Here is a 54,750-nt window from a genome sequence, read left to right as displayed (position 1 = left end):
CTCCGCCTTGCAGCTGCACGCACCACACCCCGCTCACCGGCGCCCACAAGGCACCGCAGCTTTCCTTCGCCGTGATCGACCGGACAGGTCCTAGGTGCAGGAGTCCGACGCCTGGCCGTGTCGATCGGCCGGGCGGTCAGGTGTCGGGCAGGGACGCCGCCAGGTGTTCCCACGCCGTGTGCACGTCCTCGCCGACCATCCCGAACTGCGTGACGACCGCGACACAGCGTCCGTCCCCGTCGTCGAGTTCGAGCGCCGAGGTCGGGCCGTGAGCGGCCGTCGAGCGCACGAGACGGCAGGCCCGGACGCCCGCGAGGTCGATCTCCACCGAGCTGTCCGCGATCGCGGCGAACACCCGCCCGCCGACGGTCCGGTCGGTGACGTGCACCCGGCCGCCGCACGCCTGCAGGGCCCCCGGTCCGAACACGGCGATCCCGATCGGCAGCCCGACGGAACAGACGTGGTCGAGCACCGCGGGCACGACGTCGGTCCCGATCGCCCGGTGCTCGCCGCGGTAGCGGTGGAAGGCCGCGCGCCGGGCGGCCCCGCCGTCCGTCAGCACCGCGTCGAGCTGGGCGAGTTGGTCGCCGCTCTCCCACTCCGGTACCCCGGGTGCGGCGGTGGACGGTCCGGCCGGCGGGAGTCCCGGGGCGACCGTGCCGGCGAGTCCGGCCAGCAGCCGGTCACCCTCGGAGAGCAGCCGCCCCTGGTGCACGGTCCGGCCGTCCGCGTCGAGCAGGCTCAGGGCGACCGTTCCGGTGTCCTCGTCCCGCGCGACCACGGCCGAGGCGATCGAGCCGCCGTCGATACGCAGGGCGATCGAGCCCGGCCGGACGGCGAACGCCTCGCCGGGCAGGCTCGGGACCGCGTAGCTGCCCGCCTGCTCGATCCGGGCGACCGGCCCTCCGGTGATCGCCTGGACGTACCGGAAGAGCGTCAGACAGCGGGCCAGTTCCGGCATCCGCGCGTCGATCAGCCGCACGCTGCTGTTCCGTCTGCCGCAGCACCCCTCGAACGCGCAGGTCCGGTACGGCTTGTGGTGGTCCGTCATGTTCAGTACACGTCCCGTACGTAGCGCTTGGCCCGGCGCAGGTCCGCCAGGTACTCGGCGGCGTCGGCGTTCCCGCGTCCGCGCTGCCCGGCGATGACGCCCAGCAGGGCCGCCTCGACGTCCTTCGCCATCCGGGAGGCGTCCCCGCAGACGTAGACGTGCGCGCCGTCCTCCAGCCAGGCGTGCAACTCGCGCGCCTGCTCCCGCATCCGCGTCTGGACGTACACCTTCTCGGCCTGGTCGCGCGAGAACGCGAGGTCGAGCCGGGTGAGCACGCCGCTCTCGCGCAGCCCGGCCAGCTCGTCCTCGTACACGAAGTCGGTGTCGCGGTGGCGGTCGCCGAAGAACAGCCAGTTGCGTCCCGGGGCGCCCCGCGCGGCCCGCTCGTGCAGGAAGCCGCGGAAGGGCGCGATGCCCGTGCCGGGGCCGATCATGACCATCGGGGTGTCGTCGTCGGCCGGGACGCCGAAGGAGGCGTTGGGCTGGAGGTAGATGCCCACGGGCGCCTCCTCGGCGACGCGGTCCGCGAGATACGACGAGGTGACCCCCGCGTGCGTCCGCCGGCCGGTGTCGTAGCGGACGGACGCGACGGTGAGGTGGATCCGGTCGGGGTGGGCGAGCGGGCTCGACGAGATCGAGTACTGGCGGGCCTGCAACGGCCGCAGGAGCGGCAGCAGTTCGGCCAGTTCGGGGGCGGCCGGTCCGGCGTCCCGGAGCAGGTCGAGCACGTCCCGGCCCCACAGCCAGGAGCCGAGGTCGGAGCGGTCGCCGTGCGCGACGACCGCGGCCAGCTCGCTCGACGGCGCCCGCTCCACGAGGTCGGCGATCAGTTCTTTGGACGGGGTGCGGATCTCGCGTTCGGCGCGCAGGAGCCGGGCGGTCTCCTCGTCGCCGCCCGCGCCCAGGTGATCGAGGAGCGCGCCGACCAGCGCGTCGTCGTTCAGCGGTACGACGGCCAGCGCGTCGCCCGCCTCGTACGTGATGCCGCTGTCGCCGAGGTCGAACTCGTAGTGGCGGATCTCCTTCGCGCTGTCCGGCGAGGACAGCAGCCTGTTCACCAGGAGGCGGGAGGGGTAGGGGGTGCGCCTGTTCCAGGGGGAGCGGGTGCGGGGAGCCGGGGCGGGCGCGGGGGCAGGCGTGACGGCCGCGGGGGAGGGCGTGGCGGTCACCGTCGTACCGCCGGTCTCGGCGGTCAGCCGGTCCAGGACCGCGGTCGTCCAGGCCGCCGCGGGCTCCTCGAAGTCGACGTCGCAGTCCACGCGGTCGTGCAGCCGGGTGGCGCCCAGCTGTTCCAGGCGGGTGTCGATGAGCTTCGCGGCCTGGCAGAAGTCGTCGTACCCGCGGTCGCCGAGCCCGAGGACCGCGTACCGCAGCCCGTCCAGGCGGGGCGCGGTGTCGGCCTGGAGCGACTCCCAGAACAGTCCGGCGTTGTCGGGCATCTCGCCCTCGCCGTACGTCGAGGCGAGGACGAGCACGTGGGACATCGCGGCGAGCCGTTCGGGCGTGACGGCGTCGAGCGCGGTGGCGGTCCCGCCGAGGCCGTGCGCGCGGGCCCCTGCGACGACCTCACCGGCGAGGAACTCGGCGTTCCCGGTCTGGGTGCCGAACAGGACGTCGACCGTCGCCGTGGGCGCGTCGCCCGCGGCCGGGGCCCGGCGTCCGGCCGCGGCGACACCGGCGATGAACCCGGCGAGCCAGGACTCCTGCGCGGCGGAGAACGGCGCGTCGGCCGGGATGAGGAGCCCGGTCGGGGGCATGGGCGTCACGCGGTCACCGTCTCGGTCGTCTCGGTCGGGGCCTGCGGGACGCGGCGGCTCGCGAGGTCGTCGAGCGCCGCGGTCGCGAGCAGTTCGTCGAAGCGGGCGGCCCGTACGCGGCCCGCGTTCTTGGCGTTCTGGTGCATGATCCAGCCGTAGGTGCCGGGCGCGTCGACGCTGAGGTTGTTGCGCTGCCGCAGGGCGCGCTTGTAGTCGTCGAGGCGCTTGACCGCGATGAGCGTGGCCAGTTCGTCGTCGTCGAACCGCTCCAGCGTGCCGCGCAGGTACTTCACGACCCGCTGCTTGACGAAGAAGTCCTCGGTGAGCACGAGGTTGCGGACCGCCCCGGCGATCCGCGGGTCGTCCGGGCCGCTCGCCCCGGGCACCCGCCGCAGCGCGAGATCCTGCGCGACCCCGAGCACGGTGTACGAGGACAGCAGCGAGAACATGTCGTCGCCGCCCTGGTCGCCGAAGGCCGGGGCACGGCCGCCGAGCACGGTCCTGCGGTCGCGGTAGTCGACCTTGAACGCGCGGAGCTTGTCCGTCGCGATCGAGGTCGCCAGCTCGTCGAGGAGCTGTCCCCGGCTCGCCGCGGCGAGGATCTCACCGGCGTCCTGGTACAGCAGCAGCGCCCGGGGCATCCCGCAGTACACGTGCCGCCGCTCGCTCTCCCAGTCCGCCAGCAGCCGGGCCGCGAGCGGGGAGCCGGTGGCCTCCAGATGCCAGGCCAGCAGCAGCCGTACGGCCTGCTCGTGGAAGGCGCCGTGCCCGGTGTCGGTCACCGGGAACACCAGCAGCGAGTCCGCGCTGACCCGGTCGCGGACCTCGCCGGAGGGGTCGTACTGGTAGAGGAACCCGCCGCTCATGCCGTTGCCGAGGCCCTTGCCGAAGCCGCCGAGGTTGAGGACGGTGCCGCCGGTCATGTACTCGCAGCCGAAGTCGCCGACGCCCTCGACGACCGCGGTCGCCCCGGAGTTGCGTACGGCGAACCGGTCGCCGGCCTCCCCCTGCACGAACGTCCGGCCGCCGGTCGCGCCGAACAGCGCGAAGTTCCCGACGAGGACGTTGCCGCCGCGTTCGGCGCTGCCGCCGCCCGGGGCGCGGACGACGATCCGGCCGCCGCTCTGGCTCTTGCCGACGCCGTCGTTCGCGGTGCCGGTGTGTTCGAGGGCGATCCCGTCGTTGCAGAACACGCCGTACGACTGACCGGCGGAGCCGGTGGTACGGATGCGGACGGCGCCGTCGACGAGGCGGCGCCGGCCGCGGTCGTCGACGGTGACGGCGGGTACGCCGGTGTCGCTCTTCCGGCCCCCGTGGTTGAGGAGCCGCTCGATGTCGATGGAGAGCTGTCCGCCGACGGACTTGTCGCTGTTGCGCAGGTGGACGCCCTCGACGAGCAGGGACGGCTCGCGCCGGTCCAGGAGCGCGGCGCGGACCCGTTCGACGAGCGCGTCGTCGGTGGTGAAGTCCTTCTCCAGGTACTCGGGGTCCGCGACGGCCTTCTCCGGCACGCGCGCGAGCAGCCGGCGGACGTCGAGCCGCCCGACGCTCGCGGGGTGGTCGAGGAACTGCAGCAGGTCGGTGCGCCCGCGCGCCTCACGCAGCGACCGCAGTCCCAGCCGGGCGAGGATCTGCCGGACGTCGTGCGCGATGTTGAGGAGGTACTGGGCGAGTGCGCGCGGGTCGCCCTCGAAGGCCTCGGCGTTGGTGGTGAGCCCGGCCGGGCACTTCACGTTGCAGTTCTTCGCCATGACACAGCCGAGCATCATGAGCGCGGTCGTACCGAACTCGAAGCTGTCGCCGCCGAGGAGTGCGGAGGTGACGACGTCGGAGCCGGTCTGGTGCGCGCCGGAACAGCGCAGGACGACCTTCTGGCGCAGGCCGTTCGCGACGAGCGCCTGGTGCACCTCGGCGACGCCGATCTCCGCGGAGCGTCCGGCGTACTTGAGGCTGGTGACGGCGGCGGCGCCCGTACCGCCGGTGTTCCCCGCCACGTTGATGACGTCCGCGCCCGCCTTGGCGACGCCCACCGCGATGGTGCCGATGCCCTCCGAGGACACCAGCTTCACGACGACGCGTACCCGGGCTGCCTTGCAGTCGTGGATGAGCTGCGCGAGGTCCTCGATCGAGTACGTGTCGTGGTGCGGGGGCGGTGAGATCAGCTCGATGCCGGGGGTGCCGCCACGAGCTGCCGCGATGTCGACCGTCACCTTCGGTGCGGGCAGCTGGCCGCCCTCGCCGGGCTTGGCGCCCTGCCCGATCTTGATCTCCAGCTCCCGCAGCATCGGATCGGCGAGATAGCCCGCCCAGATGCCGAACCGGCCGGACGCGAACTGCTTGATCCGGGAGCCGCGGATGGTCCCGTAGCGGGAGTGGTGCTCGCCGCCCTCGCCGCTGTTCGACAGGGCGCCGACCATGTTCGTGCCGTGCGCGACGGCCTCGTGCGCGGTCGCCACGAGCGCCCCGTGGCTCATCGCGCCGGAGGCGAGCACCCGGGTGATCTCGTGCGCGGGCCGCACGTCGTCGAGGGCCACGCTCGCGGGCGCGCTCCGGAGCAGCGTGAGCAACTGGGCGGCGGTGCCGGTGGCGAGGACGAGGATGCCGTCCGCACCGGCCTCCAGCGTCTCGACCTCACCGGGGTGCGCGAGGGCGAGCCCGGCGGCGAGCGCGCGGTGCCGCTGGGCGTCGCCGTCGCCGTCGGTGGCGGAGGCGGTGGCGGTGGCGGAGGCGGGCGCGGAGCCGTCCGGGACGAGCCGCAGGCGCACGGTGACGCTGTCGCCGCCGCGGGCGTCGCCGTCGGCGCGGCTCTCGGAGACGGCTCGACCCGGCGCTCCCTGGGCCGCAGGGGTGGCCGGGTCCGCTGGGACGGTCGGGGTGTCCTCGCCGGGCCCGGCGGTCGGGACGGCCGGGGCAGCCGTGGCCGCCCGGTCCGTCCGGCCCGCCCGGACCGTCACGGCCACCCCGCGCACCATCACACTCGCGTTGCCGTCGGTGGAGAACCGGCCCAGTTCGCGGGCGAAGTCCTCCGGGGTGCGCAGGCCCGTGACGTCCGCGGGGAGGGCCAGGACGTCGCGCAGGGCGGAGGGGCGGCGTGAGCGCTCCTCGTGGGTCGTGCGCAGGAACGCGCGGTAGCCCGGCGTGATCCGGAACGCGTCGATCTCGGCGTCGCTGAGCGCGTCGTACCCCGTGTTCCGGTACGCGGCCTCCGTGATGCCGAACGCGTCGTCGAGCTGGCCGAGCGTGAGCAGGCGCAGCGCGTCCGAGTCGCCGGGCCGCCCGAACTCCGGCCGCTCCTCGACCATGTCGCCGAACCCGCGCACGGCCGTGACCCCGAACGAGTGCCCGGCGCCGTCGGAGCGCTCCTTGAACAGCCCGAGCAGCGGGATCTGCTGATCGCTCCCGACCGTGCGGGCACGCTCGTGCCAGTCCGTCGCGGCCTGCGCGATCCGCGCGAAGCCGACCCCGCCGACCGGGGCGTCCATGTGCGGGAAGGCCCGCGCGAACACGTCGTCGCGGGTGTCGAGGTAGTTCGGTTCGAAGAACGCGCCGCCGATGTAGCTCTCGGCGGTGCACAGCCCGACGCGCCCCATGGTCTTGGCGAGCGCCTTCTCGGCCGCCTTGCGGAACCTCGCCAGCGCCCGGTCGGTCCCGGTGATCTCCCCCGCCGGCGCGGGCGCGCTCGGGTGCCGCTCCTCGGCGCGCAGCCGGGCGCTGAGGCTGTAGACCGCCGAGGCGCCGAAGCCGAGCGCGGTCGCCACATGGTGCGAGGACGGCAGCTGCCCGCTCTCCGCGACGAGCGAGACGCGCAGCCGCAGCCCGGCCTCGATCAGGCGCTGGTTGACGGCGGCGACGGCGAGGACGACGGGCAGCGGCGCCCGCGTCGAGGAGATCGCGCGGTCGCTGAGGAGCGCGATACCGCCCCGCTCGGCGGCGAACCGCTCCACGTCGTCGCACAGGCGCGTCAGCGCGTCCCGCAGGGCGTCGGCGTTCGCGGTGGTGTCCCCGGCGACCGGCTCGTAGAGCATGGCGAACCGTTCCAGCGGCACGATCCGCTGGTCGCGCAGCCGGACCATGTCGAGGTGCCCGAGCACGGGTGAGTTCACGACGAGCTGCCGTTCACCGGCCGTGCCGGCGTCCGCGATGTCGCCGGTGCCGTCCGGCTTGGGGCCGAGCGCGACCCGCATGCTCATGCCGTCGGCCTCGCGGATGCTGTCCAGCGGCGGGTTCGTCACCTGGGCGAAGCGCTGCGAGAAGTACTTCGCCATACCGCCCTCGGTGTCGCTGAGCGCGTTGATGGCGTTGCCGTACCCCATCGCCGAGATCCGCTCCGACCCGTCGGCGAGCATCGGGTCGAGCATGAACCGGAAGCTCTCCTGGTTCAGCCCGTACGCCACGTACCGTCCGGCGGGCGTCAGGTCGCCCTCGTACCCGAGCGTGGTCGTGCCCCGGTAGTAGTCGGGCGCGGGGAGGTCGTCGAGGTTCACCCGAGCCGCGTCGAGCAGTTCGCTGTAGGGGCGGCGCGCGGCGAGGGAGTCGAGCACCTCGCGCGTCCGCATCCGCCGCCCGGTCCGGTGGTCGACGACGAGCATGCCGCCTGCCTCGATACGCCCCCGGTGCACGACCTCCTCGTCGGGGAACGCGACCTGCCCGGCCTCCGAGGACACCATCAGGTACTCGGCGGTCTCGACGGTACGCAGCGGACGCAGACCGAGCCGGTCCAGCCGGGCGCCGATGACGTCCCCGTCGCTGAAGATGACGGCGGCGGGCCCGTCGTTCTTCTCCTCGTACAGCGAGAAGTACTCCAGCATGTCGCGGACGGAGACGGGCAGGGTGCGGTCGTTCTCCCAGGCGGGCGGCATCAGCGACACGACGGCCTCGACGATGTCGAGCCCGTCGTCGGAGACCCGGCTCTGCAGGGTCTGGTCGAGCCGGCTGGAGTCGGACTGGCCGGGCGGCCGGACGATGCTCCTGGTGCGGGCCCGCGCGAGCGCCTCGTCGCTCAGCCGGTTCTTGCGGTCGGTGTTCAGCTCGCCGTTGTGGGCCATGAGCCGGAACGGCTGCGCCATCGTCGGATGCGGCTCGGTGTTGGTGGAGAACCGGGTGTGGAAGTACAGCGAGCGCACGGAGTGCCGCGGGTCGCACAGGTCACGGAAGTACCCGACGATCTCCCCGGAGTTGAGCCGCCCCTTGAGCACCTGGGTGCGCGCGCTCAGCGACAGCGGATACAGCCCGGCGTACGCGTCGTCGGCGTAGGCGACGGCCTCGACGGCGAGCAGGGCGCGGTGCGCGGCCGAGTCGACGGCATGGCGCTCCCAGGCGTCCGGGGCCCGGAACACCCACTGCACGATGGGGAGTTGGTACTGCTCGGCGGCGGGCCTTGCGACGCCGTGGTCCACGGGCACGTCCCGGACGAGCAGGACGTCGAAGCCCTGCGCGGCGAGGGCGCGGCCGACCAGTTCCACCGACGCGTGACGCCGTGCGCCGTCGGTCGGTACGAAGCAGTTGGCGACCCCGAAGTGCCCGGGGCGCAGCCGCTCCCCGGTGAGCGCGCCGAAGAACTCCACCGACAGGTCGACGCTCACGCCCGCCCCGTCGCCGACACCCTCGGCGGACGTGCCGCCCCGGTGCGGGATGGCCCGCAGCGCCTCGTCGCCCCTGCGGACGACGTCGTGGCCCGGTGTCCCGTCGAGCCGGGTGATGAAGCCGACGCCACAGGCGCTGTGCTCGCGGGCGGGGTCGTACAGGCCGAAGGCGGCGGAGGGCGGGGCGGGGGAGGGCTGGGCGGCGGAGCCGGTGGAGCGATTCACGTGCGGGTCCTCTGAGCGGGTTCCGGCTTGGGGGCACCTCCCAGGCCCGTGGGGCACTGGGGGAGGGCGGCCAGGCTGCGTCGGTGGAGCGCTCGCCGAGGGGGACCGGTACGACGGTCGATGGCCGGGCCCCGAGTGGTACGACTCAGTACGGTAAGCCTTACCTAAGTTAATTCGCAAGGATGTGCCGTGCACGTAAGCGTGTACGGGATCTCCCGGGCAGGGGCACCGGGCAGGCAAGATGTCCCTATGAAAAAGCTGTCCGTACGATCGGTCGGTCGTGGTTCCGCCGGATCGGTGCTGTCGCTGTGGTCCCAGGACTCCGTGCTGTCGATCGGCTCGGTGGGCTCGGTGCTGTCCGTGGGGTCGGTCGGTTCGGCCCTGTCCGTCGGTTCGATCGGGAGCGCCCTGTCGGTCGGTTCGATCGGCTCGTCCCTGTCGCTGCTCTCGACCGGCTCATGGATGAGTACGGGATCGCTGTTCTCCGCGCAGTCCCGCTGGTCGGTGCTGTCGTGGCGCTCGACCGGCGGATTCCTGGCGGTGGGAGCGGTGGGAGCGGTGGGTGCCGGCGTCGGCGGGGCCCTGCTGATGGCGCGGCTGCGGCACAGCGGTCGGGGGTGAGGCCGGAACCCGAACACCGATCCCCCCGTCTTCCCCTGCTGAGAGGCCCGGCTCGGGCCTGCGCGACACCTACCGAATCAACACCTACTCAATCGACTGAAAAACTTGAAACCTATAAAATCGCAGGTCTCCGCCCGAATAGACCCCGGCGTCGCGCCCTCCCTGTGGCGCCGGCGACGGGTGAGACTCTGGGCCGTGGTGGGTGTGGCGGCCCTCGGGTTCATGATCGCGCTGGAGATCGCCGCACGTCACTACGGCCTGCCGGGGCCGATCACCAACCAGGTGCGAGAAGTGGTCTTCGCCCCCAAGTCCGGGGGGCTGCTCTACGCCAGCATGGCGTTGACGCTGGTGGTGCTCCCCTGGCGGCAGCGGTTCGTCGCGGTCGGTGCCGCGGTCGGTATCGACGTCGTCTTCTGGCTGGTCCGGTGGGCGGCCGACATCAGGATCACCGACGGCCACCCCTTCGGGAACGGCGCGCTGTGGGTGATCCTCGGCTGCGCGGTCATGGCCTTCACCCGCCGCACCGGACCGGATCGCGTGCTGCTGCTGAAGGGCGTCGGGCTGGGCCTGCTGCTGGTGGTCGGCCGCAAGACCGGTGACACCTGGCTGCTCATCACCTCGAAGACCCGCCCGATGGTGCTCGACCAGTACATGGCGACCGCCGATCACGCGCTGGGCAACCTGTCCTGGCCGGTGGGCAGGCTCGTCACCGCGAGCGGCCCGCTCGGCTTCGGTCTCCTCGACTTCGTCTACGGTCAGCTCGCGGTCGCCGCGGTCGTCGTCGCCCTGTACCAACTGCGCAATGTCGCCACCGAGCGCCGCTTCCCGGTCCATCACCTGGTGCGCACGTTCCTGGTGATCGGTCTCCTCGGACCGGCCGTCTACATGATCTTCCCGGTCGTCGGACCGGTCTTCGCCTTCGGCAACGGCGCCGAGCACTGGGCGTCGGTCAGCGTGTGGGCGCAGAACGCCCCGTCCAGCGTCCAGTGGGCGGTGGGCGATCTGTGGCCGCGGACGCCACCGCCGATCGGTGCCCCGCAGCCCATGGGCTTCGACGGCATCACCCCGCGCAACTGCATGCCCAGCCTGCACACCGCCTGGGCCGTCACGATCTTCATCCACTCCAGGAAGGGCCCGCGGCTCATACGGTTCGCGGGCGCGTTCTGGCTGATCGCGACGCTGGCCGCGACGCTCGGATTCGGCTACCACTACGGGGCGGACCTCGTCGCCGGTGTGGTGTTCGTCCTCACGATAGAGGCGGCCCTGCGCGCGTACGACCGCGGCTGGGACCGCTCGGGGGTCCGGCTCGCCGCCCACGGCGCGACCGTCTTCGGCGGGCTCCTGGTGGCGTACCGCTTCCTGCCCTCCGAGATGGCCCGCCACCCGTGGATCTTCGGACCGCTCGTGCTGCTGGCGATGACCTCGGTGATATACGGCTACGTGCGGACCACGACGTCCTGGGAGCCGAAGCCCGCGCCGGCGCCGCACCTGGACCCGCAGCCCGAACTCGCCTGAGCGCCGGGGGACCGTTCGTCAGACGGTGTCCCCGGCCCGGCGGTCCTTGTCGACGAAGAAGCTCAGCAGGGCCGTGACGGTGGTGGTGACGGCGAGCCGTACCGCCCACGCGCCGACGGAACCGTCCCCGAGGCCGGCGGTGCGGCCGGGCCCGTCGAGCAGGACGTGGCTCAGCGGCCAGGAGCCCGCGCAGCCGAGCGCGTAGAGCCACAGCGGGGGTTCGTTGGAGGCGATGAGGAACGCGGCCGCGACGACCACGACGGCGCTCAGTACGACGGTGAGCGTGCTGATGTCCATGCCCGCAAGCATTCCGTCGGCCGGGCGGGGAGTCGTCGGCGCGGCGGAGGACCGGGGCCTCTACCCAGGGGTGGAGAAACCGGCGGGCCCCAGGGCCTGCCCGACATGGAGACGACCTGACATGGAGACGACACGGAACTGGGCGCTTCCGGGGCTGCTCGCCGCCGTGCAGGTGATGCTGCTGTGCATCGGGGACGAGGCCGGTCTGCTGGACGCCCCCGCACCGGGCCCGGCCGGTGTCGCCGGCGTGCTCGTCGCGGTCGCGGTGGAGACGGTCGCGCTGAGCATGCGCCGACGCGCGCCCGTACGGGCCCTGGTGGGGGTCCTCGGGACCTCGGTCCTGGGCCAGACCCTGGAGTACGACGCGTACACCGACCTGGGTCTGCCGGTCGCCCTCTACTCCGTCGCCGTCCGCCGTCCCACCGCGGTCACCGCGGGCGCCCTGGCCGCGGCCGTCGGCTCGTCCTGGCTGCTGGCGGTCGTACGCGTCGGACTCCACCCCGCGCTCGCCACCCAGCTGACCCTGCAGGCCGTCACGTACGTCGTCTGCGTGGGCCTCGGGCTGGCGCGGCGGCAACGGCTGGCGGGGCGGCAGGCGGCGGCCCGGCTGCTGGCCGGCGCGGAGGAGAGCAGGCGGCGGGCCGGGGAGTCCGAACGCGGCAGGCTCGCCCGGGAGTTGCACGACGTCAGCGCACACCACCTCACCTCGGTCGTGGTCACCGTGGACGCGGCCCGCAGACTCGGCGACCGCAGGCCCGAACTCGTCGCCGAGGCACTGGAGTTCGCCGAACGGACCGGCCGCGAGACCCTGGCGGCGATCCAGCGGCTGGTCGCGGTGATGCGGGAGGCGGGCCCCGCCGACGCCCGCCCGATGACCGGACGCATCCAGGAACTCGTCTCCGGATTCGGCCGCCTGGGCCGCCCGATCGCCGTCGAGATCCCCGACGACCTCGCCGGACCCGCCGCCGAGGCGGTGCACGGCATCGTGCGCGAAGCCCTCACCAACGCCCTGCGGTACGCGCCCGGTTCGGCTCTGCGGGTCGCCGTACGCCGGCTGGCCGGGACGGCGGCAGGGACGGCGGGCGGCACGCTGGAGCTGACCGTGGACAACACCGCCGCGCGCGGCACGGCCGACTTCGGGGACATGGGCTCCGGCAGGGGCGTCGCGGGCATGCGCGAACGCGCGGTGGCCCTCGGCGGGGAACTGACCGCGGGCCCCCGGCCCGACGGGGGCTGGCGCGTGCGTGCCACGCTGCCCGACACCACGGGGCCCCGGCAGCCCGGCGTACGTCCGCGACGGCGCGACTTCCCGCGCGAGCAGCGGCTGGCGGACCTCGCGCTCGCCTTCACCGCGGCCGTGCTCCCCCTGATCATCCTGCTGACGGACGCGGAGGACTGGGCCCACCGCGACGACTCCACCGGCCTGTGGAACATCGGCCTGGTGTCCGCGCTGCTCACCCTGCACGCGCTGCCGCTGCTGTGGCGGCGCCGGGCGCCCTGGGCGGTCCTCGCCGCGGTCCTCGCCTCGTCCTGGCTGTGGCCGGTGGCCTGTGTGGCGACTCCGCTGTCCGGACAGGCGTCGCCCTTCCTCGCGGGCGGCCTGCTGACCGAGGCCCTGGCCGTGTACGCCCTGGGGGCCTACGGCCGTGGCGGCGTCCACACCTGGCCCTCGCCGTTCGTGACCGCGGGCGCGAGCGCCGTCGCGCTGACCGTGACCGCCGCCGCCGACGGCACACTGGTCGGCGAGAAGCCGTCCCTGCTCACCATGGCGGCGATCATCGTGCCGCTCGGGATACTCCTGGGGCTGCTGTTCGCCCTGACCTGGGGAGCCGGGCTGATCGTCCGCGGCCGGCGCCTGCGGGCCGTGGCCCGCGACGACCTCGCGCTCAGCATCTCCCGCTGGGAGGCCCGGTACGCGGCGGGCGCCGAACGGTACCTGCTGGCGGCACGGCTGCGGGACGCGGTGCTCGACCGCACCTCGGCGCTCGTCGAACTCGCCCGCGGGGGAGAGCTGGACGAGGTGGCCACCGAGGCCCGCGCCACGCTCAAGGCCATGCGGGAACTGCTCCACGAGATGAACGGCGACCTGCCGGGACCGGCCCGGCAGCAGGCCCACGCGCCCGCCCCCGACCTCCCCCTCGCCCTCGACGCGCTGTGCCGGACGGCGGGCCTCGCCGGACGGCAGGTGACCGTGCGCGGGCTCCCCGCATCCGCCGCGGGGCTGCCGGAGCCGGTGGCGCTGACGGCGTACCGGCTGGTGGAGGCGGCACTCGGCGCCGGTGACCGCGGGCCCGCCCGGGTGCGGCTGCGGCGGCGCCGCAGAGCACTCCACCTCACGATCAGCGGCGTACGCCTGGCGGTGCACGGCCCGGCCGCGGACCGCCTGCGCGCGGGGGCCGCCGCCGTCGGGGCCCGTCTCACCCTCGAACCTGCCGGTACCGTACGGGTGTCGCTGCCGCTGGCGGCCGGACCCGGCCCGGAGCCGGTCCCGGCCCCGTCCCAGGAGGTGTCCCCGTCGCCACACGTGTGATGGTCGTCGACGACCAGGCGGTGGTCCGCGCCGGGTTCGCCGCCATCGTCGACGCCGAACCCGACCTGACCGTCGTCGGCGAGGCCGGGGACGGGGCGACCGCCGTGGAGCTGGCCACCAGCGAGGCCCCCGACCTGGTCCTGATGGACATCCGGATGCCCGGCATGGACGGCCTGACCGCGACCCGCTTCATCACCGCGCTCAAGCCCGGACCCCGGGTCCTGGTCCTCACCACCTTCGACCTCGACGCGTACGTGTACGAGGCGCTGCGGGCCGGAGCCTCGGGCTTCCTCCTCAAGGACGCCCAGCCCGAGGAACTCCTGTCCGCCCTGCGCGTCGTCGCTTCCGGCGAGGGCATCCTCGCCCCGGCCGTCACCCGCCGCCTGATCGACACCTTCGCGCAGGGCGCGCCCCCGCCGCCCGCCGTCACCGGCGCACTCGGACAACTCACCCCGCGCGAACGGGAAGTACTGCTCCACATCGCCGCGGGCCTGGCCAACGCGGAGATCGCGGCGGCCCTCGGCGTGACCACCGGAACCGTGAAGACCCATGTCAACGCCCTGCTCACCAAGCTGGGCCTGCGGGACCGGGTGCAGGCGACGATCCTGGCGTACGAGACGGGCCTGATCCGTCCCGGCGGCACATCCGCCCACTAGGGCCTGTCTGACAATTCCCGCCCGCCGGGTGGCTGCTCAGGAGAACAGCAGGCGCCAGGTCAGGGGGCCGGGGATGCCGTCGGCGTCGCCGCGCAGTTCCTTGCGCGACTTCTGGAAGTCGCGCACGTTCAGCCGGTCCGCCTCACCCCACGTCCTGCTCGGGCCGACCTTGTAGTGGTCGCCGAAGCCGCGCTTCACCAGCTGCTTGCCGAGCTGCAGCACGTACGCGTTCGACGTCCCGGTCCCGAAGTACTTGCGCCCGGGGAAGGCGGGGACGGTGGGTGTGGTCGTCCCCGGGGTGTCGTCGTCGACGTCCAGTTCGGCCTTCGCGTACTTGAGGATCCTGGCGAAGTCGATCGCGCCGGGGTCGCCGTGGACGTTCTCCGGCACGTGCATGTGCCCGCAGACGCCCTTGAAGGCGGTCCACTTCGCGCCCGACATCCGCTGACCGCCACCGTTCGCGTACGAACCGGGGTACGCGGGCCACGACTTCGGGCCGGACAGCGGTACGCCGTGCTCCTCGTGCATCCAGGCCAGGAAGCGGGAGACCGCCTGCAGGGCCCAGTCGGGCGCGTCCGGCCAGTAGATGTGCGCCCGGCCCGCCGTCTTCCACTTCGCGTGCGTGGCCGGGTCGCAGGTGCCGACCAGTTCGACCTGGCACACGTTCAGGGTGTTCGTCTCGACTCCGCCGGACAGATTGACCAGTGCGCGGGAGGAGGTCTCGATGTCGAAGTGCTGGTACCACTTCAGCTTCTTGGCGGCGAGGTCGGGAACCGCGGTCAGGTTCGGCGCGGAGGCGCCACCCCCGTAACCGGGCAGGGTGGAACCCTCCGTGGTGTGCAGGACGACGACGTTGACCTCCATCGGGTCACCGCCGAAATCGTCCTGGTACCAGTTGGCACGGCTCGCGGAGGGGTATCGCTGGGGTCCTGTCCTGGTGCTCATCACAGACTCCTGGGTCGAATACGTCCTGCACTGTGAAGAACGGGCCGCGACGGCACATCGACTCAGAACGTCGCCCGCGCGGTCCGGTCAGCCGAAGGGAACGGCGTCCGTGGGGGAGGTGTGCCAGTTGGTGACGATCGGCTCGTCGACGGTGATGGTGTCGACCGGCAGGCTCACCGGGTCGGGGTCCTCGTTGCCGACGGCGACGATGATGCTCTCCAGCTCCTTGCCGCCGTCCGCGCCGGTGGTCTTGGGGTTCACGCCGGCGTACGCGGTGACGTTCCCGCTCAGCTTGACCGGCTCGCCGGCGCTCTGCTCCGCGGGCCCCGCCTCGGTGCCGTCGGACCCGAACGCCACGGTCGGCAGCTCGGCGGGCAGCCAGCAGGTGATCCCCGGCTTCGCCTTCGCCATGATCAGGACGTATCCGCCGGCCTGGCTCTCGGACCTGGTGGACCAGGCGATGTCGTTGGCGCCGCAGCTCTGTTCGACCTTCTCCCGCGTACCGTCACCGGTGTCGACGCCGGAGCCGTCCGTGTTCCCGGACCCCTTGCTCGCGTCGGAGCCCTTGTTCTTGTCCGCGGCCTGGTCGCCGCCCGCACCCGACGAGCCGGACGGTGTGCCCTTGTCGTCCGCCGAACCGGCGGAGGAGGAACTCGACCCGGCGCCGCTGTCCTCGGCCTTGCCGTCGGTGTCCTGGCACGCGGTCATCAGCAGCGCGCTGCCCACGACGACGGCGGAGACGAGGAAGGCCCTGCGACGGTTGCCAGACATGAAGTTCCTTTGCGTGAGGTGTGGTGGGAGAGGGCGGCAGGTGCGGCCGGGGCGGCCGGGCCCTTGACGGTCCCGGCCCCCGGTCCTTGCTCGCTCGATCACTATGAGGGTGCTGAGAGACGAAGGGATCCCGCCGCCGTCGTACCAGGACAGCGCTGTCACAGACCGGTGACATGATCACGGGAGCCCCCTGGATCACCAGACGAGGGCGTCCGCCGCGTTGTCCTGCCAGTACGTGACGGCGGCGGAGCTGTTGAAGAAGGAACCGCCGCCCGGCAGCTTCACGGTCTTCTCCGTGGCGGTCGCGTGACCCTTCCTGTCGGTGAAGATCACCCCGAGGTTCTTCACCTGGCTGCCGCCCTCACCGTCGGGGGAGTACGTCAGGATGCCGGCGTACGCGGACCGGCCGGGCTCCAGCACCAGCACGGACTGCGGAGTGCTGTCCTCGACCCACTGCAGCGGGGCCTGCGCGTCGGCACCGGCCCGCAGGAAGGGGGCGCTGTAGGCGTAGCAGGGCTTCGTGCCGGTGTTGGTGGCCTTCAGCAGCAGGTGGTTGATCGGCCGGGACACCGCGCCGACGGTCACCTCGGTGTTCGCCGTCGTGCAGGTGGCGATCGAGGACGCCTTGGCGGTCGCGGTCCCGGCCGTGGTGGCGGAGGCGGTCTGCCCGGTCGCCTGGAACCCGACGAGCGCGAGGGCGGCGACGGCGAGGGAGGAGGCGGCCGTACGGGAGAAGGGGCGAGTGCTCTTACGCATGGGTGGACTGCTTTCTCTGAACATCGGGTGGGTGACACACACCCGGCGGGTGGTCCGCGGCGAGGCGCCGTACTGGGAACGACCCCACCTTGTGCCGCCCGCCGTCCCATCCGCCACTCCACCGGGAATTACGGGACGCTGGAATGCTCAAACGGGTCCTGACCTGCGGAAATATGACCTGCCTGGAACGCCTGACGGAACGTCGGCACACCACCATTTAGAGTGTGCTGGCCGTCGCCCGTGACAGCTGTGCCGGGGACGGTCCCAGGGGACGTTCAAGTGGAAACATCAGGGGGGCCATCGATGTCCGATTTTCACGCACGGCGGTTTCGAAGATCCACGGCGGCGGGGCTGTGCGGGGCGGCACTGACCGCCTCGGCGCTGCTCGCGCCCACGCCGACGCTCGCGGCGACGGCGACGGCGACGGCTTCGGACGGTGGGCGGGCGACAGTGGGAGTGGTCTCGCCGGCGGAGAACGAGGGTGAGGGCGGTGAACTCCGCACCGGACGGAGCACCGGAGGGAGTGCCGAGCCGAGTGCCGGGCTGGGTGACGACGGCCGCGTCGAACTCGTCGACGGACGGGACGTCCGGGTGACGTCGGGCGCGCAGGCCGGTGCCCGGGGAGCCCGCTACTCCGTGGCGTCACTGAACGGCACGGTGTCCGTACGGCCGACCGGGACGTCGGCCTCCGACGGTACGACCGCGACGCTTCCGCTGCCGACGAAGGCGGACGGCACCCGGCGCGCCACCACGACCGCCGTCACCACGTCGGCGAAGGCGGCCTCGGCGACGTACTCGGTCAAGCTGCGCATCACGAACGCCGACGTACGGTCCAAGCAGTTCTACGTCTGGAACCGCAGGACCTGGACGTCGTACGCCGTCCCCGGCACCGGCACCGGAGCCTCGTCGACCGTGAAGCTGCCGCCGGGCGACTACTTCTCGGTCGCGCTGCACAACGACTGGATGGAGCCGAGCTACCTGCTCACCAGCAGCTTCACGGTCGGTTCGGCGGCGAAGACGGTCAGCTTCGACCAGCGCGCGGCCAAGGAGACCGCGATCCGCACCGACGACACCACGGCCACCCGTGAGGCGTCCGCCGTGTGGATCAGCGTCCCGGGCGGCGACCTGGCGGGCTTCGCGGGCTCGGGGGCCGACAAGGTGTACGTCACCCCGTTCTCGCTGAGCGGTGTCTCGCTGCGCCTGCACGAGGTGCTGGGCAAGAAGGGCGCCTCGGCGAACGTGCCGAGCCCCTACCGCTACGACCTCACGCACAGCTTCACCGGCAGTGTGCCCGCCACGCCCGTCAAGACGGTCGCCGCGTCCACCCTGGCGAAGACCGTCACGAAGGTGGCCGCCTCGGGCACGCGGACGACCGCCTCCCTGCAGAGCGTGCCGTCCTTCGGTGAGTGGACGGGCGTCTACATCGGCTCCGCGGTGCCCGTCGCCGGTTCCGTCACCGAGTACGCCACCGCCGGAATCACCTACGGCCGCCTGCTGTCGTACGGCACGGGCGAGTCGACCCTGAGCCTCCCGGACCGCAGGCTGTCCGCGGGAACCGCCGCGGGCGAGACCCTGGGCACGACGCCCGCCCAGCCGCTCCGCCGTGAAGGAGGCGGCTCGCAGCGCAACTTCGACAAGATCTGGCTGTACGAGCCGAACACCTTCAGCGACGCGGCCGGCCACCCGGGAACCGACGGCCGCGCGACGTACTCGTACAAACTCAGCTCCTCGGACGGTGTCGTCCACGCCCAGGCCGACGGCCTCGACGCCTACGACACGCTCTCGACCCGGAATCTGGAGTCGCTGCAGGGGACGTACACCCTGGACCAGCGCGTCCACCGCCGTGTCCCGTACGCCCGGCTGTCCACGGACGTGCGCAACGAGTGGACGTTCCGCTCGCAGTACGCGGAGGGCCGCGAACTCCCGCTCATCGACACCCGGTTGACCGTCCCGGCGCTGAACGGCTACGGCCGCGCGACCGCCGCCGGTCCCGTACGGATCGAGGCGAGCGCCACGACCCGCGGCACGGACGCCTCACAGGCGAACACCCGTGTCACCGGGCTCGCCTTCTCCACGGACGACGGCGCGACCTGGACGGACGCGGCGCTCGCGGCGGACGGCTCGGCGACGGTCGACGTCCCCGCGACGGCCTCCTTCGTCTCGCTGCGCGTCACCGCCGCCGACGACCAGGGCGGCGTCCTGCGTCGCACCCTCACCCGGGCGTTCGCGGGCCCGGCCCCGCAGGGCGACGAGACGGTGGGCGCGACCCGCATCTCGAACGTCGTGGTGAACGGGGGCAAGGCGGTCGAACTGACCGACCAGCCGCTGCAGGAGTTCACGGCGAAGTTCACCGCCACCGACCCGTCGGGGATCGCCGGCGGGGACATGTACCTGTACAAGGGCTCGTACGACACCCCCGACGCCGTCCTCCACGGGTCCTGGTCCGCGACCTGCACGAAGACCAACGCGACCACTTCCACCTGCGAGACACAGTTCGCCTACATCGAGCCGCGCCGGACGCTGGGGCGCAACGCACTCGCCGGTACGTGGAAGCTGGCGGCGTGGGCGGAGTCGGCGGACGGCAAGGGCCACGTCGACGCCCACGCGGCCAAGACGGTCGCCCTGCTGCGTGACGCGAAGCTGACGGCCAACGCGGCTCCCGAGCCGGTGACCAAGGGCAGGACCCTGACCGTCACGGGCAAGCTGTCCCGGGTGGACTGGGAGACGAGCGGCGGCCACCACGGCTACTCGGCCCAGAAGGTGACACTGCAGTTCCGCAAGAAGGGGACGTCCGCGTACACGACCGTGAAGACGGTCACCACGGACAGCTCCGGAAACCTGAGGACCACGGTGAAGGCGGCCACGGACGGCTACTGGCGCTACAGCTTCACCGCCACGTCGACGACGGCCGCGGCCAACGCGACGGGCGACTACGTGGACGTGCGCTGACGTCACTCCCCTTGACGGGCCACGGGCCGTCAAGGGGAACGGCCGGCGCACGGTGCTCAGTGCACGGGTGATCAGTGCACAGGGAAACCGAAGGTGTGGCCCTCCGCCTTGAGCTGGGGGAGGATCTGACGCAGGGCCTCGACGGTCTGGGAGCGGTCGCCGCCCGCGTCGTGGAAGAGGATCGTCGGCCCGTCGGGGAGTTCCTGCTCGACGGTGGCGACCATGGTGGCCGCGCTCGGACCCTCGAAGTCCTTGGTGTCCACGTTCCAGCCCAGCGGACGCATCCCGTGGGAGGCGGCGAGCTTGCGGCTGTACGGGGTGAACGCACCGCCCGGCGCCCGGTAGTACATCGGCCGTACGCCCCCGGACGCCTTGGTGATCATGCGCTCGGCGTCGAGGATCTGCTGCTTCTGGTAGGCCTGGGACTGCTTGTCCATGGTGGTGTCGTGCGACACCGAGTGGTCGCAGAGCCGGTGACCGGCCGCGACGACCTTCTTCACGAGATCGGGGTGCGCCTCGGCCTGCGTACCCACCATGCAGAACGTGGCCTTCACGCCGTTCTCCCGCAGCACGTCGAGCATCTGCGGGGTCCAGACGGGGTCGGGGCCGTCGTCGATGGTGATGTTGACCCCGCGCGCGCCCTTGTCTGAGGCGTGCACGATGGTCTCCGCGACCGGCTTGACGGCGGTCTCCGAGGCGGCCGGCTTCGACGAACCGCCCACGACCCCGGCCTGCGCGGTCCAGATCGAGGCACCGGTGGCGGCGATCGCCACCCCGAGCGCCGCGCCGAGCACCTTGCTGTACCAGCCGCGTCCGCCACTGTGCCGCGCCATATCCGCCCCGCTCCCCCGAAGTTACCCACCAACTCCCCGGTCACCCGGCGACATTCAGAACAGTACGAGGAACAAAGCCGTCCGGACGCCCCCGTTACGGATCAAGGACAATCCCGAAGAGGTACGCGGACAACTGGCCGTCCGACAGCCGGAATCACCTCATCGGGGGCCCCATCCGTCCCGGTGGTGACACGCGTACTGTGCTTGTTGATCCCGCGACGCGGCGGTTCCGCGATGCGGCGGTGCGGGACGCGGCGGTGCTGGATGGTGCGGGAGAGATCGAGGGGCCCGAGCGTGAGTACAGAGGGCGGCGGTTCAGGGCCCGGGAGTCGGACGCCGGGCCGGGCGGCAGCACACCTTGCGGCGATGCATCTGAGCGGGGCGCTGCTGCTGCTCACCTTCGTCGTGCCACCGACCTGGGCGCTGGACGCGTACGGCGCCGCCCCGGCGAGCGATCCCTCGGCGGACGTGCCGCCGTTCATGATCCACCTGGCGGTCCTGCTCAGCTGCGTGGGCTTCCATGTGACGGTGCAGATCCCCGCGGGCCTGCTGGGCACATGGCTCGGCCGACACCGCACGGCGGCCGTGGGCTACGCACTCGTCCTGGCGACGACTGCCGTCCTCATGACGGCCCTCCTGTGGGCAGCCTGGGGAACGTCCCCCACCACCCAACTCCTCTGGCTGTGGGCAGACTTCATGGCACGAGCCTCGTTGGCCATGGGGGCGTACGTGTGGCTGAGCCGGCGCGGCTTCGGCAGCCGCCGCGTGAGGGCTGCGACGTAGCCGATGACCTGGCGGACAGCCGCCACGGTGGCCGTATCAGTGCCGGTGCCAGCGCCGGTGCCGGTGCCGTTGCCAGGGTCGTCGTCAGGACCGTTCGGGGATCTTCGGAAGGACCCTTTCGGCGATGTCGAGGAGGACGCTGTCGGTCGGGAGGGTCCCGGACGTGCTCCATACCGTGATGTCGCAGTAGCCGCCCCGGTCGTCATGGTCCAGCGCCACGGTCACCGACCTGGCCAGGGGGCCTTCCTCGACCGGGCCGCCGGACGCACTGCCTCCGAGATCGATCTCGAACTTCATGGTGTGCGCCGAGGAGAGGACCGCGGGCCGACCGAGCACCGTGAGCGCCCTGACGTCCGTCTCGTCCCCGAACTTCATCAGCTTCACGTACTGGTCGATCGACAGCTTGTTGTAGGTCGCCGAGAAATTCACGGTGTACGTGTCGAACGTGACCGCCGCCTCCGGAGCGGCGACCTTCTCGTCCGTCAGGGGAGCGGTGTTGTCGGTGCTGGAGACGGAGGTCACGGTCTCTCCCGGCGTGCCGAGGAGTTCGGCCAGGTCGGGCCGGTTGAGCGCCTCGCACAGCTCTGCACTGGTCACCGGCCGGGGTGACCCCTTGTAGGCCTTGGGAAGCTCCTCGTGGGACGACCCGTCCGAACAGGAGGGCGGCGGCGGGGTGTTGTCGGTGGACGGCATGTAGCGCGGCAGCGCCCACAGCCCGACCGCGATCGCCCCGAACACGGCCACGGCCGCGGCGGCCTGCCCCCAGGCGTTGGGCTCCTTCTCGGGAGTGGCCGGCCGGGGTTGGGGCTGGGGCTGGGGCTGGGTGACAGCATCGGCTGCCGTGGCCCCATCCGCACCCGTAACCGCAGAGGTTGCCGCACTCGGATTCCGGCGCGCCCGCAGAGCCCGGACCACCCTGTGGACACTGACCGCTGTGATCACGAGAAACGCCGTGCCGATACCCGCCGCGGCCCAGTCGTGGTCGTGGACGGCGAGATACATGATCCGTACGCCGATGACAGAACAGAGCACGATGAGCAGGGGCTCACGGACCCAGAACGGCAGGAGACGGATGAGGAAACCGAGCATCCGGTGATCTCACCAGGGCAAGATCCCATCCGCTGTGATGGAAGCCACAGTTCCGGGCATGTGCGTGGCCTGCCGATGCAGGGGCGGCGAAAAGGGAGGAGGTGGGGGCAACCATGCCCCCACCTCGCAGGTCACACAGGCGTCACTCACCACTGTGCTTTCCCAAGGTCCGGAAAGGGCCCCACTCTCCGTGCTGACTCGTACCCGGCCGACCGCGGTGGCCGCGACGGCCGCCCTCGTCGCCGTCGGCGGCCTGCTCACCGCCACCCCCGCCTCCGCAGCCGTCACCTGCGCCTCTCCCCTCTGGAAGGCGCAGTACTTCGGCAACTCCGCCTTCAGCGGCACCCCGAAGCTGACCGCCTGCGACTCCGTCATCGCCGAGAACTACGGACACGGCGACCCGCCCGGCGTCACGCTGCCCAAGGACAACTTCTCCGTCCGCTGGTCCCTCACCCGGGACTTCGGCTCCGGCGGCCCCTTCCGGCTCTCCGCCGCCACGCAGGACGGCATGCGCGTCTACGTCGACGGCGTACGGAAGATCAACCTGTGGAAGAACGTCTCCACCACCGCCCGCAAGACCGTCGACCTGACCGTCCCGGCCGGCAAGCACACGCTCCGCGTGGACTACGTCGCCTGGACCGGCGCCGCCCAGGCCGCGTTCACGTACGCCCCGCGCACGCAGGCCGCCGTCGACACGGTCAAACCGCTCGCCCCGGCCGACTTCAGGGGCAACTACAACCAGGACACCACGAAGACCATCCTGCGCTGGAACGCGAACAACGAGATGGACCTCGCCGGTTACCGCGTGTACCGGCGGCTGGGCACCGCCCCGTGGGCGAAGGTCAGCGGCTCGGCGCCGGTCACCTCCCTGTCCTTCGTGGACGCGACACCGGCCACGGGCCAGACCTTCCTGTACGAGGTCCGCGCCGTCGACAAGGCGGGCCGCGAGTCGACCGGCAGTTCCGACGTCACCGTCGCGAGCGTGGACCGTACGGGCCCCGCGGCGCCGACCGCTCTCACGGTCACCGGTGACGCGTGGTGGTCGAACCTGGCCTGGCAGGGATCGGCCGACGCCGCGACGTACGAGATACACGCGGCCTCCACGGCCACCGGCCCGTTCGAGCTGCTGGGCACGACGACCACGACGACGTACCGCGCCAACGCGCCTGTGAACACCACCCGTTACTACCGGGTCCGCGCCCTCGACGCGCTCGGCAACCCGTCGCCGTACGCCACCGTCACCGGCGACGGCGTCGACCGGACCCCGCCGAAGTCCCCGGTCTCCCTCGACTCCATCGCGCGCGTCGGCCACACCGAGGTGTACTGGAAGCAGCCCGACGGCTTCGACGAGGACTTCTCCAACGGCGGGACGTACCGCGTCTACCGCTCGCCCGGCAAGACCCTCGACCCGGCCACGCGCACCCGCGTGACCTGCGCCGAGGAGAGCGACGAGACCAGCACCGGCGGCATCTGCGAGGACGTGGACATGCCCGCGGGCACGTACGTGACGTACGCGGTCGCGGCGGTCGACCCGGCCGGCAACGAGTCGGCCCCGTCCGCCCCGCTCGTCGTCCGCACCGGCGACCGCGTCGCGCCCGGCCCGGTCACCGACGTGCGGGCCACCCCGCGCGCCGACGGCATCCTGCTGAGCTGGGCGGCCCTGACCGAGGACGATGTCGAGCACTACGACGGATGGACCGGAGTCCGGCAGACCGACGGCACGATCAAGTGGCTCGGTACCGCCGACTGCCGGGAGGGCACGAGCGACCCGCTCGCGGTCCTCTGCGGCGACCTGCCGGACGGCGAGACGTACGTGTACGCGATCGTCGCCAGGGACCGCTGGGGCAACGCCCTGCACCCGAGCGACCCGAAGGTCACCCCCGTCGAGGCCACCGAACTGGACGTCAGGCCGTCCGTGACGGTCACCCGCAACTGGGAACTCGGCCCCACAGCCAACGGAACCGTGATCGGCGGCCCTACCGAGGACGGCCCGTCCGTCGGCTGGAACTGCACCAGGGCAACCGAATGCGACACGGTGGCGGGCTACCGCATCACCCGCTGGAACCCCACGACGAAGACGTACGAGCCCCTGCACACGGACCTGCTGTCACCGGACACCCGCAGATACACGGACACCAGCGCCGAGCGGGGCACCACGCACTTCTACACCCTGCAGGCGATACACCCCGACGGCACGGTCGCGGGCACGCACGTGTGGAACTGCGTCTTCCAGGATCGGGTGTAGCGCACCGAGGACGGGAGGCGGCTCCGGACAGGAGCCGCCTCCCGTGAGTCGCTCAGCCCGGTCCGGGCACCCGCCCACGCATGCTGGCCATCGTGTACTCGTCCTACGACACAGCGACAACCGTCTGGTCGTTCGTGCTCGCGCTCCTGGTGGTGCTGACCGCGATCTGGTACGTACGCCGCCGCAGGTAGCCGGGGCCACAGACTGTCGCGGCCCTCTCGTACTTCGCGCAGCGGATGGCGATGCCCCGTCCTCCGGGGGTCTTCTGTCCAGACAACGAGAGCCCCCGCCCCAATTACAGGCTGAGCGGACGGTGGCCTGGTTTGGTTGTCAGTGGTCGTGGCTAGGGTCTTGGGTGCGCGGTCGGTTTCCGAGGTGTCCAGCTCTCCAGAGCAGGTGCATCCCCGGTTCTGTCTGGGGGTGGCCCAGGAGAATCCTGGGCCTAACCGACGGTCGGGCTTCGTCGATGGCCAAGAGCGAGACCTGCCAGCGCCGACCGCGCACCAATCACTGGCGCTCGTGGACCGTAGGGGCATGCTTTCCAACTGTGGTGGTCCTTCGCAGTGCCGCGTACAGGGCGGTTCACCTGCGTTCATGGACGGCCGGTCGATAGAGCGGCTACAGGATTCGGTCCCCTCTGAACGGCTGCGAACAGCGCTGAATGAGACGGAAACTGAGGTGGACGGCGGCACCGGTTTCGCTAGCATCTTCGCTGTTGAAGGTGGAGTCATGGCGCTGATCCGCAAGGGCTCACGACGGATCGTTGTCGACGGCACGGCCTACCGCTGGCGCTTGAGCGGTCGGCCAACGTACTAGCAGGGACTGACCTGGTCGCCATGCACGTACGCAGTCGAGCATGCGGACACCCCGGGCATGACGCTCGTGATCACCACCGACCAGCCGCATCCAAGCAACTGAATCGGTCGCGAGGCTGAGCCTGTACTGCCACGCGGTGTTGCCGCGGTTGTTCGGCTTGTCCTGCGTGAGGGTTGGACTTCGAAAGCTCCGGGCCCCGCGTTCCACCTCGATCAGTCCGCCAGCTTCACGCCCTCGAACTATCCGGATGCAGGGGATGGCTGGTGCTCGTATCTCAGCCGATGACAGTCAGCCATGATGGCGGGGCGTCAACGGATCAGGCGCGCGTCTGTCTCGCTGTACTCCCACCGGCCTCAGCCACGCTGCCTGGTGACGTCCGTCAGAGCATGTGGCGACGGCGGAAACAGGGTGACGAAGCCTTGGGCACAGACTTCTTTGTCTCGAAGCAACTTGAGTGGGGGCGCCGCCTTGGGCCGGAGTGGCTCTCACCTGCGCTGATGGTCCGTAGACGTTCGCGCTCATCCGCCGTTGTTGGTCACCGTTGTCAGGCAGCTACGCACCTCAAAGTTGGAGGAAAGGGCAGCGATTCCAACCACAGATGGGGCAGAATTGACTGACTGCACATGCAGCGTGACTGACCATGGAGAACACAGTGGCGAGTGAAGCGGAAATTGTTGAAAAGTTCAAGATCGCCCAGAATGCTCTCGTAATTCAGGCGGCTGATCTGTCACTGGAGACGGTTTCTCAGATGGCGCAGACCGGAGCCATCGATGTATCTCCTCAATTCCAAAGGCGTGAGCGTTGGGATGTTCGTCGTCAATCTGCACTTATCGAATCATTTTTGCTCAATGTGCCAGTTCCTCCTGTCTACCTATCGGAGGACGATTATGGAAGCTATTCGGTGATCGATGGTAAGCAGCGCATTACGGCCATTCGTGATTTCATGACGGACCGATTTCTTCTGAGTCCTCTTGATAGGTTCCATGAAATCAGCGGGTTGAAGTTCTCGGAACTTCCCAGTCAGCTTCAGAACTCACTCACTGTTCGTCCGTACATCCGCGCCATTACGATCCTTAGGCAGTCCGACCGTTCGACTAAATATGAAGTATTTCATCGCTTGAACTCGGGTGGTGAGCCGCTCAATGCGCAAGAGATTAGGAACGTCATCTATCGGGGCGCGTTGAATGATCTCATTATGGAGCTAGCGGAAGCCTCGTTCCTTCGCAGGCAGCTTAAGATCCGCGACAATAAATCGTCGGCTTATAATCTGATGACGGATGCCGAGTTTGTTCTTCGGTACCTCGTTCTTGCCGGGGAGTGGCAGAGTTTCTCTGGAGACTATCGACATTCCATGGATGCCTTCATGGAGCGCAATGCTGGGATCAAAAAGAGCCAGATCGGTATCTTGAGGTCCCAGTTCAATAGGGCTCTTGAGTCCTGTGAAGCGGTCTGGGGAGAGTACGCTTTCAAACGGCCAGACGGTCAGGGTTGGCGCGACCAGATGTTGGCGGGCATGTTCGACGCGCAAATGGTTGCTGTGACGCTGGCCGACGATCGGCGCATTACCTCAATGATTTCGAGAAAGAATGAGGTTTTGCAAGGTACGCGTGATCTGTTTACGGATCCGCAGTTCGACAATTCTGTCAGGGTGTCCACTAACACTGCTTCGCGTGTGCATTATAGGATTGATAAAGTCTGGGACCTGGTCTCGTCGTTCTAGGGAGAAATCGGGGCTCCAGTAATGTTTTGTCACGATGCTTTGCTTCGTAGGATTGAGGCAATTCAGAAGGCGACCAGTGATCCAATCTTGATCGACCGTTTACTGACGGACGCTGAGCACAACGACAGGGCCAAGCTGTTGAGGAACGGCCTTATGGTTGTTGCGTTCACCTCTCTGGAAGATTTCATTCGTGCCCGAACTGGCGAACTCCTCGATCTTGTCAGTAGAACAGTGGTCCCCTTCTCTGATCTTCCTGCACTTCTGAGAGATGCCGCCACAATGGGTGCAATGAAGGCTGCTCGAGCTCGAGCAGAGATGGCTAAAAACTCGGGCGAAGACGCTCTAGCTCTGCTGCAGGCTGCTGCTAGCCACGTCGCTAGCACTGCCGGAGGTTCACTGCAGCTAAGCCGCTACAGCCTAGGATACCTAGGGTCGAATGTGGGCAGTTCCGAGATTGCGCATATTCTTACTGCCTTTAATGCTCAGGATGCATGGAATGAAATGTCACGCGTGGCGAGCCGCTGTGGCGCGGGTAGCCTGCCATTGAAGTCGGCGTATGATCAAGCTATGCGTCTTCGCCATTCGGCTGCGCATAATCCGGAAGCTAACGTGCAGCCGCAAAATTTGCTGGACTTCTGCACTCAAGCGGTCTCTATCGCTCTTGGGTTCGATGTGATTGCGAGTAGAGCTGCGAGGATGCTTCGAGACGGAGACGCCGAACTTTTGGCTGGTAAGGTGAAGATTTCGGACGCTCTAGAAATTAGATTTCTCGACGATGAGCCGAGAGGGCATGTTGAGCGGCGAGAGACAGTACAGCGAGCGCTTAGCGTGACAAAGGACTCGCAGGTAGCTTTGCAAAAAGCTGTCCAGGGAGCTGGTAGGTTGCGCTCTCCAGTGGTATTGCGCGACAGGAGTGGCCTGCCCTGGAACTGGGTCATTACTGATTCCTGAGCCTATGAGGGATCGGTGTAACGAGCCACGTTGAGTATTTTGCTGATGCCGCGCGGTGCGGGCGGCCGGCGGGACCGAGGTAGGAGCGCAGGCCCGGCGGACGGCCGGGTCGCCGCGGGGAGCGGAGGGAGCCGCCTTGAACCCGTAGAGAAAGTTGTTATTCAGGCTTTGGCTGGGCCTGGTTGGGGCTCTTTTTGTGTGTGGTGTTCGTTGCGATCCTGCGCGCTTGCTCTGCGGCCTGTTGAAGGGCTAGGGCCACTTGGTCCGCGCTGTCGGCGGACAGCAGGATCTCTTGTGTCCAGAGGATCGACAGCCTGATGTCGCCGTTCAGCAGGTTGACTGCGACGTCGACCTCGGTGCCAGTGCCTGTCACGTCCTCTGCATGCAGATCGAGGTTGCTGCTGAACGCGCTCACGCTGTGGGCTCACGATCATTCGGCGGGATTGCCCATAGAGGTGCCGTGTACCGCTCCGGGCGGCTGTTGATGAGCAGTTGGCGCAGGTCCTCGCGTTGAGAGCCGTTGAGGTTCAGGGCTTCGGTGAGGTGGCGGAACGTGGTGTGGGTGACTCCGCGGCGCCGGGCCTCCGCCTCGAACTTGTCGAGTTGAGCCAAGACAGTTCGCGGGGTCAGGTCCGCAGGCGGCTGGTCCTTGAGCCATGCGGCCTTGTTGCGTTCGTAGTCGATCTCCGAGTCGCCGTAGATCTCCCGGCTGTGCGCCTCTGCCTCGTCCAGGGTTTCGGTTGCCATGATGGCGCGGGCCAGTTGGTTGCGGGTGGCCGCCTCGTCCAGGTCGGCCTCGTGGACGGTTGGGCCTTCGTCCGTGAGTGCGAGGGGGAGGCCTGCGTCTCGTACCTCACAGGTGCCGCGTACGCCTCGGGCGGTGGCGGCCAGCATGCTGGTGGCCTCGGACGGATGCCATTCCAGGACCGAGCTGACCGACTCCACGTCCGGCGCGGTGAAAGTGTGGATGCGGGAGCCGAGTAGGGCGCGCAAGTCGGCGAGCGGCAGCTCGCCGTTGAGGCCGGGGCCGGCAATCAGTCGCCGGACAGGTGCGTTCACCTGGCAGCATGCCGCGAGCGGGCTCTTCAGCGTCGGCTCGTCGCCTCGCGCGAGGATGTCGCCTCCCACGTCGAGCAGGTCGATCGACTCCGGTGACAGGTGGCTGATCAGTTCTTCGAGTTGGCACGTGATGCCCTTGGCGCCGTGGTGGGCATCGATCAGCGCGAACGTGTGTGGGGGCTCTGCCGCGAGACGGGGGAGTGTGGAACCTGCCGGTGGGATCGGGCGGGCGTTCGCCGGCACCGTCCAGACGGCGGGGGTTGAGTCGTTCGAGGCCGGTGAAGTTGTTCGGTCCTCGGGGGCCCGGTACCGGGTCGATGAGAAGGCGGTTCCACGCGTACGTGAGGATCACCGTCTGGTCCTCGTCGCCGTAGAGGGCGGTGTGAAGCATGGCGGCGGCGACAGCGTCGCCCTCCCCTCCTGCTGCGACGATCAACCGCTTCATGCGGTCAGCGTACGGGCCCCCTTCCGCTGTGACCGTGGAGGTGTGCCTGTCCGGTCGACGAGTCCTGGCAGGGTCCCGTGCGAGATCGTCCCGAGGCGCTGGAGAGGGATGAATCGCAGGCGTCGCGAGCGTGCGGAGCGCCACAGCGGGGGACCTGCGCCCCGCCCCCGGTTCTCCCTCCGCCCGGGCAACAAGAAACCCCCGGGTCGACGACCTGGGGGTTCTGCGTGGAGCGGGTGACGAGAATCGAACTCGCACTCTCAGCTTGGGAAGCTGATGTTCTACCACTAAACTACACCCGCGTAAGACGCCGGATTCGTGTCGTTCGTGCCGGTGTCGGAAACGCGGATTCACCATACCTCATGCCAGGCCCCCGGCGCTGAAGCCGTGGGGCCCAGCGGTGTTTCGGGGGTTGGACGGGGCTGCGAGGCGCGGGAGTTGAGGCGTACGGTGGAGGCGCTGGAGAGGGGTCAGGCGGGATCGGAGTGCCGCCTGGAAGGCCGTCCCTTTCATCCCGTAATGTGGCTTCCTCTTCAGTCAGACGCGGCTCTTGGGGAAGGGACTCTGAGGACTTGATGGAACGCAGCACCGTCGTCCGTTGTGCCGAGGGGCACGTATTCAGCACCGCATCACTTCCGATGCAGCAGGCCGATCGGCTCGGTCCTGGCCGGCTGATCCGTTGTCCCCGTTGCACCCGGCTCCGCAACGTCGTACCCGTGGAGTTCGAGAAGCGCTGACCGCAACGACGCGGTCGGGCAGCCAGTGGGGCAGTAGGTCCAGTAAGCCAGTGGGCCAGTAAGCCAGCAGGTCGCGTTACGCAGTGGTTCAGGAGCCCGTGGGGTCGCCACGATCACCGGATTGTGGTGGGCCCGCGGGCTCTGCGTATCCTCGGGGCGTGCTTCTCTCTGACAAGGACATCCGGGCCGAGATCGACGCCGGGCGAGTGCGGATCGACCCCTACGACGAATCCATGGTGCAGCCCTCAAGCATCGATGTGCGGCTCGACCGCTACTTCCGGGTGTTCGAGAACCACCGCTACCCCCATATCGACCCCTCCGTCGAGCAGGCGGACCTGACGCGGCTCGTCGAGCCCGAGGGGGACGAGCCGTTCATCCTGCATCCCGGGGAGTTCGTGCTGGCGAGTACGTACGAGGTCATCTCGCTTCCCGACGACCTCGCCTCGCGGCTTGAGGGCAAGAGCTCGCTCGGGCGCCTCGGGCTCGTCACGCACTCCACCGCCGGGTTCATCGACCCCGGGTTCTCCGGGCACGTGACCCTTGAGCTGTCCAACCTCGCGACCCTGCCCATCAAGCTCTGGCCGGGGATGAAGATCGGGCAGCTGTGCATGTTCCAGCTCAGCTCGCCGGCCGAGTTCCCGTACGGCAGCGACCGCTACGGGTCCCGCTACCAGGGGCAGCGCGGTCCGACCGCCTCCCGCTCCTTCCTCAACTTCCATCGGACCCAGGTGTGAGCGGGAGCGAGGGGAACGTGAGCGGCGTGCGGGAGAATCTGACGTACGAGCGCTTCGGGGCCGCCGTTCGTGAGCTTGCCCAGACCATCGCCGACGACGGGTACGAGCCCGACATCGTGCTCAGCATCGCCCGCGGCGGTGTCTTCGTGGCCGGCGGGCTCGCCTACGCCCTCGACTGCAAGAACATCCACCTCGTGAATGTGGAGTTCTATACGGGGGTCGGGACCACTCTCGACATGCCGGTCATGCTCGCGCCCGTCCCCAACGCCATCGACTTCTCCGACAAGAAGGTGCTGATCACGGACGACGTGGCCGACACCGGCAAGACGTTGAAGCTCGTGCACGACTTCTGTGTCGACGCCGTCGCCGAGGTGCGCTCCGCGGTCATCTACGAGAAGTCGCAGTCCCTGGTGAAGTGCGAGTACGTGTGGAGGCGCACCGATGAGTGGATCAACTTCCCGTGGAGTGTCGAGCCGCCCGTCGTGAAGCGGGCGGGGCAGGTGCTCGACGCCTGACGTCCAGGGGCCGAGCACCTGCCCCGTCAGGCCGTGACGCCGTCAAGCCGTAATGCCGTAATGCCGTAATGCCGTCAAGCTGTCAAGCCGTCGAGCCGTCGAGCCGTCAAGCCGTCAAGCCGTTAAGCCGTCGAGCCGTCAGGCCGTCGTTCGGTCCACCGGGATCCACAGTTCCGCGTCCGCCTCCGTGCCGTCCGCGGACAGGTGGGTGCGGAGGATCTCCGGGCCCGGCCTGCTCTGGTACGGGTTGGACGGGAACCACTGGGTGAACACGTCCCGCCACATGTGCTGGAGTGCCAGCGGGAACGGGCCCGTGCTTTCGAAGACCGCCCACGTGCCCGGCGGGACCGTGAGGGAGTCCAGGTCCTCCGGGACGGTCGTCCCGGTGCCGGTCACCACCGCGTGGTAGTAGTCCAGTTCCGTTCCCTCCGCCCTGCTCGGGTCCAGGTTGTCGCTCACCCCCACGATCCCTCGCGGCTCCTCACCGGAGAGCGCGGTGATCCGTTGCACCGTCTCCGGTGCCAGGCCCCGGATGAATCCCGCGATCTCCGGGTTCATCCCCTCGTGGACGAGCGGCACCCTGATCCTCTTCCCCACCACCTGGAACGCCTCTCTCCGTACGACCCTGTAGCGCATGCTGCTGCTCCCCTCGACGACCAGACGGAAGGACAACCGGGGCTGGGAGGTCAGGGTGGCGCCGGTGTTCCGGGCCTCGCCCGGGCCCACGCCGTGCACCGCGCGGAACGCCCGCGCGAACGCCTCGCCCGAGCCGTAGCCGTACCGCACCGCGATCTCCAGCAGCGTCCGCTCCCCGGCCAGCACCTCGGCGCCCGCCACGGTGAGCCGTCTGCGCCGGATGTACTCGGACAGCGGGAGCCCCGCCAGCGCGGAGAACAGCCGTCGGAAGTGGTACTCCGACGTCATCGCGATCCGTGCCAGTTCGGTCACCTCGACCTGCTGGTCGAGACGCGACTCGATGTGCTCCAGAGCCTCGTTCAGTCGCTCCAGCAACTCGGCCTCCTTCCTTTGCGTCCTCCACGTTAGGAACGTCGTACCGTGCCGGACCCGACAGTCCGTGCCCGCTTCGGTCGGGTGGCACACCCTCTATAGAAACGCTTGCGTTTCGCTTCCGGCTTCCGTAGTTTGTGTGTACGAAACCGTTTCGTATCGATCGACCCGGGAATTGACCTGGAGAGGCGTGAGGGGCACCGTGGCAGTACTGCTGGCCGTCGGCCTCTCCCTCGTCTCCGCCGTCTGTTACGCCACCGCCGCCGTGGTCCAGGAACGGACCGCCGCCGGTACCGCGAGTCTGCGGTCCACGCTGGCCCGCCCGTCCTGGTGGGGATCCGTCGCCCTCAACGGCGGCGGGGCGCTGCTGCACGTGGTGGCCCTGCGGTACGGGCCGCTGACCCTCGTACAGCCGCTCGGCGCGCTGAGTCTGGTGGTGGCGGTGCCGCTCGGGTCGCTGGTCACCCGCCGTCGGACCTCCGGCAGGCAGTGGCGCGGGATGGTCTTCACCCTTGTCGGACTCGTCGCGCTGCTCGCCGCCACCGCGTCCGGCGGCGCGCCCGTCGACACGCTGGGGGCGGGGGAAGTGCTTCTTGTCTCGCTCGCCGCCGCCGGTGCCGTCGTGGCGCTCGTCCGTCTCGGCGGCTCGGGTCGCGGCGCAGGCCGGGCCGCCACCCCGGGCGGCGGTCTCGCCTTCGCGGCGGCCTCGGGTATCACCTCCGGGGTGGGCTCGACGCTCGCACAGAAGCTCGCCGTCGGGTCCGCGCCGAGCTGGGGCCTCGCGGCGGTGGCCGTCCTGACCGTGGGATTCGCCACCGCGGGGGTGCTGCTCTCCCAGAAGGCGTACCGCAGCGGTCTCGGCGGGCCGCTCGCCGTGCTCACCCTGGTCAACCCCGTCGCCGCGTCCGCGATCGGCGTCACCCTGCTCGGCGAGGGCGTGCAGTACGGAGGGTTCGGCGGGCTCGGAGGGCTGCTGGCCCTCGTCGGGGCCGCAGCCGCCGCCCGCGGAGTCGTCCTGCTCAGCCTGCCGCGGACCGGAGTGGAGCAGAAGGCCCACATCCAGGATGTCCAGGCGGCAGGGGCCGAAGGTGTCGGCAGACTGACCGGCATTGTCAATCTCACCGGCATGAGCCGGGCCGCTCTCTGAAAGGTAGTGAACGTAGAAAATGACCATGACCACTCTTGAAATCCCCGTACGGGCCGCCGTGCGCGCCGCCGGACTCGTCGACGTACCCGCCGTGGCGCGGTTGATCACGCAGAGCTCCGCCGGGTACTCGGAGCAGGCTCAGCGCGCCATGCGGCTCGTGCTGGCCCATCACGCCCTGGAGAAGGGGCAGGTGTGGGTGGCCGAGCGGGACGACGACGGCACGCTGCTGGCCGCCGCGATCTGGCTGCCGCCCGGAACCGGCACCGATCCTCCCGGCCCGCACCTCAGGAGCGTGCTCTCCCGTGAACTCCCCACCGGCCGTTCCGCCGCCGAGCCCGCCTTCTGCCTGCCGCAGCACCCGTTCCTGTCGACCGTGCTGACGGCGGCCGGGCCCGACCGGTCCACGCCGTACTGGACGCTGATCGCCGTCTGCGCTCCGGACGAGACGGAGGCCTGGGACCGTACGGTGGTCGACGCGCTGCTGGCTCCGGGGCTGCGGGCCGTCGACGCGCGGGACGCCACCGCCGTCGCGGTCACCATGTCCGCCCGGCACGGGGACCAGCTGCGGCACCTCGGGTTCCGCGGGCCGCGGCAGGCGCGCGTCGCGTCGGACGCGAGCGTGTGGCTCACCACCCGGCACGCCCTGGTGGAAGCCGCCGCCTGAGCCGCGGTGACGGCTGCGCCTCCGGCTGTCCGGCTACTGGCAGACCACCGGAATCCGCTGGACCTCGTTGTTGGCGAAGCCGCCCCGGTTCCACGGCGGGGTGAGCGGCTGGGCCGTACCCTCGGCGTCCGTGGCGCGGGCCGTCAGGACGTGGCGGCCGGGGGTCGCCGTCCAGGGCGTGTGCCAGTGCCGCCAGGACCACGGACCACCGTCCGCCGCGGCGAGTTCGGCGGCCTGCCAGGACGCGCCGTCGTCCGCGCTGACCTCGACCTTCGTGACCGGCGCGCGGCCCGACCAGGCCCGCCCCTCCAACCGCACGGGACCGGGGCGTACGACCCGGGTGCGGGACATGAAGTCGGGGAAGCCGGGCGGGATCATCAGCGCGCGTGGGGCGATACGGGTCACCGGGTCGCCCGGCTCGTCGGCGGACCGGCGGAAGCGGTACGCCACCGCCTGCTGGAAGCCCGTGAAGGGGACGTCGGTCAGCTCGATGTCGGTCAGCCACTTCACATGGGCCATGCCGTACCAGCCGGGGACGATCAGCCGCACCGGGTAGCCGTGCTGCGGCGGCAGCGGGGCGCCGTTCATCTCGTACGCCACCAGCACCTCGGGGTCGGCGGCGGTGGCGTCCTGGACCGTCAGACTGCGGCCGTAGTCCTGCTCGACGCCGCGTTCCACGCCGTGGTCGGCGCCCGTGAAGACCGCCTCGACGGCGTCCGGCCGCACGCCCGCCTCGGCGAGCAGCGTCCGCAGGGGTACGCCCGTCCAGTCCGCCGTGCCGACCGCCTCGACCAGCCAGGGCTGGCTCACGGGGCGGGGGGCGAGCCGGGCCCTGCCGTTGCCCGCGCACTCCATCGTCACGCGGTGGGTGACCGGCGGGAGGGCGCGCAGGGCGGCCAGGTCCAGGGTCAGGGGCGTACGGACGCGGCCGTGGATCCTGAGGGTCCAGGTGTCGGCGTCGGCGGCCGGTATGTCGTAGTGGACGAGGATGTAGTGCAGTCCGGGCGGGGTCACGTCGTAGCGCAGGGCCTCCAGGGGGAGGCCGTGGTTGCGGGCCGCGAGGGCGAGTTCCTCGTGGCTGATGCCCTCGCCGGGGGCGGCCACGCGGCCGGGTGCGCTGACCTCCTGAGCGGCTTCGCGTGCGTCCGTGGCGGGCATGGCGTGCATGGCTTTCGTAGCGTCCATGGCTTCCATGGTGCTCCCGCCGGACGGGCCGGGCACCCGGTCGTGCCGTCCGGGGCCGGACATGCCGGGAGGCCGGACCGCGAGCGGCCGGCCTCCCTCCCGCAGGGCGTGCGCAGAGCGTCTGCGGGGCTGCTAGAACGTGCCCAGCTTGATGATCGACAGCAGGGCGATCAGCTGGATCGCCGACGCTCCCAGGGCCTTCGGCCACGGCAGGTCGTGCGACTTGCCGACCATCAGCGTGAACAGCGCGCCGGCCGCCACCCAGGTCGCCCAGCCCAGGATGCGGACGAAGGGCGCGTCGCCGCTCGCGAACATCGCGACGACCAGGCGCGGCGCGTCCGTGAGCGACATGATCAGCATGGAGAGGCCGACCGTGGGCTGCCAGGCGCCGTCGCCGCCGAGCTGGCGGGCCAGGGTGTGGGTGACCACGCCCAGGATGAACGCGCTGAGCACGATCGCGACCGCCGTCACCAGGACGATGGGGACCGCGTTCGACAGGGTGGCGTTTATGGCGTCCGCGCGGGCGCCGTCGAAGCCGAAGACGGCCAGCAGGCCGTAGAGGAACGTGACGATGAGGGCGGGGCCCCACATCGTGTAGTCACGCATGTGCAGGAAGGTCTGGTTCGGGCGCATGACGACGCCGCTCAGCAGTTCCTTCCAGTGCAGGGGCGGGCCGACGGGCGGCGCGGGCGTGCTGCCCGCACGGTAGGTGTCGCCCTGGTTGTACGGGTCCTCGCCGACGGAGAACGCCGTCGTGTGGCCCGGCTGGTTGGCCGCGTACGGGTCGTGGCCCTGCGGCTGGTGACCGCGGGGCTGGTGACCCTGGGGGTGACGGCCCTGCGGGGGGTGGCCCGGGTCGCCGAAGTACTCCGGCTCACCGTGTCCGTTCCCCTGGGGGTGTCCGCCGCCCTGCGGCCACTGCTGCGGGCCGTTGCCGCCGCCACCGCCGTACCGGGGCTGCTGAGGGTTGGTCCCGGGCGCGGGGGGATAGCCGTACGACGGGCCGCCCTGGGGGGCCTGCTGTCCGTACGGCTGCTGCCGCTGTTGTTGCGGAGGCGCCTGCTGCGTGCGGTTGTCCCGGCCGCGTCCGATCCTGAATCCAGCCACGTAATCGAACGTACCTGGTCCCGCAGAGTCACGTGCCGGGCCCGGGGCATCGGACCCGGCTTTGCGGCCGACCTGTGACATCCCCTAGGGGTGCCCTAGGGGATCTGTCAGATGTTTTGTCAGAGGCTGCTCAGGGTTTTGCCGTAGGTGAGCGCGCTCGTCGGGGCGGGCAGGCCCAGCCGGGCGGGGGTCAGGGCGTAGGAACCGTCGACACTCGCGCGCGGGAACGCCCACAGGCCACCGGAGTTGACGTTCTCGCCGGGGGAACCGACAGCCAGGTCCTTCCCGCCGTCGTGATCGTAGTCGCCGGTCGCGACGGCCGCGCCGAAGGCGTCCCCGGCCTCCGCCGCACCCGGCACGCGCGGGGTGCCCTGGTTGTACGCGACCGCGGTCCCTTCGCCGAACTCGTCGACCAGACCGTTCTTCATGCCGAACAGCACGGTGACGGCGCCCGCGTTCGCCCGGGTGCCGATCGCCTCGCCGGGAGCGCCCGCGACGAGGTCGTCGCGGCCGTCACCGTTCAGGTCGGCGACGGCGAGGGCCGCGCCGAAGCGGTCGCCGGACTCGGCGCGGCCCCGTACACCGACCGTGTCCTGGTTCAGGGTCTGCCTGCGGGAGCCGAACGAGCCGGCGGAGGCGGCGCCGTAGTGGATGTGGATGCCGCCGCCCAGCGCGTACTCCTCGGGGCCGCACGGGTCGTCGATGTTCTCGTCGGCGATCTCGCGGCACTCGCCGAGGACCAGGTCGTCGTGGCCGTCGCCGTCGAAGTCGCCGGAAGCCAGGGCGGAGACGCCGGCGTTGTCGGTGTTCCACACGTTGGCCAGGGACTCCTCGGCCCTCTCCCACGCCCAGATCCGTACGTGGGACTGGGTGAACGGGTCGTTCGCCCAGTAGCCCACCGCCAGGTCCGCGGCGCCGTCGCCGGTGAAGTCGCCGGTGGTCAGGACCGGGGCACGGCCGCCCATGGGGGCGCTGACCACGGTCGCGGCGAGGCCGTCGGCGGTGCGCAGGACCACCTTGTCCCTGCCGCCGACCACGATGTCCCTGCTGCCGTCGCCGGTCAGGTCGGCCGCGGCGACGGACTGTCCGTACGCGGCGGAGGCGGCGGGGCCCGTGGTGACGTTGGCGCCGGGGCCGGGGCCGCCCTTCGCGCCGCCCACCACGACGACCACGCCGGCGTCCGTGCCGCGCCCGGTGATGTCCTCGCCGGGGGCGCCGGCGAGCAGTTCCGCGATGCCGTCGCCGTTCAGGTCCTCCAGGAGCACGGAGGCGCCGAAGCGGTCGCCGGCCTCGGGGGTGCCGGGCACCTCGGGGGTGGCCTGGGTGATGCGGATGCCGCCGTGGGCGCCGATGCCCTTCTTGCCGCCCCACAGGATGTTGACGTACCCGGCTCTCGCCTTGCCGGCGACGGCACCGTCCGGCACGCCGACGGCCAGGTCGGCGTAGCCGTCGCCGTTGAAGTCGCTGGTGGAGGGGGAGGGTTGGGGCACGGCAGCGGTTGCCGCTGCCGCGGGGGTGAGGGTGAGGGCCGAGGTGGCCGCTGCGGCGACGGTGACGGCGAGGGTGGCGTACGTCCGTATGCGCACGGGGGTCTCCAGGGGGCTGGGGTGACTTCAACCGGGTGGCCGGGTGGCCGAGACCAGGTGGGTCCGCTTGGTTCACCTGTGTGACACCTGGAGTAGGGGTGGGGTTGTGCGGGGGTGACGGTGATCTGCGGGCCGGTGGGGGCTGGTCGCGCAGTTCCCCGCGCCCCTAAAGGCACGCCGCTTACGGGGCGCCCAGTTCGCACCAGACGTATTTGCCCGCCGTGCCGTTGACCTGGAACCAGCCCCAGTCGTCGGCGTACGCGTCCACGAGGTGCAGGCCCCTCCCCTCGCCCGACTCGTCGTCCTGCGGCTTGGTGCCGGGCGGGGTGGGGTCCGTGTCCCAGGCGCCGAGACGGAGGGTGGGCCCCGACCGTCTGAGCTTGAGGGCGGCGGGGCCCTTGGTGTGCCGGATGGCGTTCCCGAGCAGCTCGGAGGCGAGCAGCTCCGCGGGCTCGACGAGGGCGGGGAGGTGATGGCTGGTCAGGATGTCGCGCAGGGCCCGACGGCAGATGCCCACGGCTCGGGGGTCGTGGGGGATGTAGAGGGTGTACTCCCAGGGCGCGGGCACGGGTGTGGGCATGGGGGCTCCCGGTACGGGGTGGGGGTGGGGCGGAGTGGTGACCGGTAGCGCGTCCGCCGCTGGCACGACGATGCGCCGCACTTCCACTCCAGTGAGTGTTCGTGTCGTCACTGAAGGTAGGGGAGTAGCTTGACCCGGGTCAAGCTACTCCCGCACTATCGTGACCTCAACTCATGGGGAAAGAGGGGCGCATGGTCGCCAGGACCGTCATTACGGTGAGGCAGGAGCGCTTGGGCGCGGAGTTGCGCAAGCTTCGGGAGCGGTCAGGGCTGGGACTTCGGGAAGCCGCCCGTGCGACGGGGATCAACGAGGGCAAGCTCTCGAACGTGGAGTCCGCGCGCGTCGGCGTGAGCGCGGAGCGCGTTCGGTTTCTGGCCAGCCACTACGGAGTTGGGGACAGCCCACTCGTCGACGCGCTGGCGGTCATGGCGACCGAGCGGGTGCGGGGGTGGTGGGAGGAGTATCGCGGTCGTCTCCCGCGGGCCTTCGTCGATCTGGCTGAACTGGAGTACCACGCGAGCTACTTGAGATCGTTCGAGATGGTCAGCATCCCCGGCCTGTTGCAGACCGAAGAGCACGTACAGGCGCTCTACGGCGAGACGTTCTGGGGGATGGCGGAGGAGCAGCGCGCGGCCAGGACGCTGTTCCGGTTGCGGCGCCAGGAGGTCCTTGACCAGGACGACTTCGTTTACGAGGTGGTGATTCACGAAGCCGCTCTCCGCATCAGGAGGGCCGGCCATGGTGTGGCCCGACGGCAGTTGCGTCACATCCTGGAGCAGGCCGAGCGCCCTCAAATCGACCTGCGCGTCGTGCCGTTCGATGTGGACGGCTTCAAGGTCCTCTACGCCACGCTGCTTCTGGGTGGTCCTGTTCCAGCGCTGGACACGGTCCTGTTGGACGCCGCGCACGCAGGCACCTTCTTGGACGCGGAGGCCCAGCTCGACCGGTATCGGCGGTCCTTCGTGGAGGTGCAGAAGTCGGCATTGGGCGTCGTAGAGTCGAGGGACTTCATCCACCGACTGACCAAGGACCAATGAGAAAACCTGAGATGGCACAGGCCGGCGACTGGCAGAAGTCCTCGTTCTCCGGCGATCAGGAGGGCCCCAACTGCCTGGAGATAGGCGCCGGTCAAAGCGCCTTCCTCCTCCGCGAGAGCGAAAACCCCGGCACCGTGCTGGAAGCAACCGGCGCCGAACTAGTGGGGCTCATACGTCATCTCCGCCGGACGGCGCTCAGCCGGTGAGGCCCGCGCCGAACGCGCCGTACGTGTACGGCAGGTCGAAGGCGCCCGGACCGAAACCGCGGTCGCCGGTCGGGGAGACGTCCGTGCCGTCGGACAGCATCGCCGTGACCGCGCCGACCCCCTCACCCTCGAAGATCGCCGAGACCGTGTAGTCGGCCTTCCCGTCGGCGTTGACGTCCGTGAGGAGGACGTCGGAGCCGAAGTAGTCCGTCGGCTCGGCGGTTCCGGGGACGCCGGAGGAGGCCTGCGAGAGGGTGCGCCCGCCGGTCTTGGAGACGCCGTACTCGATGTCATGGCACCCCACGCGCAAACGGCGGTCAGCGCCCGTGTTCATGCCCATGGCGGCGGGAGAAGTTCTTCCGGGTGTGCGCATTGGGTCCATGTCCGGTCGGTGAAGACGGGGCGGCTGAGATTGTGGTCGCCGTTCGATGTGGACCGCAGAACCAGTCCGAGAGAGGGGAAGTAGGGCTCCCCGTGGATACTCGTGCGGCACTCTCGCACCTCTGAGATCTCTTCGATCCACAGGTTCAGCTCGGACGGGGCCCGCCCGGTGAAAGCGGTGCCGTCGTAGTGGACCTGGGGCCCGCGGAGGCTGTCGATGACGATTGCCCTCAGACCTCTGTCTTCGTGCCGGTCGTAGTAGGTCCGGACGCCAGGGCCGTAGAAGTGCGCCCAGCGATGCTCTTGATCCTCATCGGTTGAGACGCGGGCGGTGCCGAGAGCAGTGATCACGTCCTCGTGGCTCGCCCCGAACCGAAGTGGCCCCACACCCTCCAGCGGCGTCCACGTCCACTGCAGCCGGTCGGTGTCCGCAAGGACCTCTTGTTCCCACCACATGAAGCACCCATTCGTGCGCCGACGCCTGTGCAAGCAACATGATCACAGACCGGATCGGCGCCGGGCGCAGAGAACGGCGCTGCGTCGGTTCGGCGGCTCATTTGGACAACCGACGACGAGCAGTGTGGCGGCGGTCGGCAGGAGGGGTGGGCGGCGCATCAGCCTTCCGCGCCGAGGAACTCGGATGTGGAGAAGGTGAGTGCGGGCTTGCGTGCGATCAGGGTCTTCTTCGCGCCCGGGTACACGGCGATGGTGTCCTCGGTGTCGCCGCGGTAGGTGCGTACCACCAGGTCCGCGCGCTTGTCGCCGTCGAAGTCGGCCACCGTCAGGACCCGCGTGGTGCCTCCGGCGGGCGGCTGCACGGTCACCATGCCGGACGTGGACAGGCCGCCGGAGCGTCCCTTGAGGATCCTCAACTGCGAGCCGCTGGAGACCAGTTCGCTCACCCCGTCGCCGTCGAAGTCCCCGGCGTCCAGGACCGTACCGGCGACGGCGAGTTCGGCGCGCAGGGTGCCCGGGACCTCGTACCGCAGGGCCGTGGCGCGCAGCGTGCCGATCGCCGCGTCGAGTCCCTTGCCCCTGCCGAACTGGCCGAAGGCGACGTCGACGCCCTTCGGGAGGGCGACCGCGGTGCCGGCGGGGCCCGTCGGCCCGCCCATGACGAGCGAGGAGGCGGAGGTGCCGGACCCCTCGGCCGTACGCACCAGCAGGTCGTCGTATCCGTCGCCGTCGACGTCCACGGCGGGGGGCGCCGGGGCGTTGCCGGGGGAGTCGAGCGGCGCGCCGGCCGCCTTCGGGGCGCCCTTGCGGGTGAAGGGGCCGCGCAGATAACTGAGGCGGCCGTCGGAGGCGTGCACGACGAGGTCGGCCGCCCCGTCGCCGTTGAAGTCGCCGCACACCGGCTGGTCCGGCCAGTCGTTGCCGAACCGTGCCTGCGCCGGGATCGCCAGTTTCACCGCCTTGCCGGACAGGCCCCGGGCCGAGCCGAAGACGATCTGCAGCGGTACCGGCGGCTGTCCCTGACCGTCGTACGGCGGGTCGGTCGACACGACGAGGTCGGTGAAGCCGTCCTTGTCCAGGTCGCAGCTAGCCTCGGCGTCGAAGACCGCGGGCAACTGCCCCTTGGTGGTGGCCGCGTGCTGCGTGGGACTCAGCAACTGCCGGGCCCCGGGGGCGAGTCCGTCGGCCGAGCCGTACACGATCCCGATGCCGGCGTCGTCCCCGTGGGTGTCGCGCTTCACGAGATCGTTGAGTACGAGGTCGCGGTGGCCGTCGCCGTTGAAGTCGCTGTCGACCTTGCTGCCCCGGCCCAGCGGCACGGGGATCCGGGCGGGGGCCTTGGCGACCGTCAGGGGCTCGCGGTCGGCGGCGCCTGTCTTGCCGCCGTCCGGACCGCCGCAGCCCGCGAGCAGCAGGGCGCAGCCCGCCACGGCGCCCGCCGCCCGTATTCCGTTCTTCCCCATGGCCACGTCAACCCCGACCGCATCGTGAGACAACAACTTGCACATGATGCGGTCGGGGCGGGTCATAAGTCATCAGGGATGGCCGTTTTCAGCCCTTGTCGGCACCGTGGCGCTCGTCACGACCTGCTGGTGTTCGAGCGGCCGAAGAACTCGATCTCGGCGATGGACACCTGCTTCTTGGCGTCGGCTGCGTACGCCGAGCGCAGGATGAAACGCACCGCGCGGACCTCACCCACCCGGAACTTGCGGGCCTGACCGCCCGCGATCCGGTCGAGGGTGATGAACCGGCTGCTCTTCTTCCCGTCGGCGGTCGTGATCTGCGCCTCGATGCGCTTCGGGAGGGCCGACTCCTGGAGGTGCTCCTGCTTGGCCGAGACGCCCGAGGTGATCACCACGTCCAGCAGCCGGGTCGGGGTGTCGAAGCGGGCCTCGATCCACTCGCCCTCACCGGCCTGCGAGACCCCCGGGCCCCACCAGGTGTTGCTGAGGCCGTCGAAGGCGAGCTTCTGGCTGTGCCCGGGGTACGAGCGGGACGCCCTGAAGCTGTCCGGGCCGACCGGGGCGCGCTTGGCGAAGTGGTCGCGGGTCGCGTCGATGCCGTCACCGATGTTGACGATCAGCGCGATGACCAGGCCGATCACGGCGGCGCCGACGACCCAGTTCATGATGCGGCCGAAGCCGCGGCGCAGACGGGGGCGTTCGCCCGCCCACGGGATGTCCCCGTTGCCGAAGTTCAGCAGGCGGCGCCACCAGGTCTGCCGCTCCGGCGGACGCGGGCCGCCCTCCATGGGCATGGCGCAGCGGGCGCAGAAGTGCCGGTCGGGCCGGTTGGGGGTGGAGCACCACGGGCACGGCGGGCCGTCCTGCGGGCCGGACTCGGGGCCCGGGGTGCGGACCTGGGGTCGGCCCGCCAGCGGGACGCCCGGGAGCACGGGGGCGACGGCGGGGGTGACGGGAGCCCGGGGTTCGGGGTCGTTCACGGGGATGAGGAGGGACCTGGCCCGCTCGCCCGCGGTGTCGGCGGCGGAGGGAGCGGGGGCCGCGGGCGGGGCGCCGTGACCGAGGCCCACGCGCGGCTCGGTGTCCGTGTCGTCCGCGCGGCCACCGGTGGCCGCGCCGGGGGTGAGGGCGGAGAAGATGTCGGGGGCGGCCGGGTCGGCAGGCGCGGCCGGGGACGCGGGGGCCGGCGCCGCGGTCCGCTGCTCGGGGATGGCGGTGCCCGCACCGGCCGGAGCCGAGGCGTTCGGCGGGGTGGCCGCGGGCGGGGTGGACCCGGCACCGGAGCCGGTGGCGCGCTGGTGGGTCTCGTCACCTGCGGTGCGGCCCGCGGCCGGGGTGTCGTGGGCCGTGCGGGCCGCCCCCGTACCGGCACCGGACACGGCGAACGCGTCCCGTCCCGGCTCGTTGCCCGGCGCGCCGCCCGAAGCACTGCCCGGACCGGTGCCCGGCGTGCCGCCCGGATCGCCGTCGGACCCGCGGCCGGTCGCGGAGTCCCGCGCCGGAGCGGCGGCCGTCGCGGGGACCGGGGCCGCGGCGTTGCGGCCGGTGCCCCAGCCGAGCACCGCGCCGCAGGAATCGCAGAAGGACTGGCCGGGCTCCGCGCGGGTGCCGCACTCGGCACAGCTGCGCGCCGGCTCCTGTCCCGTGCCGGAGTTCTGGCTGGTCATCTCTCGGGAGTCCTTTCGGCGGCGGTCACCTGGACCGTGTAGGGCATGTGGGCGGGACGGGCGGCTGCCACCAGGCTGTCGAGGCGGTGTTCGTCCGCGCGGGTCGGGTCGGGCAGCCGTAGAGCGACGTGCAGGCGCGGGCGGCGGTCGCCGGGGACCGGGCCGAGCGGCCGGGCGTCCCAGGAGGCGCCGCCGCTCTCGGTGATCTCCGGGGCCACGCCGAACACCAGGCGCACCGCCTCGGACAGGCCGCGGCTGGTGCCCCGTACCCGGTGCAGGAACGCGGCGGCGGCGACGGCGGCGCGCAGCCGGTCCTCGGGCTCGCTGCCGTCGGTCTCGGCGCCGACCCAGCCGGCCAGCCAGCGGGTGAAGTCCACCGGCGCCAGGGCCGGCGTGAAGTAGGAGTCCAGGTTGTCGAGGACGGCGTGGATCGGCGCGAGCACGTCGTCGAGCCCGCCGACGAACCGCTGTGCCAGATCGTCGTCGGCGAACACGGCGGGCAGTGTCATGCCGATGGGCGCGGAGGATCCCAGCCCGTCGATGGAACCCCTCACGGCCGGACTCCCTTCGCGCGCGCGGAGGCGGGCGGGAGCGAGCCCCGGGTCCTCGGGCGGTGGAGGGTCATACGCGGTCTCCGATCACTCGGACGCGGTGGTCGAAGGAGAAGACCAGGGACGGGGCGTCGAGGTCGATGCGGTCGGTCGGGTCGCCGCGCTTGCCGGTCAGCGGGTCGGCCGGGTGGAGCTGGACCTCGTCGACCAGTTCGACACCGGGAACCCGCTGGAGGACGGCGAAGACCTCCCCGGACTGCACGGGCCGGCCGAAGCGCCAGCCCCGCCCGTCGGCGCCGCCGGTCAGCGGGTCGAGGTGCCGGTACAGGGCGTCGTGCGCCTGACGGCGTACCCGGTCCGTGTCGGTGCCGCGGAAGGCGTGCACCGTGGCGACCACCGTGATGCCCTGGTAGAAGGGCGGGCCCACCGCCAGGCGCGTGCCGATCAGGCGCCGTTCGTCGAGGTGCCGGGTGATGCGGTGCAACAGCGCGTCGCCGGGGACCAGTTGCTCGAAGCGCAGCCGGCCACCGGGGTCCGGTACGGCCTGGGGGACCACCAGCACCCGTACCGCGTACGCCCCGTGCTCGCCCTCGTCGCCCTCCAGGCAGGTGATGCGGGCCGTCTCGGGCGCGGCCCGCCGGGCCAGCTCCTCGTAGTCGCGCAGGGTCACCGCCCGCTCCTGGGCGCGCAGGGTGATGGGGGCGCGGGTCTTCGCCTCCTCCACCGTCTCGCCGTCGACGCCGCCGCGCGCCGCCTCCCGGTTGACGACCTCGGAGACGTACGGGACGGAGGTGCGCAGCACCTGGACGGCGCCGCGCGCCACGTTCCCGGCCCGGCCGCCGCCCGTGCGGTAGCGCCGGGCGCGGATGACGGAGCCCTTGGGGGCCACCGCCCCGTACTGGCGCAGGGAGCCGTCGGGTTCCCGTACCGCCGGGCCGAAGGCGATGTCGCCGGTCGCCGCGTCCAGGGTGATGTGCCGGTCCTGCGGGGTGGACGCCGAGAACGACGGGACGACCTCCCAGTCGGTCCAGCCCTCGTGCTCGGCGGTCTGCAGCAGCACCGGGGGCGTGTCGCCCACCACGGGGAAGTGGGCCAGCCGCAGCCGCTGACCGGGCAGGCCGGTGGACTCGCCGAGCGCCTCGTCGGTCACGGTCTCGGCGTGCACGGTCGTGGTGGTGCCGCCCAGCGTGAACGCGTCCACGGAACGCACGGTCGGCGAGGTCGTGTAGAAGGGCTGGTCGGGCAGCGGCTCGGTGACGCGGCAGCGCAGCCAGCCGGCCTCCTGGCCGCCGGTGCGCGACAGGGTGTGCGCGCCCGGGATGTGCAGGACGACCTCGCCGGGCCGGTTGAGACCGCCGGTGCCGTCCCGGTCGATCTCACAGACCACCCAGCCGTCCTCGGTCCACGCCTCCCACAGCAGCGGGGGCTGCCGCGGGTCCACGCCGACACCGTCGACGCGGCTGTCCAGCTCCATCGCGACCGCGCAGTGCGGGACGGCGGTGTCGAGCCCGATCAGCATGCAGTCACCGGGCCGCGGGGACTCGGTGAAGCACATCAGGTCCTTGCCCTCGGCGAGGTCGGCGGTCCTGTCGGTGACGGGCTCGCCGTCGCGCTGGACCACGAGGTACCGCAACGCGCAGGGCACGATGGTCAGTTCGTCCTCGGTGGCGAAGACCGCGGCTTCCTGGCTCTCGGTGCGCGTGGTGGCGACCTCGGTGCCCACCGGCAGCAGCACCGGCTCGTCCTGCGGCGCGGACAGCCAGAACGTGACGTCCGTGCGCGCGGCGGAGGGCGGGAAGAGGGTGATGCCCACCAGGTCCAGGAACGCCAGGTGGTTCTTCTCCGGCACCCGGTTGAGCCGGTAGACGATCTGGTCGGCCATGTGGGCGACCGTTTCCACGAGGGTGACACCCGGGTCGGAGACGTTGTGATCGGTCCACTCCGGGGCGCGCTGCTGGATGTAGCGCTTGGCGTCGTCGACGAACTGCTGGAAGCGGCGGTCGTCGAGGTTCGGGGAGGGCAGTGCCATCAGCGTTCGCTTTCAGGGGAGTCGCCCGGGCCGGGGAGGTCGGGTTCCTCGTGGTAGGGGATGACGTAGAACGGGAAGACGAGGCTGCGCGGGTTGTTGGTGCCGCGGATCGAGTAGCGGACGTCGATGAAGAGCACGCCCTGCTCGGTGTCGGAGCCGGCCGTCACGTCGACGTCGCTCACCTCGATGCGCGGCTCCCAGCGGTCGAGGCTCGTGTACACCTCGTGCTGGATCCGGCCGGCGGTCGCCTCGTTGACCGGGGCGAACACCAGGTCGTGGATGGCGCAGCCGAACTCGGGGCGCATCGGCCGCTCGCCCGGCGCGGTCGACAGGACGAGCCGGATGGACTCCTCGATCTCACGCTCCCCGCTCACCATGGCGATGCCCCCGGTGGGGCCGATGCGCAGCGGGAACGCCCAGCCGGATCCGACGAACTGCTCGGCCATCAGTGACCCACCCGCCTTCTCGTCCTCTTCGTCATGGTTCTCAGGTCTGTCAGGTATGTCAGGTCGGTCAGGGGCGTCGGGGTCGTCACGGTCCCGGCCGTCACCCGAACGGGTACTTGATCTTATTGACCGTCAGCAGGCCCATGAGGTCCAGGTTGATGGCCCGGATGCCGACCTGGCCGACGCTGTTGATCTGCACCGTGCCGGCCGCGTTGAGCGTCGCCGCGCCGGCCGCCTTGAGGCTGAGCGCGCCCACCGCGTCCACGGTCACCGCGCCGCCGAGGGACTTGAGGTTGACGATCCCGCGGCCCTGGAGGGTGAGCGGCCCGCCGCTCTTGATGCTGATGCTGCGCCGGGCGCTCAGTGACAGGTCGGTGCCCGCGTCGATGGACACCGAGGTGCCGCCCGTGATGCTGACGGCGCCCTTGCTGTCCACGGTGATCTCGGTCTTGGTGCGGTCCAGGTTGATGATCAGCTTGTCGTTGCCGCTGGCCAGCCGGACGCCCTGCTTGCGCAGGCCCGTCTGCTGGCTGAGCAGGTCCATCCGGTTGCCGTCCCGGTCGGACACGGTGTGCCGGATCGCCTTCTTCTTGACCGGGTCGTGCAGCCACACGTCCTTCACGACGGTCGGCTTGTCGACGCCGTTGTAGAGGCCGCCGATGACGAAGGGGTGGTCGAGCGCTCCCCGGTCGAAGCCGACCAGCACCTCGTCCCCGACGTCCATCGGGAAGATCCCGCCGCCCGCCTTGCCGCCCAGCTGAACGGTCCGCGTCCAGTCGCTGACGTACGCGTCGTCCAGCCACGGGAACTGCAGTTTCACCCGGCCCTGCTTCAGCGGATCCTGTACGTCCGTGACGAGCGCGTTGGCCACGCTCGGCAGCCGGGGCGACGTCGCGCCGCCGCCGGACGTCAGCCCGAACAGGGAGCGCCACTGCCGGCCGCTCACGGTCACCAGCGTCTCGTAGTGACTGCCCGCGCCGAAGGTGTGCCGCACCGAGGTGACCGTGTACTTGCCCTCGAAGGGGACGCCCACGTCGGTGAGGGCGATGGCCACCCCGGGGCGCAGCACGGGGTTGCCGTGCACCGTGACCTCCAGCTCGGCGAACGACGAGGTGAGGTCGTCCGCGAGGGAGGCGGCGGCGAACTTGACCTCCGGCCGGCGGTCGTACGGGGTGTCGGTCTCCACCAGCTTGGCGGCCTTGAAGGCGTTGGCCGCCTTCTGCGGGGTCGTCCCGATGGCGAAACCGGAGTAGGTGCCCGCCTTGGTGAGTTCGACGATCTTCTTCTTGGTCGGGATGTCCCAGCCGCGCGCCTCGACCTTGTCGACCTGGTCGGCGGCGGTGACGGCGGCCCGGCAGCGCAGTACGTCGACGCGGCCCCGCAGCACCCGGGGGTTCGGGTCCTCGGGGGAGGTCGACAGGGGCGCCTTGGAGGCCGGGTCCGGTTCGGCGAACTCGAACTTCCCCTTGGCGTCCAGGGACATCACCATCTCGTTCTCGTCGGCGAGCCGCGCGAGAAAGTCCCAGTCCGTCACATTGGACTGGGAGATGAACTCGTAGACCGTCTTGGTCGTCTGGATCTTCCCGATCGCGACACCGTTCATCGCGGCCAGCTTGCGCGCGATGTCGGAGGCGGTCTGGTTGCGGTACGCGGCCACCCGGCGCACCCGCATCAGCCGGTGGCCCGGGTCGTAGCCGCGGACGACGCTGAACGTGCCGGTGCCGTCGTAGTCGGTCTCCATACCGGTGACCTCACCGGTGATCAGCGGGTTTCCCGCGCCCTGGCCGTCGGCGACGGGCGCGAGGACCACCTTGGAGCCGAACCTGATGTTCAGCTTGCCGAGCACTTCCCGGTCCGGGTCGCGGAAGGTGAGCCGGAACTCGCCGGGCACGCCCGCGCCGAGGTCGGCCCAGCCGGCGACGAGCAGGTTGATGTAGTCGGGCGGGATCTTCCTGCCGTCGATGGTGACGTGGATGATGTTGGAGAAGGACGTCTTCGCCATCAGTGACGCACCTCCTCGGCGGCGGGGAGGACCAGCTCGACACCGGTGGGCAGGTGTGCGGGGTTGTCGATCCCGTTGGCCTCGGCGATCGCGCGCCAGGCGGACGCGTTGCCGTACTCGCGCCAGGCCAGCGACTGCAGGGAGTCGCCCGCGACGACCCGGTGCACCCGCTGTGCGGTGAGCGCGCCCGAGGTCGGGTTCTGGCCCTTGATCGTGCTGGGGATCTCGTGCAGCGCCACCTGGCAGGTGGCGCGGATCGGCACCCCGGTCGTGCTGAACAGCGAGTAGGTGACGTCCACGGAATTCACGTACGAGGTGAAGCGCGCGGTGGAGAACGAGCCCCACTGGAAGACCACCCAGGGCGGCGACGGCTGCTTCGCGGCGATGCTCTTGGCCGTCACCTCGCAGCAGTCCAGCAGCGACTCCACGTTCTTCAGCACGACGTTGCTGGTCGGCTTCGTGGACGAGTCCAGGAAGATCTCGACCGTCATCTCGCGCGGCTCGGGACCCATGAACTCCGGGACCGTGCCGTCGCGCACGGCCGCGGCCGGTGTGGACTTCCACTGGGAGCGCCGGCTCAGCTGCAGCTGCGAGGGGTTGAAGTCGAAGTTGAACGTCTTGATCAGACCGCCCGGAGTGGTGCTCGATCCGACGGGCGGCTCGTGGATGGCGATCGTGGCGCGTACGAGGCTCTTGCCCGCGCCCTTGCTTCCCTTGGCCATGGTGGTGTCCCGCCCCTCAGTCCGTGAACCCGTGGTGAGTGATCTCCAGGACCTCGGTGGCCACACTCGGGTTGGCCGGGTCCAGGGAGGGGCCCTGCCAGCTCACCGGCAGCACGTCGATCAGCCCCCAGTGCGCGACCTCGGAGCCGTCCGCGCGCAGCGCGGCGATCTGCGCGGTCGGCCGCTTGATGCCCGTGGCCACGGACGAGATCCAGGCCGCGACCTTGGTGGTGTCGGGGGTCAGCGGCCGGGTCAGCCGGATGTTGGAGAAGGTGACCCGGGACGGGAGCTGCCAGACGAACCCGTTGTTGCCGCCCTCCTGGCGTTGCTCGATCTCCACCGAGGACGAGAGTCCCTCGCACCCGTTGAAGTAACCGAGGCTCTCGCCGTCGATGGTCAGGGTGAAGAAGATGGTGGAGCCCGGGTCTTCGCGGGGCATCGGGGGCGGCCTTTCTGCGGACGTCGGTCATGCGGGGTGGTGCCGGGTGGTGCCGGGTGGCGCGGGGTGCTGCGGGTCTCGGCCGGTCGGGGCCGCTCAGCGACGTGGGTCGCGGAGCTTGCCGATCCGCTCCCGGTCGAGCCGCAGTTCGGTGCGGATCAGCCGGGTGATCCTGCTGATCAGCCGGTGCGTGAGCTCGTCGAGCTGGAAGTCGGTCAGGGAGCGGGGGTCGAACTGCCCCTTGGCGACCGCGGTGTACGCGGGCGGGGGGCCGCTGTGCTCGTACGGTGGCGGATCGTCGTCGGAGCCCGAACCGGACGAGCCGCGCGACGAACTCCCGCGCGCCGTCACCGCGGACGCGGCGGTGGTGGCCTTCGCGGACGTCGGCAGCAGGGCCCGCTGAATGGAGGCGGGCACGGGAGTGGGTGCCGCGGCCGTCCGGGGCGCGGCGACCGCCTGCCGCTGGACGGCCGTCGGCGCCGGGTACGCCTTGGGCACCGTCAGCGGCTGCGCGGGCGGAGCCGTCCTGACGGGCGACCCGGCGGGAGCGGACTTGGTGGCCGCGAGGAGTGGCACGGCACGGCCCGCGGGAGCACCGGGCGTGACGGCCCGCTGCACGACCGCCGGTCCGGACCGGCCGGGCGCGGACGCCGGGCGGCGCAGTGGCACGGGAGCCGGGGGCACGGGGCGCTGGTGTGCGGTGGGTGCCGCGGGCGTGAGGGCCGGCGCGAGGGCACGGGCGGGGGTGAGGGCACGCATGGGAGCGGGCGTCGGTGCCGCTACCGGTGCCGGTGCGGGTGTCGGTGCTTGTCCGCTGGGCACGGCTTTGGTGACCACGGTGGAAGGCACCACCGCGGAGGGGGCGGCCGTGGCGCGCTGTACGGAGAGGCCGTTGGCGCGCGGGGCGGACAGGGGTACGGCCGGGCGGCGGAGGGGTTGGGTCGACGGCGCGGGCGCGGGTGCCGGTGCCGGTGCGTGTGCCGGGGCTTGTGTCTGTGCGGGGGCACGCTGCACGGGAGGGGGTCCGGCCGGGGCCGAACTGGCCGCAGAAGCAGGCCCGGTGAGCGGCTTCACCTCCGCGGGAGGGGCGGAGAGGGGAGCACCGAGCAGGGGCCGCTGCCGGGCGGCGGGCGCGGCGGGCGCGGCGGCGCGCTGGACCGGGGCGGGCGGAGAGGTGACTGGGGCCGGGGCCGGGGCTGGGGCCGGGAGTGCCGGGGGTACGGCCGCCGTGTGCTGCCGGTCGGCGGGACCGGTCGGCAGGGTCGTGGGCGGGGTGGCCGAGGTGACGGGGAGCGGGGCGGCCGGGCCGGGGTGCGTGTCCGGGGTGCGGGTGACGGACGGGTTCCCCGTCATCGGCGCACCGAGACCCATGCGCCGTACGCCGGTGGAAGCACTCCGCTGCACCGGGTACGGGCCCGATCCGGCCGATCCGGCCGGGGCGGTCTGACTCGGCCCGGCGGCGGGCGGGTTCGCGGCGGCGGGACCGGATGCCGACGGGGTCCTGTGCTCGGTGGGCCCGGCTGCCGCCCGCTGGACGACGGGCGCCGTGCCCGAAGGGGCATGGGCCGCGGCGCTGTTGGCGGGGGCCGTCGTACCGCTCGGCCCGACCGGCGTCCCGGCGGACGCACTCGCGGTACGGCTGGGGGTTGCTGCCGCCCTCTGGACGCGGACGGGTGAGTCGCCGGTACCGGCGGGGGTGGAAGCGGGACCCTGGGGGGCGGTCGGCGACTGCCGGGTCCCTACCGCCCGGGTGGGTCCGGCCGTTGCCCTCTGGACCGCAGCGGGGGTGACCGCCGTTGCGGGGCCGACGGGTGCGGAGGGCGTGTTCGCGGCAGGTGCAGGTGCAGGTGCGGGTGTGGGCGCCGCGCTGCTCGAATCTGCCTTCGCCCGCTGGACGTTGAGCGCGGGTCCGCTGGTACTACGGGTCACCGCGCTGCCGGGGCCGGCCGGAGCCGGATTGCCGGGAGCGGCCGGAGCCGGGCTCTCCGCGCGGGCCGGTGTTCCGGGCGAACCGGCCTTCGCCCGCTGGACGTTGAGCGCGGGCCCATGGGTACGGGTGACCGGGGCGGCGGGACCGGCCTGCGTACCGGGACCGGTCGTGGACGCGGACGCGGAGGCAGCTGCGGATGCGGGCCGTACGGGTCCGGTCGGGGCCGGGCTTGTCCCGGGGGCCCGCTGGACGTTGACGGCCGGTCCGCCGGTACGGGTCACCGGATTACCGGGACTGCTCTGCGTGCCGCCGGCCGTAGAGCTGTCCGACGCGGACGCGGACGCGGGCTGTACGGGTCCGGCCGGAGCCGGGTTGCCCGTGCGGGCCGATGTTTCGGTCGGGCCGGTCGCGGGGGCGCGCTGGACGGTGGCCGCCGGTCCGTCGGTACGGGTCGCCGGGTGACCGGGATTGACCCCGGTGCCGCCGGCCCCGGTGGCCGTGGCGTCACCGGACGCCGGTGTGGACGCGGGCCGTACGGGTGCGGTCGGGGTCGAGCCGGTCGCGGGGGCGCGCTGGACGTTGACGGCCGGTCCGCTGGTACGGGTCACCGGGTGACCGGGACCGCCCTGCGTGCCGCCGGTTGCCCTGGCGGCCTGGCTGCTGGAGCCGCCGGCCGCAGCGCTGCCCGACGCGGGTGCGGGCTGTACGGGTCCGGCCGGAGCCGGGCTGCTGGAACGGGGCGGGGTCGGGCTGCCCGTACGGGCCGGTGTCCCGACCGGGCCGGCCGCGGGGGCCCGCTGGACATCGACCGCCGCACTGGTGGAGGGCGCCCCCGGGCCGGCGGCGCCCGACGCCGTGGAACCCGACGCCGCGGAGCCCGGCCTCGGAGCCCCCGCCGTCGGAGCACCCGAAGACGCGGGACCCGACGAGACGGGACCGCGCAAAGCGGGCGTCGACGGGACGGGACCCGGCGAGGCGGGCCCGGACGAGGCAGGAGCCGACGAAGCGGGCCGCGACGGAGCGGGACCCGACCGGACGGGACCGGCCGAAGCGGGACCCGACGGGACGGGACCCTGCGGGGCGGGGCCGGACGAAATGGGTCCGGCCGAACTGGGCCCGGACGAAGCGGGACCGGACGAAGCGGGCCCGGACGAAGCGGGCCCGGACGAAGCGGCGCCCGGCCCCCCGGTCGCGGCCGGAGCCGGGGCCGGAGACGGAGTTGGCGCCGGGGCCGGAGCCGGAGCGGGCGGCGGCGTCGAAACCGCGCGCCGGGCCACCGGCAGAGCCCGCCGCTGTACTGCGGGCGTGGCGGGCGCCCTGGTCAGCTGGCTCTGCCGGTGGGGCCTGGGGGGTACCGCGGTCACCCGGGGGCCCGTCGGGCGGGACGCCGTGACGGGCAGGGACGCGCGCTGTACCGGTGGTGCGTCGCCGACCGCAGGGGACGGGGCGGCCTCGGGCACGTCGGGCCCCGCCACCGGCAGGACGCGCGACGGCGGTTCGAGTCCGGAGACGGGCCCGGCCGACGTGGTGAGCGCGTTCCTGATCAGCCCGCCCGGCGCCCCGTCGAGGACGGCGTGGGACAGGGTCCCGGTGAGGGAGGGGTTCTGCCAGGTGCTCAGCCGGCCGCCGAACCCGGAGTCGGCGACCCCGGTACGGCCCAGGGCGGCCCGCTGGATCGGCGGCAACCCCGTCCAGCCGACCACCGCGACCGGCCCGGCCCCCGCGGACGTACCCGCGGCAGCCGTGCCCGGGTCGGACGTGCCCGTAACGGCCGCAGCGGGTACGGCACCAGCACCCGTACCCGTATCCGCATGCGCTCCCGTGGGAGCGGAACGTGCGGCGGATGCCGCCGCGCCGCCCCTCAGTCGGTCGAGGAACCCCACCGATCAGCCCTCCGCCCCGCCCCGGGTCACCAGGGACGCGATCTGTTCCGTGTAGCGGCGACGATCCTGGTGTTCGAGATCCAGGATCGTCTCCTGGCTCCAGTGGAAGTGGTAGGCGACGTACGCGATCTCCTCGTGCAGCCGGTCGGTCGCGTACGTCACGATTCCCCCAGGCGGCTCCCGCCGAGTTCGACCTCGAAGGGCTCCGAGCAGTGGGGGCACTCCACGGAGGCGCGGGTGTGGCCCTCGGCGTTGACCTGCCGGTAGAAGTCCTGCAGGAACGCGAGGTCCGAGGCGAACATGTTCTCCACGATGCCGTCGTGGACCATCGCCAGTGTGCCGAGGCGGGTGATGACCCGGCCCAGCAGGACCACCGACAGATAGGCGGGGTTCTCCTGGACACGGACGTCCCGCAGCGGGATCAACTCGTCCCGGGCGGTGGCCAGACGCATCACGCCGTCCCGGTGCACCGTGCCCGCGTCGTCGACGTAGCCGCGCGGAAGCTCGAAGGGGAACTCCGTGCGCAGCGGTTGTGCCACCGGCGCGGGCGCCGGGGGCGGGGCGGCGGGGGGGGGCGGGGGGGAGGTGGTGGGCGGGGGCCCCCCCCCCGGCCCCCCCCGGGGGGGCCCCGCCCGGGCCCCCGCCCCCCCCGCGCGGGGGGGGGTTAAAAAAAAAAAAC

General features: G+C 71.3%; 47 protein-coding genes, 1 tRNA gene and 1 pseudogene. 19 read left to right on the top strand and 30 right to left on the bottom strand.

All coding sequences use genetic code 11. The features are described from left to right. Window positions 1-136: 136 nt before the first annotated feature. Genes ACFVH5_RS22530 through ACFVH5_RS22520 form a run of 3 tightly spaced genes read right to left on the bottom strand, consistent with a single transcriptional unit; the run spans window position 137 to window position 8,615 of the window. Window positions 137-1,051, bottom strand: coding sequence for a hypothetical protein (locus tag ACFVH5_RS22530; protein WP_385835394.1), 915 nt, complete (start codon window positions 1,049-1,051; stop codon window positions 137-139). A 2-nt stretch (window positions 1,052-1,053) separates the two neighbouring features. Further along, entirely contained in the window at window positions 1,054-2,808 is a 1,755-nt protein-coding gene (locus ACFVH5_RS22525; RefSeq protein ID WP_385835397.1) for a sulfite reductase subunit alpha, read from the bottom strand. Between the two features lie 5 nt (window positions 2,809-2,813). Further along, window positions 2,814-8,615, bottom strand: a complete 5,802-nt coding sequence (locus tag ACFVH5_RS22520) for a glutamate synthase-related protein (RefSeq protein WP_385835393.1) — start codon at window positions 8,613-8,615, stop codon at window positions 2,814-2,816. 249 nt (window positions 8,616-8,864) lie between these two features. Between ACFVH5_RS22520 and ACFVH5_RS22515 the strand changes: the two genes are divergently transcribed. Continuing rightward, window positions 8,865-9,236: a hypothetical protein gene (locus ACFVH5_RS22515; protein WP_385835392.1), complete on the top strand. Its 372-nt coding sequence runs from the start codon at window positions 8,865-8,867 to the stop codon at window positions 9,234-9,236. A gap of 195 nt (window positions 9,237-9,431) precedes the next feature. Continuing rightward, window positions 9,432-10,751: a phosphatase PAP2 family protein gene (locus ACFVH5_RS22510; protein WP_385835391.1), complete on the top strand. Its 1,320-nt coding sequence runs from the start codon at window positions 9,432-9,434 to the stop codon at window positions 10,749-10,751. Window positions 10,752-10,769: 18 nt separating this feature from the next. Here the strand turns inward: ACFVH5_RS22510 and ACFVH5_RS22505 are convergent, their stop codons facing one another. Continuing rightward, window positions 10,770-11,048, bottom strand: coding sequence for a hypothetical protein (locus ACFVH5_RS22505; RefSeq protein WP_385835390.1), 279 nt, complete (start codon window positions 11,046-11,048; stop codon window positions 10,770-10,772). 121 nt (window positions 11,049-11,169) lie between these two features. On the opposite strand from ACFVH5_RS22505, the gene ACFVH5_RS22500 reads away from it, so the two are divergent. Together ACFVH5_RS22500 and ACFVH5_RS22495 are read left to right on the top strand one after the other, a co-directional pair. Continuing rightward, window positions 11,170-13,578, top strand: coding sequence for a sensor histidine kinase (locus ACFVH5_RS22500; protein ID WP_385835389.1), 2,409 nt, complete (start codon window positions 11,170-11,172; stop codon window positions 13,576-13,578). Then, window positions 13,578-14,234, top strand: coding sequence for a response regulator (locus ACFVH5_RS22495; protein ID WP_385835388.1), 657 nt, complete (start codon window positions 13,578-13,580; stop codon window positions 14,232-14,234). The genes ACFVH5_RS22500 and ACFVH5_RS22495 overlap by 1 nt, the downstream gene beginning before the upstream one ends. 36 nt (window positions 14,235-14,270) lie before the next feature. Here ACFVH5_RS22495 and ACFVH5_RS22490 read toward each other — a convergent pair whose 3' ends face one another. The 3 genes from ACFVH5_RS22490 to ACFVH5_RS22480 form a co-directional block, all read right to left on the bottom strand. After that, window positions 14,271-15,179 carry a peptidoglycan-binding protein gene (locus ACFVH5_RS22490; protein ID WP_385835386.1) on the bottom strand — a complete coding sequence of 303 codons (909 nt, stop codon included), beginning with the start codon at window positions 15,177-15,179 and terminating at the stop codon, window positions 14,271-14,273. A gap of 87 nt (window positions 15,180-15,266) precedes the next feature. After that, window positions 15,267-15,950: a DUF4232 domain-containing protein gene (locus ACFVH5_RS22485; RefSeq protein WP_385835385.1), complete on the bottom strand. Its 684-nt coding sequence runs from the start codon at window positions 15,948-15,950 to the stop codon at window positions 15,267-15,269. Between the two features lie 195 nt (window positions 15,951-16,145). Then, on the bottom strand, window positions 16,146-16,706 hold the full coding sequence (locus ACFVH5_RS22480) for a DUF4232 domain-containing protein (RefSeq protein WP_385835384.1): 561 nt from the start codon (window positions 16,704-16,706) through the stop codon (window positions 16,146-16,148). Between the two features lie 303 nt (window positions 16,707-17,009). Between ACFVH5_RS22480 and ACFVH5_RS22475 the strand changes: the two genes are divergently transcribed. Further along, window positions 17,010-19,655 (top strand): hypothetical protein, encoded by a 2,646-nt coding sequence (locus tag ACFVH5_RS22475; protein WP_385835383.1) that lies wholly within the window; start codon window positions 17,010-17,012, stop codon window positions 19,653-19,655. Window positions 19,656-19,726: 71 nt separating this feature from the next. On the opposite strand, the gene ACFVH5_RS22470 is transcribed toward ACFVH5_RS22475, so the two are convergent. Then, window positions 19,727-20,488 carry a polysaccharide deacetylase family protein gene (locus ACFVH5_RS22470; protein WP_384806009.1) on the bottom strand — a complete coding sequence of 254 codons (762 nt, stop codon included), beginning with the start codon at window positions 20,486-20,488 and terminating at the stop codon, window positions 19,727-19,729. A gap of 366 nt (window positions 20,489-20,854) precedes the next feature. Between ACFVH5_RS22470 and ACFVH5_RS22465 the strand changes: the two genes are divergently transcribed. After that, window positions 20,855-21,271, top strand: coding sequence for a hypothetical protein (locus ACFVH5_RS22465; protein WP_385835382.1), 417 nt, complete (start codon window positions 20,855-20,857; stop codon window positions 21,269-21,271). Between the two features lie 84 nt (window positions 21,272-21,355). Here the strand turns inward: ACFVH5_RS22465 and ACFVH5_RS22460 are convergent, their stop codons facing one another. Beyond that, a complete protein-coding gene (locus ACFVH5_RS22460) occupies window positions 21,356-22,360 on the bottom strand; it encodes a DUF6215 domain-containing protein (RefSeq protein WP_385835381.1) in 1,005 nt (334 codons plus the stop codon). 190 nt (window positions 22,361-22,550) lie between these two features. Here ACFVH5_RS22460 and ACFVH5_RS22455 point away from each other — a divergent pair, with 190 nt between their 5' ends. From ACFVH5_RS22455 to ACFVH5_RS22445, 3 genes are all read left to right on the top strand, one after another. Then, the gene (locus ACFVH5_RS22455; RefSeq protein ID WP_385835379.1) at window positions 22,551-24,605 is read left to right on the top strand and encodes a PA14 domain-containing protein; all 2,055 of its coding nucleotides are present in this window, start codon (window positions 22,551-22,553) and stop codon (window positions 24,603-24,605) included. An 80-nt stretch (window positions 24,606-24,685) separates the two neighbouring features. Further along, a complete protein-coding gene (locus ACFVH5_RS22450) occupies window positions 24,686-24,796 on the top strand; it encodes an MHYT domain-containing protein (RefSeq protein ID WP_385835378.1) in 111 nt (36 codons plus the stop codon). A gap of 1,265 nt (window positions 24,797-26,061) precedes the next feature. Further along, the gene (locus tag ACFVH5_RS22445) at window positions 26,062-27,141 is read left to right on the top strand and encodes a DUF262 domain-containing protein (protein ID WP_385835377.1); all 1,080 of its coding nucleotides are present in this window, start codon (window positions 26,062-26,064) and stop codon (window positions 27,139-27,141) included. 1,108 nt (window positions 27,142-28,249) lie between these two features. Here the strand turns inward: ACFVH5_RS22445 and ACFVH5_RS22440 are convergent. From ACFVH5_RS22440 to ACFVH5_RS22430, 3 genes and pseudogenes are all read right to left on the bottom strand, one after another. Beyond that, entirely contained in the window at window positions 28,250-28,507 is a 258-nt protein-coding gene (locus ACFVH5_RS22440) for a hypothetical protein (protein ID WP_385835376.1), read from the bottom strand. Next, window positions 28,504-29,542: pseudogene (locus ACFVH5_RS22435) on the bottom strand (DUF1152 domain-containing protein). The gene ACFVH5_RS22440 and the pseudogene ACFVH5_RS22435 overlap by 4 nt, the downstream one beginning before the upstream one ends. Window positions 29,543-29,824: 282 nt before the next feature. Further along, window positions 29,825-29,898: transfer RNA gene (locus ACFVH5_RS22430), tRNA-Gly, on the bottom strand. Between the two features lie 593 nt (window positions 29,899-30,491). Between ACFVH5_RS22430 and dcd the strand changes: the two genes are divergently transcribed. Both dcd and ACFVH5_RS22420 read left to right on the top strand, forming a co-directional pair. Continuing rightward, window positions 30,492-31,067 carry a dCTP deaminase gene (gene dcd / locus ACFVH5_RS22425; protein WP_328495443.1) on the top strand — a complete coding sequence of 192 codons (576 nt, stop codon included), beginning with the start codon at window positions 30,492-30,494 and terminating at the stop codon, window positions 31,065-31,067. Between the two features lie 17 nt (window positions 31,068-31,084). Next, window positions 31,085-31,582 carry a phosphoribosyltransferase gene (locus ACFVH5_RS22420; RefSeq protein ID WP_385835375.1) on the top strand — a complete coding sequence of 166 codons (498 nt, stop codon included), beginning with the start codon at window positions 31,085-31,087 and terminating at the stop codon, window positions 31,580-31,582. Between the two features lie 138 nt (window positions 31,583-31,720). Here the strand turns inward: ACFVH5_RS22420 and ACFVH5_RS22415 are convergent, their stop codons facing one another. Continuing rightward, window positions 31,721-32,593, bottom strand: a complete 873-nt coding sequence (locus ACFVH5_RS22415) for a GyrI-like domain-containing protein (protein WP_385835374.1) — start codon at window positions 32,591-32,593, stop codon at window positions 31,721-31,723. 199 nt (window positions 32,594-32,792) lie between these two features. On the opposite strand from ACFVH5_RS22415, the gene ACFVH5_RS22410 reads away from it, so the two are divergent. Next, window positions 32,793-33,737 carry a hypothetical protein gene (locus ACFVH5_RS22410; protein WP_385835373.1) on the top strand — a complete coding sequence of 315 codons (945 nt, stop codon included), beginning with the start codon at window positions 32,793-32,795 and terminating at the stop codon, window positions 33,735-33,737. Window positions 33,738-33,762: 25 nt separating this feature from the next. Further along, window positions 33,763-34,401, top strand: coding sequence for a hypothetical protein (locus ACFVH5_RS22405; protein ID WP_385835372.1), 639 nt, complete (start codon window positions 33,763-33,765; stop codon window positions 34,399-34,401). Between the two features lie 33 nt (window positions 34,402-34,434). On the opposite strand, the gene ACFVH5_RS22400 is transcribed toward ACFVH5_RS22405, so the two are convergent. The 4 genes from ACFVH5_RS22400 to ACFVH5_RS22385 form a co-directional block, all read right to left on the bottom strand. Next, window positions 34,435-35,559: a sulfite oxidase gene (locus tag ACFVH5_RS22400; RefSeq protein WP_385835395.1), complete on the bottom strand. Its 1,125-nt coding sequence runs from the start codon at window positions 35,557-35,559 to the stop codon at window positions 34,435-34,437. Window positions 35,560-35,718: 159 nt separating this feature from the next. Next, window positions 35,719-36,774 carry a YIP1 family protein gene (locus ACFVH5_RS22395; RefSeq protein WP_385835371.1) on the bottom strand — a complete coding sequence of 352 codons (1,056 nt, stop codon included), beginning with the start codon at window positions 36,772-36,774 and terminating at the stop codon, window positions 35,719-35,721. A gap of 38 nt (window positions 36,775-36,812) precedes the next feature. After that, entirely contained in the window at window positions 36,813-38,279 is a 1,467-nt protein-coding gene (locus ACFVH5_RS22390; protein WP_385835370.1) for an FG-GAP-like repeat-containing protein, read from the bottom strand. Between the two features lie 181 nt (window positions 38,280-38,460). After that, complete coding sequence (locus tag ACFVH5_RS22385) at window positions 38,461-38,859, bottom strand: ATP-binding protein (protein WP_385835368.1); 399 nt, start codon at window positions 38,857-38,859, stop codon at window positions 38,461-38,463. Window positions 38,860-39,050: 191 nt separating this feature from the next. Here ACFVH5_RS22385 and ACFVH5_RS22380 point away from each other — a divergent pair, with 191 nt between their 5' ends. After that, entirely contained in the window at window positions 39,051-39,896 is an 846-nt protein-coding gene (locus ACFVH5_RS22380; protein WP_385835367.1) for a helix-turn-helix domain-containing protein, read from the top strand. Further along, entirely contained in the window at window positions 39,893-40,102 is a 210-nt protein-coding gene (locus ACFVH5_RS22375; RefSeq protein ID WP_385835366.1) for a DUF397 domain-containing protein, read from the top strand. Before ACFVH5_RS22380 ends, ACFVH5_RS22375 begins: the two co-directional genes overlap by 4 nt. On the opposite strand, the gene ACFVH5_RS22370 is transcribed toward ACFVH5_RS22375, so the two are convergent. The 11 genes from ACFVH5_RS22370 to ACFVH5_RS22320 form a co-directional block, all read right to left on the bottom strand. Then, window positions 40,092-40,406 (bottom strand): hypothetical protein, encoded by a 315-nt coding sequence (locus ACFVH5_RS22370; RefSeq protein WP_385835365.1) that lies wholly within the window; start codon window positions 40,404-40,406, stop codon window positions 40,092-40,094. The genes ACFVH5_RS22375 and ACFVH5_RS22370 overlap by 11 nt on opposite strands. Before the next feature lie 26 nt (window positions 40,407-40,432). Then, entirely contained in the window at window positions 40,433-40,939 is a 507-nt protein-coding gene (locus ACFVH5_RS22365; RefSeq protein ID WP_385835364.1) for a hypothetical protein, read from the bottom strand. A gap of 158 nt (window positions 40,940-41,097) precedes the next feature. After that, on the bottom strand, window positions 41,098-42,402 hold the full coding sequence (locus ACFVH5_RS22360; RefSeq protein ID WP_385835362.1) for an FG-GAP repeat domain-containing protein: 1,305 nt from the start codon (window positions 42,400-42,402) through the stop codon (window positions 41,098-41,100). Between the two features lie 116 nt (window positions 42,403-42,518). Continuing rightward, complete coding sequence (locus ACFVH5_RS22355; protein WP_385835361.1) at window positions 42,519-44,069, bottom strand: NADase-type glycan-binding domain-containing protein; 1,551 nt, start codon at window positions 44,067-44,069, stop codon at window positions 42,519-42,521. Continuing rightward, window positions 44,066-44,623, bottom strand: a complete 558-nt coding sequence (locus tag ACFVH5_RS22350) for a phage tail protein (protein WP_384805966.1) — start codon at window positions 44,621-44,623, stop codon at window positions 44,066-44,068. The genes ACFVH5_RS22355 and ACFVH5_RS22350 overlap by 4 nt, the downstream gene beginning before the upstream one ends. A gap of 67 nt (window positions 44,624-44,690) precedes the next feature. After that, window positions 44,691-46,649, bottom strand: coding sequence for a putative baseplate assembly protein (locus ACFVH5_RS22345; RefSeq protein WP_385835359.1), 1,959 nt, complete (start codon window positions 46,647-46,649; stop codon window positions 44,691-44,693). Then, the gene (locus tag ACFVH5_RS22340; RefSeq protein WP_384805962.1) at window positions 46,649-47,095 is read right to left on the bottom strand and encodes a GPW/gp25 family protein; all 447 of its coding nucleotides are present in this window, start codon (window positions 47,093-47,095) and stop codon (window positions 46,649-46,651) included. The genes ACFVH5_RS22345 and ACFVH5_RS22340 overlap by 1 nt, the downstream gene beginning before the upstream one ends. A gap of 100 nt (window positions 47,096-47,195) precedes the next feature. Next, the gene (locus ACFVH5_RS22335; protein ID WP_385835358.1) at window positions 47,196-49,097 is read right to left on the bottom strand and encodes a VgrG-related protein; all 1,902 of its coding nucleotides are present in this window, start codon (window positions 49,095-49,097) and stop codon (window positions 47,196-47,198) included. Further along, complete coding sequence (locus tag ACFVH5_RS22330) at window positions 49,097-49,819, bottom strand: LysM peptidoglycan-binding domain-containing protein (RefSeq protein ID WP_384805958.1); 723 nt, start codon at window positions 49,817-49,819, stop codon at window positions 49,097-49,099. Before ACFVH5_RS22330 ends, ACFVH5_RS22335 begins: the two co-directional genes overlap by 1 nt. Before the next feature lie 16 nt (window positions 49,820-49,835). Further along, a complete protein-coding gene (locus ACFVH5_RS22325) occupies window positions 49,836-50,258 on the bottom strand; it encodes a phage tail protein (protein WP_107018038.1) in 423 nt (140 codons plus the stop codon). Window positions 50,259-50,354: 96 nt separating this feature from the next. Then, window positions 50,355-51,017, bottom strand: coding sequence for an extensin (locus ACFVH5_RS22320; protein ID WP_385835357.1), 663 nt, complete (start codon window positions 51,015-51,017; stop codon window positions 50,355-50,357). A gap of 301 nt (window positions 51,018-51,318) precedes the next feature. Here ACFVH5_RS22320 and ACFVH5_RS22315 point away from each other — a divergent pair, with 301 nt between their 5' ends. The 4 genes from ACFVH5_RS22315 to ACFVH5_RS22300 all read left to right on the top strand — a co-directional run bounded on the left by ACFVH5_RS22315 (window position 51,319) and on the right by ACFVH5_RS22300 (window position 54,126). Further along, window positions 51,319-51,705, top strand: a complete 387-nt coding sequence (locus ACFVH5_RS22315; protein ID WP_385835355.1) for a hypothetical protein — start codon at window positions 51,319-51,321, stop codon at window positions 51,703-51,705. A gap of 408 nt (window positions 51,706-52,113) precedes the next feature. Next, window positions 52,114-52,650, top strand: a complete 537-nt coding sequence (locus ACFVH5_RS22310; RefSeq protein ID WP_385835354.1) for a hypothetical protein — start codon at window positions 52,114-52,116, stop codon at window positions 52,648-52,650. Between the two features lie 6 nt (window positions 52,651-52,656). After that, a complete protein-coding gene (locus ACFVH5_RS22305) occupies window positions 52,657-52,803 on the top strand; it encodes a hypothetical protein (RefSeq protein WP_385835353.1) in 147 nt (48 codons plus the stop codon). A 15-nt stretch (window positions 52,804-52,818) separates the two neighbouring features. Further along, window positions 52,819-54,126 (top strand): hypothetical protein, encoded by a 1,308-nt coding sequence (locus ACFVH5_RS22300; protein WP_385835352.1) that lies wholly within the window; start codon window positions 52,819-52,821, stop codon window positions 54,124-54,126. Here the strand turns inward: ACFVH5_RS22300 and ACFVH5_RS22295 are convergent. Both ACFVH5_RS22295 and ACFVH5_RS22290 read right to left on the bottom strand, forming a co-directional pair. Continuing rightward, window positions 54,075-54,233 carry a DUF6760 family protein gene (locus ACFVH5_RS22295; RefSeq protein WP_384805951.1) on the bottom strand — a complete coding sequence of 53 codons (159 nt, stop codon included), beginning with the start codon at window positions 54,231-54,233 and terminating at the stop codon, window positions 54,075-54,077. The genes ACFVH5_RS22300 and ACFVH5_RS22295 overlap by 52 nt on opposite strands. Further along, window positions 54,230-54,750: hypothetical protein (locus tag ACFVH5_RS22290; protein ID WP_385835351.1), on the bottom strand; the 521-nt coding region annotated here is incomplete at its 5' end. The genes ACFVH5_RS22295 and ACFVH5_RS22290, both read right to left, overlap by 4 nt.

The organism is Streptomyces sp. NPDC127119 (assembly GCF_042677425.1).
In the GTDB taxonomy this organism is placed as follows: domain Bacteria; phylum Actinomycetota; class Actinomycetes; order Streptomycetales; family Streptomycetaceae; genus Streptomyces.
The sequence above is the reverse complement of the archived record's forward strand: the minus strand, read 5'-3'. Positions and strand labels throughout refer to the sequence as shown.

What these genes read in the sequence shown, in the direction of transcription:
- ACFVH5_RS22320 (WP_385835357.1), bottom strand. Translation starts at nt 51,017, where the DNA reads ATGCGTGCCCTCACCCCCGCCCGTGCCCTCGCGCCGGCCCTCACGCCC.
- ACFVH5_RS22515 (WP_385835392.1), top strand. Translation starts at nt 8,865, where the DNA reads ATGAAAAAGCTGTCCGTACGATCGGTCGGTCGTGGTTCCGCCGGATCG.
- ACFVH5_RS22340 (WP_384805962.1), bottom strand. Translation starts at nt 47,095, where the DNA reads ATGGCCGAGCAGTTCGTCGGATCCGGCTGGGCGTTCCCGCTGCGCATC.
- ACFVH5_RS22485 (WP_385835385.1), bottom strand. Translation starts at nt 15,950, where the DNA reads ATGTCTGGCAACCGTCGCAGGGCCTTCCTCGTCTCCGCCGTCGTCGTG.
- ACFVH5_RS22405 (WP_385835372.1), top strand. Translation starts at nt 33,763, where the DNA reads ATGACCACTCTTGAAATCCCCGTACGGGCCGCCGTGCGCGCCGCCGGA.
- ACFVH5_RS22495 (WP_385835388.1), top strand. Translation starts at nt 13,578, where the DNA reads ATGGTCGTCGACGACCAGGCGGTGGTCCGCGCCGGGTTCGCCGCCATC.
- ACFVH5_RS22475 (WP_385835383.1), top strand. Translation starts at nt 17,010, where the DNA reads ATGTCCGATTTTCACGCACGGCGGTTTCGAAGATCCACGGCGGCGGGG.
- ACFVH5_RS22460 (WP_385835381.1), bottom strand. Translation starts at nt 22,360, where the DNA reads ATGCTCGGTTTCCTCATCCGTCTCCTGCCGTTCTGGGTCCGTGAGCCC.
- ACFVH5_RS22375 (WP_385835366.1), top strand. Translation starts at nt 39,893, where the DNA reads ATGAGAAAACCTGAGATGGCACAGGCCGGCGACTGGCAGAAGTCCTCG.
- ACFVH5_RS22360 (WP_385835362.1), bottom strand. Translation starts at nt 42,402, where the DNA reads ATGGGGAAGAACGGAATACGGGCGGCGGGCGCCGTGGCGGGCTGCGCC.
- ACFVH5_RS22365 (WP_385835364.1), bottom strand. Translation starts at nt 40,939, where the DNA reads ATGTGGTGGGAACAAGAGGTCCTTGCGGACACCGACCGGCTGCAGTGG.
- ACFVH5_RS22445 (WP_385835377.1), top strand. Translation starts at nt 26,062, where the DNA reads ATGGAGAACACAGTGGCGAGTGAAGCGGAAATTGTTGAAAAGTTCAAG.
- ACFVH5_RS22470 (WP_384806009.1), bottom strand. Translation starts at nt 20,488, where the DNA reads ATGGCGCGGCACAGTGGCGGACGCGGCTGGTACAGCAAGGTGCTCGGC.
- ACFVH5_RS22480 (WP_385835384.1), bottom strand. Translation starts at nt 16,706, where the DNA reads ATGCGTAAGAGCACTCGCCCCTTCTCCCGTACGGCCGCCTCCTCCCTC.
- ACFVH5_RS22450 (WP_385835378.1), top strand. Translation starts at nt 24,686, where the DNA reads ATGCTGGCCATCGTGTACTCGTCCTACGACACAGCGACAACCGTCTGG.
- ACFVH5_RS22380 (WP_385835367.1), top strand. Translation starts at nt 39,051, where the DNA reads ATGGTCGCCAGGACCGTCATTACGGTGAGGCAGGAGCGCTTGGGCGCG.
- ACFVH5_RS22335 (WP_385835358.1), bottom strand. Translation starts at nt 49,097, where the DNA reads ATGGCGAAGACGTCCTTCTCCAACATCATCCACGTCACCATCGACGGC.
- ACFVH5_RS22490 (WP_385835386.1), bottom strand. Translation starts at nt 15,179, where the DNA reads ATGAGCACCAGGACAGGACCCCAGCGATACCCCTCCGCGAGCCGTGCC.
- ACFVH5_RS22395 (WP_385835371.1), bottom strand. Translation starts at nt 36,774, where the DNA reads ATGTCACAGGTCGGCCGCAAAGCCGGGTCCGATGCCCCGGGCCCGGCA.
- ACFVH5_RS22525 (WP_385835397.1), bottom strand. Translation starts at nt 2,808, where the DNA reads ATGCCCCCGACCGGGCTCCTCATCCCGGCCGACGCGCCGTTCTCCGCC.
- ACFVH5_RS22355 (WP_385835361.1), bottom strand. Translation starts at nt 44,069, where the DNA reads ATGACCAGCCAGAACTCCGGCACGGGACAGGAGCCGGCGCGCAGCTGT.
- ACFVH5_RS22500 (WP_385835389.1), top strand. Translation starts at nt 11,170, where the DNA reads ATGGAGACGACACGGAACTGGGCGCTTCCGGGGCTGCTCGCCGCCGTG.
- ACFVH5_RS22505 (WP_385835390.1), bottom strand. Translation starts at nt 11,048, where the DNA reads ATGGACATCAGCACGCTCACCGTCGTACTGAGCGCCGTCGTGGTCGTC.
- ACFVH5_RS22465 (WP_385835382.1), top strand. Translation starts at nt 20,855, where the DNA reads ATGCATCTGAGCGGGGCGCTGCTGCTGCTCACCTTCGTCGTGCCACCG.
- ACFVH5_RS22400 (WP_385835395.1), bottom strand. Translation starts at nt 35,559, where the DNA reads ATGCCCGCCACGGACGCACGCGAAGCCGCTCAGGAGGTCAGCGCACCC.
- ACFVH5_RS22385 (WP_385835368.1), bottom strand. Translation starts at nt 38,859, where the DNA reads ATGCCCACACCCGTGCCCGCGCCCTGGGAGTACACCCTCTACATCCCC.
- ACFVH5_RS22325 (WP_107018038.1), bottom strand. Translation starts at nt 50,258, where the DNA reads ATGCCCCGCGAAGACCCGGGCTCCACCATCTTCTTCACCCTGACCATC.
- ACFVH5_RS22530 (WP_385835394.1), bottom strand. Translation starts at nt 1,051, where the DNA reads ATGACGGACCACCACAAGCCGTACCGGACCTGCGCGTTCGAGGGGTGC.
- ACFVH5_RS22345 (WP_385835359.1), bottom strand. Translation starts at nt 46,649, where the DNA reads ATGGCACTGCCCTCCCCGAACCTCGACGACCGCCGCTTCCAGCAGTTC.
- ACFVH5_RS22330 (WP_384805958.1), bottom strand. Translation starts at nt 49,819, where the DNA reads ATGGCCAAGGGAAGCAAGGGCGCGGGCAAGAGCCTCGTACGCGCCACG.